This window comes from Limosilactobacillus reuteri subsp. reuteri (assembly GCF_000016825.1).
Taxonomy (GTDB): domain Bacteria; phylum Bacillota; class Bacilli; order Lactobacillales; family Lactobacillaceae; genus Limosilactobacillus; species Limosilactobacillus reuteri.
The window spans coordinates 1,372,501-1,430,171 of the sequence record NC_009513.1; the positions used below are offsets into that span (position 1 = coordinate 1,372,501).

Annotated in this window: 44 protein-coding genes, 2 tRNA genes, 2 rRNA genes and 7 pseudogenes (2 of these 55 only partly in view); 9 read left to right on the forward strand and 46 right to left on the reverse strand. The window is 37.9% G+C overall.

The window, feature by feature from the left end:
- The 11 genes from LREU_RS06950 to LREU_RS07000 form a co-directional block, all read right to left on the reverse strand.
- A 23S ribosomal RNA gene (locus LREU_RS06950) occupies positions 1-523 on the reverse strand; it reaches 2,400 nt to the left of the window's first position.
- 159 nt (positions 524-682) lie between these two features.
- Positions 683-755: transfer RNA gene (locus LREU_RS06955), tRNA-Ala, on the reverse strand.
- A 3-nt stretch (positions 756-758) separates the two neighbouring features.
- A tRNA-Ile gene (locus LREU_RS06960) sits at positions 759-833 on the reverse strand.
- A gap of 93 nt (positions 834-926) precedes the next feature.
- A 16S ribosomal RNA gene (locus LREU_RS06965) occupies positions 927-2,502 on the reverse strand.
- The 16S and 23S rRNA genes sit together here with 2 tRNA genes alongside, the layout of an rRNA operon.
- A gap of 408 nt (positions 2,503-2,910) precedes the next feature.
- Positions 2,911-3,159, reverse strand: coding sequence for a YkuJ family protein (locus LREU_RS06970; protein WP_003668573.1), 249 nt, complete (start codon positions 3,157-3,159; stop codon positions 2,911-2,913).
- 57 nt (positions 3,160-3,216) lie between these two features.
- The gene (locus tag LREU_RS06975) at positions 3,217-4,230 is read right to left on the reverse strand and encodes a lysylphosphatidylglycerol synthase transmembrane domain-containing protein (RefSeq protein ID WP_003668575.1); all 1,014 of its coding nucleotides are present in this window, start codon (positions 4,228-4,230) and stop codon (positions 3,217-3,219) included.
- A complete protein-coding gene (locus LREU_RS06980; protein WP_011953518.1) occupies positions 4,230-5,258 on the reverse strand; it encodes a glycosyltransferase family 4 protein in 1,029 nt (342 codons plus the stop codon). Before LREU_RS06980 ends, LREU_RS06975 begins: the two co-directional genes overlap by 1 nt.
- A gap of 2 nt (positions 5,259-5,260) precedes the next feature.
- Positions 5,261-6,478 carry a glycosyltransferase family 4 protein gene (locus tag LREU_RS06985; protein WP_003668578.1) on the reverse strand — a complete coding sequence of 406 codons (1,218 nt, stop codon included), beginning with the start codon at positions 6,476-6,478 and terminating at the stop codon, positions 5,261-5,263.
- Positions 6,479-6,711: 233 nt separating this feature from the next.
- On the reverse strand, positions 6,712-8,442 hold the full coding sequence (gene ptsP / locus LREU_RS06990) for a phosphoenolpyruvate--protein phosphotransferase (protein WP_003668580.1): 1,731 nt from the start codon (positions 8,440-8,442) through the stop codon (positions 6,712-6,714).
- On the reverse strand, positions 8,442-8,708 hold the full coding sequence (locus tag LREU_RS06995; protein ID WP_003664342.1) for a phosphocarrier protein HPr: 267 nt from the start codon (positions 8,706-8,708) through the stop codon (positions 8,442-8,444). The genes ptsP and LREU_RS06995 overlap by 1 nt, the downstream gene beginning before the upstream one ends.
- 121 nt (positions 8,709-8,829) lie before the next feature.
- Positions 8,830-9,015, reverse strand: coding sequence for a protein YkzS (locus LREU_RS07000; protein ID WP_003664345.1), 186 nt, complete (start codon positions 9,013-9,015; stop codon positions 8,830-8,832).
- A 275-nt stretch (positions 9,016-9,290) separates the two neighbouring features.
- Between LREU_RS07000 and LREU_RS07005 the strand changes: the two genes are divergently transcribed.
- Positions 9,291-11,495: an ATP-dependent Clp protease ATP-binding subunit gene (locus tag LREU_RS07005; RefSeq protein WP_003668582.1), complete on the forward strand. Its 2,205-nt coding sequence runs from the start codon at positions 9,291-9,293 to the stop codon at positions 11,493-11,495.
- Between the two features lie 50 nt (positions 11,496-11,545).
- Here LREU_RS07005 and LREU_RS07010 read toward each other — a convergent pair whose 3' ends face one another.
- On the reverse strand, positions 11,546-12,154 hold the full coding sequence (locus LREU_RS07010; protein WP_003668584.1) for an ECF transporter S component: 609 nt from the start codon (positions 12,152-12,154) through the stop codon (positions 11,546-11,548).
- A 149-nt stretch (positions 12,155-12,303) separates the two neighbouring features.
- Between LREU_RS07010 and LREU_RS07015 the strand changes: the two genes are divergently transcribed.
- Positions 12,304-13,029: a MucBP domain-containing protein gene (locus tag LREU_RS07015; RefSeq protein ID WP_003668586.1), complete on the forward strand. Its 726-nt coding sequence runs from the start codon at positions 12,304-12,306 to the stop codon at positions 13,027-13,029.
- A gap of 130 nt (positions 13,030-13,159) precedes the next feature.
- On the opposite strand, the gene LREU_RS07020 is transcribed toward LREU_RS07015, so the two are convergent.
- The 14 genes and pseudogenes from LREU_RS07020 to LREU_RS07085 form a co-directional block, all read right to left on the reverse strand.
- Positions 13,160-13,846, reverse strand: a complete 687-nt coding sequence (locus LREU_RS07020) for a hypothetical protein (RefSeq protein ID WP_003668588.1) — start codon at positions 13,844-13,846, stop codon at positions 13,160-13,162.
- The gene (locus LREU_RS07025; RefSeq protein ID WP_003668591.1) at positions 13,846-14,712 is read right to left on the reverse strand and encodes an ATP-binding cassette domain-containing protein; all 867 of its coding nucleotides are present in this window, start codon (positions 14,710-14,712) and stop codon (positions 13,846-13,848) included. Before LREU_RS07025 ends, LREU_RS07020 begins: the two co-directional genes overlap by 1 nt.
- Positions 14,690-15,073, reverse strand: a complete 384-nt coding sequence (locus tag LREU_RS07030) for a GntR family transcriptional regulator (RefSeq protein ID WP_011953520.1) — start codon at positions 15,071-15,073, stop codon at positions 14,690-14,692. The genes LREU_RS07025 and LREU_RS07030 overlap by 23 nt, the downstream gene beginning before the upstream one ends.
- 163 nt (positions 15,074-15,236) lie before the next feature.
- Positions 15,237-16,211 (reverse strand): hypothetical protein, encoded by a 975-nt coding sequence (locus LREU_RS07035; RefSeq protein WP_003668595.1) that lies wholly within the window; start codon positions 16,209-16,211, stop codon positions 15,237-15,239.
- Positions 16,145-17,587, reverse strand: coding sequence for a glycosyl hydrolase 53 family protein (locus LREU_RS07040; RefSeq protein ID WP_003668597.1), 1,443 nt, complete (start codon positions 17,585-17,587; stop codon positions 16,145-16,147). Before LREU_RS07040 ends, LREU_RS07035 begins: the two co-directional genes overlap by 67 nt.
- A gap of 565 nt (positions 17,588-18,152) precedes the next feature.
- On the reverse strand, positions 18,153-18,707 hold the full coding sequence (locus LREU_RS10705; RefSeq protein WP_003668598.1) for an N-acetylmuramoyl-L-alanine amidase family protein: 555 nt from the start codon (positions 18,705-18,707) through the stop codon (positions 18,153-18,155).
- Entirely contained in the window at positions 18,617-18,976 is a 360-nt protein-coding gene (locus LREU_RS10260; protein WP_003668600.1) for a hypothetical protein, read from the reverse strand. The genes LREU_RS10705 and LREU_RS10260 overlap by 91 nt, the downstream gene beginning before the upstream one ends.
- Before the next feature lie 132 nt (positions 18,977-19,108).
- Positions 19,109-19,327 (reverse strand): IS3 family transposase, encoded by a 219-nt coding sequence (locus LREU_RS10385; RefSeq protein WP_003668601.1) that lies wholly within the window; start codon positions 19,325-19,327, stop codon positions 19,109-19,111.
- Positions 19,328-19,357: 30 nt separating this feature from the next.
- Entirely contained in the window at positions 19,358-19,732 is a 375-nt protein-coding gene (locus tag LREU_RS10390; protein WP_003668602.1) for a DDE-type integrase/transposase/recombinase, read from the reverse strand.
- A 32-nt stretch (positions 19,733-19,764) separates the two neighbouring features.
- On the reverse strand, positions 19,765-20,616 hold the full coding sequence (locus LREU_RS07060) for an IS3 family transposase (protein WP_003668604.1): 852 nt from the start codon (positions 20,614-20,616) through the stop codon (positions 19,765-19,767).
- Positions 20,613-21,326: pseudogene (locus LREU_RS10115) on the reverse strand (helix-turn-helix domain-containing protein). Before LREU_RS10115 ends, LREU_RS07060 begins: the two are co-directional and overlap by 4 nt.
- Positions 21,327-21,377: 51 nt before the next feature.
- Positions 21,378-23,007: pseudogene (locus LREU_RS07075) on the reverse strand (IS1182 family transposase).
- Positions 23,008-23,127: 120 nt separating this feature from the next.
- Complete coding sequence (locus tag LREU_RS07080; protein ID WP_003668612.1) at positions 23,128-23,475, reverse strand: IS3 family transposase; 348 nt, start codon at positions 23,473-23,475, stop codon at positions 23,128-23,130.
- Positions 23,475-24,089 carry a helix-turn-helix domain-containing protein gene (locus LREU_RS07085; RefSeq protein WP_223659336.1) on the reverse strand — a complete coding sequence of 205 codons (615 nt, stop codon included), beginning with the start codon at positions 24,087-24,089 and terminating at the stop codon, positions 23,475-23,477. The genes LREU_RS07080 and LREU_RS07085 overlap by 1 nt, the downstream gene beginning before the upstream one ends.
- 15 nt (positions 24,090-24,104) lie before the next feature.
- On the opposite strand from LREU_RS07085, the pseudogene LREU_RS07090 reads away from it, so the two are divergent.
- A pseudogene (locus LREU_RS07090) lies at positions 24,105-25,091 on the forward strand (IS30 family transposase).
- A gap of 114 nt (positions 25,092-25,205) precedes the next feature.
- Here LREU_RS07090 and LREU_RS07095 read toward each other — a convergent pair.
- The 3 genes and pseudogenes from LREU_RS07095 to ltrA all read right to left on the reverse strand — a co-directional run bounded on the left by LREU_RS07095 (position 25,206) and on the right by ltrA (position 32,234).
- A pseudogene (locus LREU_RS07095) lies at positions 25,206-29,673 on the reverse strand (glycoside hydrolase family 70 protein).
- Between the two features lie 155 nt (positions 29,674-29,828).
- Positions 29,829-30,710 carry a C40 family peptidase gene (locus tag LREU_RS07100; protein WP_003668620.1) on the reverse strand — a complete coding sequence of 294 codons (882 nt, stop codon included), beginning with the start codon at positions 30,708-30,710 and terminating at the stop codon, positions 29,829-29,831.
- A 150-nt stretch (positions 30,711-30,860) separates the two neighbouring features.
- A complete protein-coding gene (gene ltrA / locus LREU_RS07105; RefSeq protein WP_003668623.1) occupies positions 30,861-32,234 on the reverse strand; it encodes a group II intron reverse transcriptase/maturase in 1,374 nt (457 codons plus the stop codon).
- A gap of 651 nt (positions 32,235-32,885) precedes the next feature.
- Here ltrA and tnpA (LREU_RS07110) point away from each other — a divergent pair.
- Complete coding sequence (gene tnpA, locus LREU_RS07110) at positions 32,886-33,344, forward strand: IS200/IS605 family transposase (protein ID WP_003664118.1); 459 nt, start codon at positions 32,886-32,888, stop codon at positions 33,342-33,344.
- A 172-nt stretch (positions 33,345-33,516) separates the two neighbouring features.
- Here tnpA (LREU_RS07110) and LREU_RS07115 read toward each other — a convergent pair whose 3' ends face one another.
- A complete protein-coding gene (locus LREU_RS07115) occupies positions 33,517-35,094 on the reverse strand; it encodes a peptide chain release factor 3 (protein WP_003668625.1) in 1,578 nt (525 codons plus the stop codon).
- A gap of 186 nt (positions 35,095-35,280) precedes the next feature.
- Here LREU_RS07115 and LREU_RS07120 point away from each other — a divergent pair, with 186 nt between their 5' ends.
- The gene (locus tag LREU_RS07120; RefSeq protein WP_003668627.1) at positions 35,281-36,747 is read left to right on the forward strand and encodes an LCP family protein; all 1,467 of its coding nucleotides are present in this window, start codon (positions 35,281-35,283) and stop codon (positions 36,745-36,747) included.
- 43 nt (positions 36,748-36,790) lie between these two features.
- Here LREU_RS07120 and LREU_RS07125 read toward each other — a convergent pair whose 3' ends face one another.
- The 5 genes from LREU_RS07125 to LREU_RS07140 all read right to left on the reverse strand — a co-directional run bounded on the left by LREU_RS07125 (position 36,791) and on the right by LREU_RS07140 (position 42,569).
- Positions 36,791-38,359, reverse strand: coding sequence for a putative glycosyltransferase family protein (locus LREU_RS07125; protein ID WP_003668628.1), 1,569 nt, complete (start codon positions 38,357-38,359; stop codon positions 36,791-36,793).
- A complete protein-coding gene (locus LREU_RS07130; RefSeq protein ID WP_003668630.1) occupies positions 38,343-39,470 on the reverse strand; it encodes an AI-2E family transporter in 1,128 nt (375 codons plus the stop codon). The genes LREU_RS07125 and LREU_RS07130 overlap by 17 nt, the downstream gene beginning before the upstream one ends.
- Positions 39,471-39,578: 108 nt before the next feature.
- Complete coding sequence (locus LREU_RS07135) at positions 39,579-41,138, reverse strand: N-acetylmuramoyl-L-alanine amidase family protein (RefSeq protein WP_223660115.1); 1,560 nt, start codon at positions 41,136-41,138, stop codon at positions 39,579-39,581.
- Positions 41,110-41,211 carry a KxYKxGKxW signal peptide domain-containing protein gene (locus LREU_RS10710; RefSeq protein WP_223659339.1) on the reverse strand — a complete coding sequence of 34 codons (102 nt, stop codon included), beginning with the start codon at positions 41,209-41,211 and terminating at the stop codon, positions 41,110-41,112. Before LREU_RS10710 ends, LREU_RS07135 begins: the two co-directional genes overlap by 29 nt.
- Before the next feature lie 149 nt (positions 41,212-41,360).
- A complete protein-coding gene (locus LREU_RS07140; protein ID WP_011953523.1) occupies positions 41,361-42,569 on the reverse strand; it encodes an ISLre2 family transposase in 1,209 nt (402 codons plus the stop codon).
- A gap of 229 nt (positions 42,570-42,798) precedes the next feature.
- Here LREU_RS07140 and LREU_RS07145 point away from each other — a divergent pair.
- The 3 genes and pseudogenes from LREU_RS07145 to LREU_RS07155 form a co-directional block, all read left to right on the forward strand.
- A pseudogene (locus LREU_RS07145) lies at positions 42,799-43,644 on the forward strand (IS30 family transposase); the annotation flags it as partial.
- A 174-nt stretch (positions 43,645-43,818) separates the two neighbouring features.
- Positions 43,819-44,418, forward strand: coding sequence for a helix-turn-helix domain-containing protein (locus LREU_RS07150; RefSeq protein ID WP_003667537.1), 600 nt, complete (start codon positions 43,819-43,821; stop codon positions 44,416-44,418).
- Positions 44,415-45,311: pseudogene (locus LREU_RS07155) on the forward strand (IS3 family transposase). The gene LREU_RS07150 and the pseudogene LREU_RS07155 overlap by 4 nt, the downstream one beginning before the upstream one ends.
- Here LREU_RS07155 and istB read toward each other — a convergent pair.
- Positions 45,282-46,019: an IS21-like element helper ATPase IstB gene (istB, locus tag LREU_RS07160; protein WP_011953524.1), complete on the reverse strand. Its 738-nt coding sequence runs from the start codon at positions 46,017-46,019 to the stop codon at positions 45,282-45,284. The pseudogene LREU_RS07155 and the gene istB sit on opposite strands and share 30 nt — an antisense overlap.
- Before the next feature lies 1 nt (position 46,020).
- Complete coding sequence (gene istA, locus LREU_RS07165) at positions 46,021-47,244, reverse strand: IS21 family transposase (protein WP_012390600.1); 1,224 nt, start codon at positions 47,242-47,244, stop codon at positions 46,021-46,023.
- A 191-nt stretch (positions 47,245-47,435) separates the two neighbouring features.
- Here istA and LREU_RS10395 point away from each other — a divergent pair.
- Positions 47,436-47,558 (forward strand): annotated as a pseudogene (locus LREU_RS10395) (IS30 family transposase); the annotation flags it as partial.
- A 190-nt stretch (positions 47,559-47,748) separates the two neighbouring features.
- Here the strand turns inward: LREU_RS10395 and LREU_RS07170 are convergent.
- From LREU_RS07170 to waaB, 9 genes are all read right to left on the reverse strand, one after another.
- Complete coding sequence (locus tag LREU_RS07170) at positions 47,749-48,723, reverse strand: glycosyltransferase family 2 protein (protein WP_003668645.1); 975 nt, start codon at positions 48,721-48,723, stop codon at positions 47,749-47,751.
- A gap of 112 nt (positions 48,724-48,835) precedes the next feature.
- Positions 48,836-49,405 (reverse strand): hypothetical protein, encoded by a 570-nt coding sequence (locus LREU_RS07175; protein ID WP_003668648.1) that lies wholly within the window; start codon positions 49,403-49,405, stop codon positions 48,836-48,838.
- Positions 49,406-49,472: 67 nt separating this feature from the next.
- Positions 49,473-50,789, reverse strand: a complete 1,317-nt coding sequence (locus LREU_RS07180; RefSeq protein ID WP_003668649.1) for an NlpC/P60 family protein — start codon at positions 50,787-50,789, stop codon at positions 49,473-49,475.
- 225 nt (positions 50,790-51,014) lie between these two features.
- The gene (locus LREU_RS07185; RefSeq protein ID WP_003672961.1) at positions 51,015-52,613 is read right to left on the reverse strand and encodes an N-acetylmuramoyl-L-alanine amidase; all 1,599 of its coding nucleotides are present in this window, start codon (positions 52,611-52,613) and stop codon (positions 51,015-51,017) included.
- A gap of 325 nt (positions 52,614-52,938) precedes the next feature.
- Positions 52,939-53,397, reverse strand: a complete 459-nt coding sequence (gene tnpA / locus LREU_RS07190; protein ID WP_003664118.1) for an IS200/IS605 family transposase — start codon at positions 53,395-53,397, stop codon at positions 52,939-52,941.
- A 208-nt stretch (positions 53,398-53,605) separates the two neighbouring features.
- Positions 53,606-55,084 carry a glucosaminidase domain-containing protein gene (locus LREU_RS07195; RefSeq protein ID WP_003668652.1) on the reverse strand — a complete coding sequence of 493 codons (1,479 nt, stop codon included), beginning with the start codon at positions 55,082-55,084 and terminating at the stop codon, positions 53,606-53,608.
- Positions 55,085-55,195: 111 nt separating this feature from the next.
- On the reverse strand, positions 55,196-56,263 hold the full coding sequence (locus LREU_RS07200) for an acyltransferase (protein WP_003668655.1): 1,068 nt from the start codon (positions 56,261-56,263) through the stop codon (positions 55,196-55,198).
- A gap of 11 nt (positions 56,264-56,274) precedes the next feature.
- The gene (locus LREU_RS07205) at positions 56,275-57,291 is read right to left on the reverse strand and encodes a sugar transferase (protein WP_003668656.1); all 1,017 of its coding nucleotides are present in this window, start codon (positions 57,289-57,291) and stop codon (positions 56,275-56,277) included.
- A gap of 14 nt (positions 57,292-57,305) precedes the next feature.
- Positions 57,306-57,671, reverse strand: partial view of a lipopolysaccharide 1,6-galactosyltransferase gene (gene waaB, locus LREU_RS07210; protein ID WP_003668658.1) — the 3' portion only. 684 nt of this gene lie beyond the right edge of the window; 366 of the gene's 1,050 nt are visible here — the last part of the coding sequence; its start codon lies off the right edge, out of view; its stop codon occupies positions 57,306-57,308.

The following is a 57,671-nucleotide window of genomic DNA, read 5'->3' on the forward strand; positions in this document are numbered from 1 at the left end:
TTCACCTTTCCCTCACGGTACTGGTTCACTATCGGTCACTAGGGAGTATTTAGCCTTGCGAGATGGTCCTCGCGGGTTCCGACGGGGTTTCACGTGTCCCGCCGTACTCAGGATCCTGAACAGAGAGTGTGACGTTTCGTCTACGGGGCTTTCACCCTCTATGGCACAGCTTCCCAACTGTTGCGACTACGTCGCACTTTGGTAACTCTAATGTTCAGTCCTACAACCCCAACAAGCAAGCTTGTTGGTTTGGGCTCTTCCCTTTTCGCTCGCCGCTACTCAGGGAATCGATGTTTCTTTCTCTTCCTGCAGCTACTAAGATGTTTCAGTTCACTGCGTCTACCTCTTGCTAGCTATGTATTCACTAGTCAAGTAATCAGCGACTAAGCTGATTGGGTTGCCCCATTCGGAAATCTCCGGATCAAAGCGTACTTACCGCTCCCCGAAGCATATCGGTGTTAGTCCCGTCCTTCATCGGCTCCTAGTACCAAGGCATTCACCATGCGCCCTTCATAACTTAACCTAAACAATCAAAGATTGTCTGATTAATTGAGTTAGCGATTATAATTCGTTAATTAAAACTCAAATAACGCGGTGTTCTCGGTTTATTGTTTTGTTAATAAAGAAATTAGATAGTATTTAGTTTTCAAAGTACAAACTCTATCAACCTTCCGGTTGATAATGGAGAATAACGGAATCGAACCGATGACCTCCTGCTTGCAAAGCAGGTGCTCTCCCAGCTGAGCTAATTCCCCATATGGGCCTAAATGGACTTGAACCATCGACCTCACGCTTATCAGGCGTGCGCTCTAAACCAGCTGAGCTATAGGCCCAAACAAGCGTCTTATAGGTTAAAGTTTTAAGAGGTAAGCCTCTCAAAACTAAACAAAGTTTCTTCGATGTGTAGGTTCCGTTTTATTCCTTAGAAAGGAGGTGATCCAGCCGCAGGTTCTCCTACGGCTACCTTGTTACGACTTCACCCCAGTCATCTGTCCCGCCTTAGGCGGCTCCCTCCATAAAGGTTAGGCCACCGACTTTGGGCGTTACAAACTCCCATGGTGTGACGGGCGGTGTGTACAAGGCCCGGGAACGTATTCACCGCGGCATGCTGATCCGCGATTACTAGCGATTCCGACTTCGTGTAGGCGAGTTGCAGCCTACAGTCCGAACTGAGAACGGCTTTAAGAGATTAGCTTACTCTCGCGAGCTTGCGACTCGTTGTACCGTCCATTGTAGCACGTGTGTAGCCCAGGTCATAAGGGGCATGATGATCTGACGTCGTCCCCACCTTCCTCCGGTTTGTCACCGGCAGTCTCACTAGAGTGCCCAACTTAATGCTGGCAACTAGTAACAAGGGTTGCGCTCGTTGCGGGACTTAACCCAACATCTCACGACACGAGCTGACGACGACCATGCACCACCTGTCATTGCGTCCCCGAAGGGAACGCCTTATCTCTAAGGTTAGCGCAAGATGTCAAGACCTGGTAAGGTTCTTCGCGTAGCTTCGAATTAAACCACATGCTCCACCGCTTGTGCGGGCCCCCGTCAATTCCTTTGAGTTTCAACCTTGCGGTCGTACTCCCCAGGCGGAGTGCTTAATGCGTTAGCTCCGGCACTGAAGGGCGGAAACCCTCCAACACCTAGCACTCATCGTTTACGGCATGGACTACCAGGGTATCTAATCCTGTTCGCTACCCATGCTTTCGAGCCTCAGCGTCAGTTGCAGACCAGACAGTCGCCTTCGCCACTGGTGTTCTTCCATATATCTACGCATTCCACCGCTACACATGGAGTTCCACTGTCCTCTTCTGCACTCAAGTCGCCCGGTTTCCGATGCACTTCTTCGGTTAAGCCGAAGGCTTTCACATCAGACCTAAGCAACCGCCTGCGCTCGCTTTACGCCCAATAAATCCGGATAACGCTTGCCACCTACGTATTACCGCGGCTGCTGGCACGTAGTTAGCCGTGACTTTCTGGTTGGATACCGTCACTGCGTGAACAGTTACTCTCACGCATATTCTTCTCCAACAACAGAGCTTTACGAGCCGAAACCCTTCTTCACTCACGCGGTGTTGCTCCATCAGGCTTGCGCCCATTGTGGAAGATTCCCTACTGCTGCCTCCCGTAGGAGTATGGACCGTGTCTCAGTTCCATTGTGGCCGATCAGTCTCTCAACTCGGCTATGCATCATTGCCTTGGTAAGCCGTTACCTTACCAACTAGCTAATGCACCGCAGGTCCATCCCAGAGTGATAGCCAAAGCCATCTTTCAAACAAAAGCCATGTGGTTTTTGTTGTTATGCGGTATTAGCATCTGTTTCCAAATGTTATCCCCCGCTCCGGGGCAGGTTACCTACGTGTTACTCACCCGTCCGCCACTCACTGGTGATCCATCGTCAATCAGGTGCAAGCACCATCAATCAGTTGGGCCAGTGCGTACGACTTGCATGTATTAGGCACACCGCCGGCGTTCATCCTGAGCCAGGATCAAACTCTCATATGAAATATATAAGAACTTGAATAGCTCTCAATTATCTTTGTTATTAAGCGAATTGACTTCGCAAATGTTTTGCTTCAAATCACATCGTGATTGAAGACCCTACACATTTGATTCGTCGAAACTTTGTTCAGTTTTCAAAGGTCTACCTGTTGGCCAATCAAGTAGCCGATCAACGTATTCATTATAGCATACATTAGATTAGCTTGTCAAGAAGAAATTTTAATTAACTTTGAATTTCTTTTGATTGATAACTCAATCAGCAACTTTATTAATATATCATATCGTCAATTAGATGTCAACAATTATTCTTAACTTTTTTGTCAAACCATCTCAGCAGCACTTAACTGCTTTGACAACGATAACTACTATACATGGGTTTTGATTCCCCGTCAACTGTTTTTTCTAAAAAAATTAAAAAGTATTCTCAAGATCATATAAACAGTTAAAAACTTCAATAGCAACTAGGTCAATATCATCAAAACGAAAACGTTCATAAGGTCGATATCGAACAAAGATAAATTCTTCTCTACTATGAATATAAGTTACATCGCATAATGGAATACCAAATTTTTTAAATGTCCGTTTCTGTCGATCTCTTGAATCATTGTTTTGCATGGCAATCAAACGTCTAATAATCACTAATAATTCTGATTCCTTCACAAGGATAATCCTCCTTCATACAAATAAAGGATCGTGTCTTCACACAATCCCTTTTTTCTATCTTTTAACTTTATCCGGCCTTATAAATACAGCTACAATTCCGGCGAACATTCCAAAGTAATATGTAAGTAGTCGCCATAAGATCATTGCTAAAACCAATTTTGTATTTGAGTGAATAAAACTTGCAAAGAGAACGGAAAAACTATACTCGGCTCCCCCCGCCCCTCCTGGAATTGGAAAAAGCGAAATAATCATAAAAATTAAAACGTGCAAGCTGAGCACCATCACAAAATTAATATGGTTAATTCCAAGTGCAAGCATAATAAAGTATGGGATTGCATAGTAAAAGAATAATTGAAAAATAGTTACTACGCAAACCTTAAGCAGCTTCTTATAATCTCGCTTCATTCGGAGACTCTCTTGGTAAAAAGTATCCACTTTTTCATTTAAGACGACTTTCATATGCTCATATCGGTTAGCCTTCATAAAAATGGCAGCTGGTTTGATAACGAGGTTCATTAGTTTCTTAGTAAAACTATACCAGTACATCACCATTAGCAATCCGACAATTACCGCTAAGTGAATCAAAAAGCCAAATATTACTAGTAATGAAAGAGCATGGAGTTTTTCCGCAATAAAATGAAAGCCAATTAACAAACTAATCAAAAAGTTAACAACAATCATTGCCTGGAATACAACAAACTTCATTAAAAGAACTGAACTTGCTAATCCCCCATCAACACCTGATTGAATCATTGCAACTAATTGCGCTGGCTGTCCCCCTGTTGAGAATGGAGTAATGCCATTAAATAGTTGTTCAATTAATGGTAATCGTAATGCATCCTTCCAGGTAAAGCCATCGTGACGATCATTCATAAATATCTTTACGACAACTGCTTCTAAGCCTAAATATAAACAAATACAGCCAAGTGCAACGAGCATCCATCCCCAATTAATGGCAGAAACATCCTGTAACAATAGGTGGATGTTTGAGTTACGTAATGAGTAGCCGAGAATTCCAATTCCAATAATTAGCATTATGCTTAATACTAACCAATTTCGTCTGCTCACTAAGCATCCCCCTTTCGCGCTTGTTCCTGATAAAACTTAGTCCAAACATCTGCCAAATGTTCTTTTGAGTATTCCTTAGCAGCTCGTTGGGCCTGATTTTGCCAATGTGCCAGTCGTGCAGGATCATTGCGTAATAATGTCAACTTCATTTGCATCTCATTGACATCTTTAGCAGGTTCATAATCCCCTTCAATAATAGAATGATAAAGGTCAAGATCGCGCAACATTACTGGTGTCCCGCAGCTAAAAGCTTCCAAGACAGACATTGGAAATAGTTCATTATATGAAGGTAAAAGAAATAGGTCAGCAAGATTGTTCAGTTCAGCAATCTTATCCCGCGAAACGATTCCTGTAAAATGTAAATTAGCTGGTGGATTATCTACTACCTTTTTTAATTCACTATAGCCATCAGTTAAACGACCAAAAGAGAATCCGCCAGCCCAAAAAAACTCAACGTCCGGATTTTGGCGAGCAAGACGGATAAAGTCGGGAACCCCTTTTCGTTCTTGAACCTGGCCGCTTCCTAATACCACAAATTTATCGGCAGCAATCCCATATTTTTTTCGGAGAGCAGTCCGCTTAACAGCCGAATATGGATGGAAACGATCATTATCAACAAAGTTAGGAATATAGGCAATCTTTTTTTCAGGAATCCCGTATGCTACTAACTGCTTGATAAAAGATGGATTTACAACTACTAACTGATCCATTCGTTTATAAAAGGCAATAATATAATGATAAAAAAGCCCGCGAAACGGTTGCGGGATTGTAAGACTTCCTTCTAGCGTCTCAGGAAGAAAATGCACATAGCCAATCTTTCGGCCCCGTTTTTTTGAAAAAGTTGACAAGTAAAAAAGCGGGTCGATTGTATGATAATGACTGATCTGACTCTTCCCATAACGGTTGATTTCAATTTCAAATTTGTCACTGCATTGGTTGCGCAACAAGTTAATTAATTCAAGGTAGGCGCTTCCTACTCCTTGTCCCGCAACCTTATCTGCAGATGAAAACATTGTTATTTTAATCATCATTAGCTCCTTGGGCGGTGAAAAAGACGATGTGATTTTTCAGCTTGATTAAGTTCATCATGGACGGCCATATCGTTTTGACAATCTTGGTAGAACTGAACAACCTTTTCAACAAAGACTTCTGCTGAGATTTCATGTAGCTTTTGTTGCCGTCTCAACCTTGATTCTGAGTTTTTTGGTTGGTTAAGGTAAAACAAGACGCCCTTAACCAAGTCGGCCCGCTTTTGAAAGCTAATGCCAATCGCTGGGTCATCAATCAATTGGTCAGTATATTCACTACGCATAACCACAATTGGCAAATCCGAGGCAAGGGCTTCATCATAAGTCAGTCCTTGTGATTCAGAATCCGAGGCTGAAACAAAAACATCTGCCATCTGGTAATAATGGTAAACTTCATCATTTGAAATCTCACCAGCAAAATTAATATTGTCATTAAGCTGCATTTCACGAACTTGACGCTCCAGAGTATGTCTTGCGGGACCATCCCCAACAATCAGCAACTGTGCATCAGGCTTGTGAGCAAGAATATCTGGCATTGCTTCTATTAATGAATGGATATTCTTTTCATACGCTAAACGACTAAGCGAAAGTAAAACTGGGGTCTCTTCACGATAGCCTAACTTTGCCCTTAAATTAGCTATTTCTTCTGCTGAATCGCGTTTACTATATACCCGTAAATTAATCCCAGTCGGAATAACACGAATTGGTGATTCAACATGATAACTGGTTAAAGTATCCAAAACACGGTCACTTGGAGCAATAATCCCAGAAATATTTTTTAAATAAAGATGAGCAAGCCGGGCAACATCATTTGGCTTAAGAATATGGCCATTCGCAATATAGTGGAGATAATCTTGATACATCGTATGGTAAGTATGGAGACAGGGAATATGCAAATGCTTGGCAACCGTCTTCCCCATAACTCCAAGTGCAAATTCAGTTTGATTATGAACTATATCTAATTGGAACTTTTTAGCAAGCTTGATAGCCCGAAATACGCCGCGCACCGCAATGCGACGATCAGAAAACGAAACAAAGGGAATGCTTGCAAAGCGGTATATCCCATTTTCAACGTCATCATGTTTCGCCTTAGGATCAGTTGTCGTAAAAATATATACATGATGTCCCTGAGCAATCAATTCATCACGAAGCGTCTTAATCGAAGTCGCCACGCCACTCACCTGAGGGAAATATGTATCTGTAAAAATACCAATATTCAACCTAACTGCTCCTTTTTCATCATAAGTTTTCTAGATAATAATTAGTCATAACTGCTATTATACTAAAGCATTCACTGAACCGCAAAACAGATTTAGGTTATTTTAAATCTTCCTTCTAATAGTGACAAGACTCAGAAAGGCTGATTAAAATTTCTTTACAAAATCTTTTAATAATGAGAATAAAAAATAACTCTCTTGACGGTGCGAACTATCAAGAAAGTTATTTTCATTTATTAAAGTTTTACCTGCGGAACATACTTTTCCACTAATTTTTGGACCGCCGCGGCAGTTTCAGCATGAATCGCTCGATGAACTAATGGTTGTAATTTGCGCGTATTCAACTGGTTAATTAAAGAGCGAACACGTAAAATCTGACTACTGCTCATTGAAAATTCATCAAGCCCCATTGCCATTAATAGAGGAACCGCATAAGGATTATTAGCCATCTCTCCACACATTCCGACCCACTTGCCTTCAGCATGCGCAGCTTCAATCACTTGCCGCACCATCCGTAAAACTGCCGGGTGAAGTTCTTGATATAGGTATGCTACTTGCTGATTTCCGCGATCAACAGCAAATAGGTACTGAATAAGGTCATTACTGCCAATGCTAAAAAAGTCAACATACTTCGCAAAATGTTCAGCCATAACCGCAACTGCTGGAATCTCTAGCATCATGCCAACTTCAATATTTTTAGCAACTTGAATACCTGCTTGCTCAAGCTTTTCTTTTTCATCGTCAAGAATTGCTCGCGCCGCTTGGAACTCTTCAATTGTTGCAATCATCGGAAACATAATGGCTAACCGTCCATAAACGGATGCACGAAGGAGGGCGCGCAATTGAGGACGTAATATTTCCGGGCGTGCCAATCCAATCCTGATGGCACGAAAACCTAGGTAAGGATTGTCCTCATGAGGAAGAGCAACCATCCCCAGCTTTTTATCGCCGCCAATGTCAAGCGTTCGGGCGACTACCCGCTGTTCATTCATCGCCGAAACAAATCTTTTGTAAGCATTAAATTGTTGCTCTTCTGTTGGCAATTCATCCTTGCTCATATAGAGAAATTCTGTTCTTAAAAGGCCAATCCCCTCGGCGCCATCTTCTTGAGCATCAATAACGTCAGCAAATGTTCCGACATTAGCTCCCACTTCAAAGCGGCGCCCATCAGCACTCACGGTTTGCTTATCTTTTAACGCTCCCCACTTTTGCTGCTCCTGGATAAATTTACCAGCTAACAAACGATAATGCTCAATCTCTTCATTCGTTGGATTGACAATCACTTTGCCATGAATCCCGTCAACAATCAGCAAGTCGCCATCGTGAATAATCGTAGTAGCATTCTTGACGCCGACGACAGCAGGCAAGGAAAGGGTCTTACTCATAATCGTAAAATGAGAGGTCCGCCCCCCATTAGTTGTAACAATCCCTGCAACATATCGTTTATCAAATTGAGCGGTATCAGTAGGCGTAATATTATTAGCCACAAAGATTGCCCGGTGGTCTAAAAGCCCTGGGTCTGGTAGGGAAACATTCAATAGGTGACTCAAGACTCGTTTGGTCACATCACGTAAGGCAGTTGCCCGCGCATATAAATACTCATTATCGTTCTTGCGCTCAAAAACACTTAAATAATAATCTTCAACGCGTTTAACAGCCCACTCCGCAGTATCATGATGGCTATTAATACGGTCAATAATCTTCTTTTGTAAAGTCGGATCGTCTAAAATCGCAATCTGGGTATCAATAATCGTCACTGCCCGCTGGCCTAGCAACTCATGGGCATGCTTAGATAAATGCTGAAGTTCGGTCTTGCTTAACGCAAAAGAATCATGAAGCCGGGCGACCTCATGATTCTCATCAGCTGTATGCTGTTTTTTTATAGATAGATCTGACTCTACTAACAGGTGTGCCGGAGCAATCGTAATACCACTACTAGCGGCAAGTCCGGTTAGTAGTATAGACATTAGTCAGTCAATCCTTCCTTCTTCATAGTTTCAGCAACGGTGTCCAAAGCTTCTTTTTCGTCGTCACCATTAGCAGTAATAGTAACCTTAGCGTTTTGACCAACACCAAGGGACATTACACCCATGATTGACTTCAAGTTTACACTCTTACCTTCGTATGAAAGAGTAATGTCAGATGAAAACTTTGAAGCAGCTTGTACCAAAATAGTAGCTGGACGAGCATGAATACCAGTTTCAGAAGTAATTGTAAATTCACGTTTTTCCATATTAATCAGTCTCCTTCGAGCAGATATAATTAATTTATTATCAGTAGCTTTACCACTGATACACCTCGATAATTACATTTTAGCAATTGTAAGCGTTAAATACAAGGCTACATCTTGCGATTTATCGCTCTCTTAATTGATAAATAACTTTACCGCCTCGTTGCGCTTCGCCTTCAATTTGCGAACGATATGCATACGAGTGAAAAATCGGTTGAAATTGCTGAAAATTCTCAGGGGTAATTACAAAATGATCAATCTTTTTATTTCGCAAGTCATCCAACAATTGCTCAAAATTTTCTTCTGCCATTCAATCACCTCAACATAAAATTTTATTTTCTTATTATACACGAAATTACTTTCATCTTTCTATTTTAGCATTCATGGCTAAAGAGTGCTAAAATCAAAGTAAGCTGTTTTCGGCATTCCTAAGTAACTTAGCTACGCGGAAAATCGCTCTTTATTTAAGAAAATATTTAAGTTTTATAGCTTGCTTTGCGATAAAAAGTAAGTATAATATTAATCAATGGTCAAGAAAGGTCAAAACATTTCTTGATGAAATTATTTAGGAGGTATTAAATTCAGATGCAATGTCAATACTGTCATCAAAATCCAGCCACAATTCATCTTCAAATGAATTTTAATGGGCAACGGATTCAAATAGACCTCTGCCAAAATTGTTATCAAAAATTACAAAATCTACAAACAGATATGATGAATGGAGGTAACGGAATGAATAATTTCGGTTTTGGAAGCCTCGAAGACTTCATGAACGCAATGAACAATATGCAAAGTCAAGCTGCCGGTACTAATGGTCAAAACATGAACGGCCAATCCCAACGACAAGGTGGCGGACGAAATGGAAAAGGAATCCTTGGTCAATATGGGATCAACCTTACTGATCTCGCTCGCCAAGGTAAAATTGACCCAGTCATCGGGCGCGACAATGAAATTAAACGAGTTATTGAAATTTTAAACCGTCGAACCAAGAATAACCCAGTCTTGATTGGTGAAGCTGGAGTTGGTAAGACCGCGGTTGTTGAAGGTTTAGCTCAAGCAATCGTTAGCGGCCAAGTTCCCGAAAAGCTTGCTAACAAGGAAATCATCCGGCTCGATGTTGTTTCCTTAGTTCAAGGTACGGGAATTCGGGGCCAATTTGAAAAGCGGATGCAACAATTAATGGAAGAAGTTCGTAAGAATAAGAACATCATCCTCTTTATTGACGAAATCCATGAAATCATGGGTGCGGGAAATGCTGAAGGCGGAATGGACGCTGGAAATGTTCTTAAACCCGCCCTTGCCCGCGGTGACTTCCAATTAGTTGGTGCCACTACTCTTAATGAGTACCGGAAGATCGAAAAGGATGCTGCTCTTGCACGGCGATTCCAACCAGTTGAAGTTGATGAACCATCCGTTGAAGAAACAATCCGCATCTTAAACGGGATCAAAAGTCGTTATCAAGATTACCACCACGTTAAGTACACAGATGACGCAATTGTAGCAGCTGCTAAACTTTCTGACCGCTACATTCAAGATCGTTACTTGCCTGACAAAGCTATCGACTTACTTGATGAAGCGGGATCAAAGAAGAACTTAACGCTTAAAAATGTGGATCCAAATGCAATCGAAAATGAAATCCACACAGCTGAAGCACACAAGCAACAAGCAGCTGATAACCAAGACTATGAAAAGGCAGCTTTCTACCGCGATCAAGTTGCTAAGCTTGAAAAGGCAAAGAAGGAAGCCGAAGAAAACCATACTGAAGATTCTGCAACTGTTACCGTTAAGGATATGCAGAGAATCGTTGAAGAACGGACAAATATTCCAGTTGGTGACCTGCAAAAGCAAGAAGAAAATCAACTTCGCGACCTTGATAAGAAGCTTGATGAACATGTTATTGGCCAAGCCCAAGCAGTGGATAAGGTTGCTCGTGCCATTCGTCGTAACCGGATCGGTTTGAACAAGTCTGGTCGGCCAATTGGTAGTTTCCTCTTTGTTGGTCCTACGGGGGTTGGTAAGACTGAAACCGCTAAGCAACTTGCCCTCCAATTGTTTGGTTCTAAAGATGCTATGATTCGGTTCGATATGTCTGAATACATGGACAAGACCTCTACTTCTAAATTAATCGGGGCTGCTCCTGGTTATGTTGGTTACGAAGAAGCTGGTCAGTTGACTGAACAAGTACGGCGGCACCCTTATAGCTTGATCTTACTTGATGAAGTTGAAAAGGCGCACCCAGATGTTATGCACATGTTCTTACAAATTCTGGATGATGGTCGTTTAACTGATTCTCAAGGGCGCACTGTTAGCTTCAAGGATACAATCATTATCATGACATCTAATGCCGGAACTGGTGATTCAGAAGCAAGCGTTGGTTTTGGTGCTGAGTCTAATGGTAGTACTCATTCCATCATTGACAAGTTGACAAACTACTTCAAGCCAGAATTCTTAAACCGGTTTGATGACATTGTTCAATTCAATGCCCTCTCCAAGGATGACTTGATGAAGATCGTTAACTTAATGATTGATGATGTTAATAACATGCTTGCTGATAAGAACTTGCATATCGAAGTCATTAACAATGTTGAAGAAAAATTAGTTGACATGGGATTTGATCCAAAGATGGGTGCTCGTCCTCTTCGTCGGGTAATCCAAGAACAAATCGAAGACCGGATTGCTGATTACGTTCTTGATCACAGTGACGCTCATAAATTAGTTGCTAAACTTGATGATAATGGTGACATTGTTGTCGAAGAAACTGAAGAAGTACCAACAATTGCTAAAAAATAACTGAGTAAAAAAACGAGGCTGAATTTTTCAACCTCGTTTTTTTATTACGCTCAATTTACTTCCAAACGACGGCGGACTTCCAATACCGGAAGAGCAACCATCGGGACAATAATAATTGCCAATATCAATTCTGCGAGCCCATTAGTCGCCATGACTGTTTCTAAAGCAATTAATAAATGATTAACATTTACCCCATAAGTTTGCGCAACTGCTGGAGTACGATAAAATAGATAAATAAAGCCTAATACCAAGCCAGTATTAGTAAGGGTTCCTACTATTGCAGCACTTACCGCGGCGATATATTTTGCTTTGACCAAACGACACATAAGAATAAAAGTATATCCTGCTAAAATCCCAATCATAATGCGCGGGACAACGGAAACAAGCGGGTTAACAAAAACTAAGGGAGCCAGCGGACTACTTGGTGCCACAAATGCTCGCACCCAAGTCAGGAGCCCCCAAATACCACCAATAATTGCGCCATCAACGGGACCCAACACAATTGCCGCAATAATGACTGTTACATGAAGGGTCGTAATACTAAGCGGTCCTAGCGGAATGTTACCAAAAAATGGGACAAAATCTTGTAAGAGAATAATTGCGATAAAGATTGCTAATGTCGTATTGTGCCTAATTTGTTGGTGCCGAGTTTTTGCCATTTTTCTTCTCCTAAATAAATTTGAATAGGCTTATTGTAATAAAAAAATCACCTATTCGCAATTCTCAAGAGAAATATGGTCGTTCCTTATCGTGTCAGCTACTAAAAAGCGCTATAATAATAGAGAATTAAGGTTACGGAGTGTTAATAATGATTGACAAGTTTAAAACAGGAAATCCTATCTGGGTTTACTATAATGATATTGATTCAGGAGCAAACCTTACCGTCCCGCAATTATTACGCGGATTCATCGGTCAAGAATACCAAATTGAACAAAAGCAATTTCCTAATTACCGATATGTAAAAACTGAAGGTGAAACTAAGGGAACATTTGATATGCGGCAACGAATTGTACACCTTTTTTATCGGAAACAGAATTGGGGAGAGGTCCAATCGATTGAAATGTACCTCCACCTCGATGCTCCGACACAGGTATTTGATACAGCTGGTGGAATGCCAGTCGGTGCCCCCCTTCCTGCTGATATTACAGTTAAATCTTTCCACCGGGTTGCGACTAAGAATGGTCAGTTTTGGTATGAAATCGGCGCTGACCAATGGATTAAGTACGATCAAATGCACGTTGTTGATAATCCATTCAACCAGGATATCCGGAAAGAAAAGTCAAAACTCATTAATAATTTAACGGTAATTCCCTTGAAGAATGTGCAGGCCAAAGTCGATTATCTCCATAATAAGTCAATCAATGTTTATGATGCGCCTTATGGAAATAAAGTGGCAGAGATTCCAAACGGCGAAACAATTACCCTAATTGGAAAATTAAACGATAATGATGAGATTACCTGGTACCAAGTGGGCCGCAAGAAATATATTACTAGTAACTACATTCAAATTGAATATCCAGAAGATGATGAATAAAAAAGCGAGAGGTTGAGAAAAAGCAAAAAGTTTTTTCTCAACCTCTCCTATTTTTACAAACAATAGCAAGATAACGTGGAACTAGCTTCGCATCACCACAAGGCTCAAGGCTAATTCTCACTTACTTTTATTAATCCCGTCGTAATTGAATTTTATTATTAAAGAAACGCGCTAAAGCATAAACGATGATTAAGTAAATAACTAAGATTACCCAACCAGTAACGTTTGAGATTATTATTGATTTAAAGACACCGCTAGCAGAAAGCGCTGGGATTAAGCCAACCAGTGAATAGGCTAACATCATCAATAATACTAAGCACGCCATGGGAAGCCCAATTCCTACAATCCATTTCCACCGACGATTTAATAAGGCAAAACCATTACCAATTGCCATCATCGTTAAAGAAAGACCGAAATACCATAAAAGACTATGCCAAGCAGAAGCAAGATCAAACGGTGTATTCATTAAACCCACAAGTTGGGCAATAAACCAAACTACTAATGTCATTAGGAAAAGAGATAAGATTCGTCCTTGCCATAGTGTTTTACGAGAAATACCGTTTTGAATTGCCCATTTAAAGTCAGTATAAGGAGTTACAAGGAAAATCGCCATTAAAAGCACGCTTAAGATTGATGAAGCAATGCTTGGAAGGGCTCGGAGGCTAACCAAAAAAGATTCAAGGTTGTGTGAAATAATTAATCCAAGCAAGTAGGTTATTAATGCAATTCCCAGCCCCCAACCTAAAGCAATTCCTGTAGCGTGACCCGCTTGTTGAAACATGGTTGAAATAACAAGGTTTCTCTTTTGATTTTCCATTAGTATTCTCCCCCATTCGTTAAGTAAATGAATAAATGCTGCAAATCATAATGGCCAATCTTAACTTGATCAGGAATCACACGCTGTTCATCTAAGCGATCAAGTAAGTAGGCAGTCTTAATATTACCCATCATTTCTGTTTTAAGGACTTTTAAGCCTGCAGTATACTCATCAACCATTTTTTCTGGGCCACTAATTGCATAAGCCTTAGCTAATAAACCTTCTGTATCTTCATTAATAATGATGCGGTGTTGATCCATGATGAGGACATGTTCGACTAATTGCTGATTTTCTTCAATTAAGTGGGTTGATAAGACAAAAGTGCGTGGCCGTTCTTGATAAGTCTTAACTAATTCTTTATAGAAGCTATCACGGTGATTAGCATCTAAACCTAAAATCGGTTCATCTAATAGAACATAATCGGCATTGACTGCTAAGGCGACGATTAGCTTGGAGGCCGTCCGTTGCCCCGTCGATAAGTTAGTAATCTTCATCCGGTCATTCAAGCCGAATACCTTGAGGAGACGGTGGGCTAAGTCATAGTCAAAGTTATTATAAGCGGCATCCGCTAAGTCAAAGGTTTGACTTATCTTCATGTGACGCGGATAAAGATTAATTTCACTCATCAAAAAGATCTTGCTGAGAAGGTCATCATTGTTATTAACATCTTCATTACCAATTTGTACTTCCCCGCTCGTTGGAAAAATCCGGTTGCTCATAATATTAAGAAGAGTCGTCTTCCCAGCCCCATTCCGGCCAAGGAGACCATAAATTTTAGCAGGTTCTAGGGTAAATGAAATATTATCCAATACTGTTTGGCGATGATACTTTTTGACAATATTTTTAACTATTAATTGATCCATCATTCTCACCTCGTTCGATTAAGTCTAATAAATGCTGTTTGGTAATTCCAAGCTTACCCGCTTCAACTAGTAAACTCTTTACATAGTCGTTATAAAAACTTTCTTTACGTTGTTCCATAATTTTTTGTTGTGCACCTTTTTTTACAAACATTCCGAGCCCACGTCGCTTTTCTAAGAGGCCTTTATTAACCAAAATATTCATCCCCTTAAGAACTGTCGCAGGATTGATATGCAATTGCTGAGAAAGCTGGGTCGTTGACGGTACCTGCGAACCTTCATCAAAGCCCCCAGAGAAAATCATCTCTTCAAGCTGGTCAGCAATTTGCTGATAGAGCGGCGTTGAATCATTAAAGTCGAAATTCATAAGTGCACCTCCTTGGTTTGTTATTTGGTTAATCACTTATGTAACTAAGTATATATGTTGGAGGATGATTTGGCAAGGGGAAAAGTGAGTTTAAAAAGAAAAACAGTTCATATCCGAAATTGGATACGAACTACTTGGTAAACAAGCGTATCAGTATTTCTAATTAATTTTCACTAGTTACCATATCTTTTTTTGCCCATTTAAGGGAAGCAGTAGAGTTAACTGTTACCGGCTCGCCATACTTAGTATTATTACTATCAACGGAATCAAGCCAAAAGTCATAATAATAATGGTTACCATCCGCTGTCTTATAATCAGCAGTACCAGTTATATTTTGTGGTAAGTTTTCTTTTAACTTGTTCAGAGTAGCAGTGCTAATATTTGTCCCCTGTGCACCAGTTAACAGTTGCTTTACACTCTTAGTATTTATCAAGGGCATATCGATACCCTTTGTAAGTTGTTCTCCTGCCTTTAATGGATCGGTGAGAACAACTTGCTTACCGCCAACCTCATTCCACACTTTAGAAACGCGAATACTAATCGGTGATGTTACCTCTTGAACACCAGGTTCAGCATCAACTACCACCGTTGCTGAATACTTAGCAGTCAATGGCTGGCCGTATTTAACATCCTTATTATCATTGACAAATTCGACTACTCTATTTGCATCGCCTTCGATCCAGTAAACATAATGATACTTGGCTCCATTAGCTGCTTCATAAATTGGTGAGGAGATACCATTACTTAGTTGATTAGCAATCTGGGTTAAGGCTTCTTGACCGATTACTTGATTGCTTTCACCACTCAATTGCTTACTTACTGAAGCATTCAAAAATTCCTTATTATCTAAGACTTTCCCGGTAACTAAACCATCATTGGGCTTTACATCGGTATTATTCCAAATCTTAGTAACAACTGATTTAAGTGCCGACTTTACTTGTTCAGGACTCTTGTAACCCTCAAGCATTCCTTTATAAACGTTTAATGATTGAAGCGGGTGACCTTGATCATCAAATAGTGCAACATTATCCCAGGTAGTTCCACCCCATATAGTCTGACCATTGTAATACATCACTGAATCTGGAGCATAACCAACTGCATTCTTTGATGCCCAACCGGTTCCATATACATCAGACATTTTCTTATTATAGTCCCAATTTTGCCAACCAGCTTTATCAGGAATCCACCTACTCCGCCTTGGGCAACTAATGCTTTATACATATCTTCAATTGCATTAACCTGCCCTTGCGGATCATGACTATATGCTTGAATCTCATCATTAGCACTAATAGAATTTCCTGTCCCATCGGCATCATTGACATTATTAATCCAGCCTGTTTCTAGTACAACAGTTTTCTTACCAAATTTCCGCCAAGCCATCTTTTCAATCGCTTCTAAGTTAATTGGTGTACTTGCGCCATATCCCAGATCAACATTGTCATACCAACTATTACCGTCATGAGTCGACCAGAATGGGTAATAAGAAGTTCCTAGGTAGTCATACTCGACATTATTATTCTTCAAAACCGTCATAATGCTACGATACTTACTAATGTTTGGTGTCTCAAGCTGAATGGCAATCTTGGCATTTGGTAATACTGACCTAACTGCTCCTGACGCGGTTCCTAAATATTTAGCAACTTGGTTTCCTTGGTCACTTTCCCATATAGTCGCCCAGTTTTCACCATGGTCACGGCCGGTCCAAATACCAAAAGCACCATTAGTTACTTCATTCCCTACTTGAACCATTTCAACATCAGCGCCGGCCTGCTTCAAATCGTTAAGAACTTTGCTTGTGTATAAACTTATCTCTTTTGTAAGATCAGCTGACGATAAATTCTTCCATGCTTTGGGAAGCGGTTGCTTAGCTGGATCAGCCCAGAAATCAGAGTAGTGGAAGTCAACTAAGATTTTCATTCCATATTGACTTGCCTCACTAGCCATCTTGACTAATGACTCTTCATCATTATTTCCACCACCATAACCAAAGCCTTCTGCATTGTATGGATCATTCCATAGACGAAGACGAATCCAGTTTACACCAGCATCTTTTAACATCTTAAACAAGTTAGCTTCTTGACCATTAAAGTCATAGAATTTAACACCAGCATTAATTAAAGACTGGTAACTGGAAATATCAACTCCACGAATCATATCATCTGACATGTTTGGAATCTTCTCAACAGTAATACTATCATAACGGAGACCAGTATCAGTACCTGTCTTATATGCTAGGTTGAGTTCTTCAGCAGTTTTTCGACTGGCCGGGGTCTTATCATTAGCAGTGCTCTTAGCTGCACCCCAAGTTAAAGTAGCAGTATACGTTATCTTAATTGGATCACCATACTTAACACCATTATTAGCTATCAAGAAATTATTTAACTTCTCAGTAGCATCTTTTCCAGCTAGCCAAAATTCATAATGGTAAGCATCCCCATTATCGGCATAGCAATTCTTTGCACCATCTAAAGCATATTCATTACCTGCTAGGCCAGCAAAAATTGCTTTTAACACATCATCAGAGATTCGAGTGCCTTGTTTACCTTGTAAGAATTCACTGCTAAATTGAGTAACGCCATCTTTTACATCAGCATTACTTAAGTTGTCGTTAACTTTAATGGCATCTTTTACCGTTACACTGAAACCGGCAGCAGGGTAAAACGGTACTGATAGTAACGTTTACTGGCGAACTTGCTTTTTGAGAAACATTTTCTTGACCTGGTTTAAATAAAACAATCGCTAACTGATCTTTGCTTGCATCTGCCCCTACGCCCAATACCGAATTATTAGCATCAGCTGGATTAAATGAATTGATAAACCGTTGAACAAGTGTTGATAGGTCAACATTATTAAAGTTAGTGGTAAATACAGATAATACATTACCCGTTAATAACGAATTTTTCTTTAGCTTATCAGCAATACTTGCCTTATTTGCTTTAGTATCGCCCTGTGCTACCTCTTGGGCTAAATCATGTAAGGCTAATTCACGGTAATTATGATCTTTACTTTGCCAATCATATTCAACATTTTGAATATTTTCATTATTTAATGCTGTGGCTACCTGCTTAGCAACAGTATTTCAAATTTCAGAAGGATCATTTACTTGGATTGCTTCACCATTAACATTGAAATGATAGAATTTACCGTCAATGATCTTCTCTTGATCAGTGAGCATAATTCCATCATTATCGAAATAATACTGTTTACCATCCTTATTTAAGAATTGACTGGTATAACAAGCACCATCAGCTCCAAAGTAATAAGTGTGGTTATCAATATTCTTAAATTGATCATGGATATTAAGAACTGCCCCATTAGCATCGAAATAGTAATACTTATTATCAAGTCTCTCAAAGCGTGAAATAGCTTGCTGACCAGCTGGACCAAAGTACTTATTATCTATCCACTTATTAGTTACTTTTAAGTAAGTCGTCGGATCAAAGTAATAATAACTACCGTACCATTCCTTTAACCCTGTAACGATACGACCATCTGGGCCAAACATATACCAATCGCCCCACTGAGATTGACGGTAATCATTATCTACTCGCAAATAAGTATTCGGATCAAAGTAGTAATACGTGCCAGCCCATTGGTAAACTTTAGTAACAATGCGGCCATCGTGACCGAACATATACCAAAGCCCCTATAGTCATTGTCTACTCGTAAATAAGCGCGTGGATCAAAGTAGTAATATGTGTCAGCCCATTGCTGTACACCAGATTGAGCAATCCCATTATCCATCAAATACCAGTTTGTATTCCACTGAACATTAGTATTAGGAATAGTTGGTAAATTAACGTACTGTCGGCCATTCAGTGGTTTTCCATCCTGATAATAGGTCGATTGACCATTTTCATTTTTCCAACCGGTCACAATTGTCTGTTGCTCGTTATCATTCACTTGCGAAGTAACCGTTAATTGATTTTGAGTAGTCTTTGACTGTGTATTCGTATTTTCTTTATTACCATCTTCTATTGATAAAGTGGCGGTTGGGGCTGAAGTGCAAGAAAAAAGTTAGACAAAATTAAAATATTAAGCTGCTAAGGCATGATTTCGGTATTCGACCGGAGTCATGCCTTTTGCTTTTAAGGTTGTTCTGACATGATTAAAATATTGAACATATTCTTGAGAAAGTTCGCTTAATTCTGCAATATCCTTACAAGGCAGAAATCCTGCTAGTAACTCAGTCTTAAATAAGTGAAAGAAACTTTCTACTGGAGCGTTATCCAGGCAATTTTCCTTCCGTGACATACTTTGAATAAACTGGTGATCCGCCAATTTTTAAGTATAGTAATCTAACTGGTAATGCCAGCCCTGATCCGAATGGATAATTGGGTAAGCATTATCAGGTAGATTGGTAATTAATTCTTCTACGGTTTTTACAATCAGTTCTTTATTCGGACCAGTACCTATTTGAAAAGCTAGAATCTCTTGACTTGCTTCATCAATCATCGCTGAGATATAAGCCCACTGATGATTAGCTAAGCGGACCTGTGTCACGTCAGTATGAATAACATGATAGGGACGTTTTTCATTGAAGTTTTGTTTTAACCGATTGTCCGCAATCTTACCAACCGTACCATGAGGCTGGGAATTAACTATTAATTCTTGATTCTCTAACAGTAAAATCCGGACTATGATTTTTGATCGAGGCACTATCAAGTATACAGTTTAAATAGAAAAATAGTTTATGCGGCTTGAGCGCGGAATTTTTCTGCGCTCAAGCCGTTTTTAGATGTATAAGCTCGTTGAGTGTTGAAATATTTAATAGCTTCCTTTACTGATTGTTCTAATTCCGTCAATGTTTTAGGCCGCGAACGTTTGGCTAACCAAATGAGCTTAAAATCATTCCACCAGCGTTCCATCGGCGAGTTCTCCCAAGGATGGCCTGGGTGTGACATGCTGTGAATACAGTTTTGATCGGCTAAATAGTCATTAAAAGCCATTGAACAATATGCTGATCCGCGATCCGTATGGATCAGCGGATGGGCATCCGGTTCCACTTTGAAGGCACGTTTAAATACCTCAATTGCTGACACTGCTGTTTCTGTGGGTGAGATATTGTAGCTCAAAGCGTAACGTCCATACAGGTCCAAAACCACATGCACGCGAGCCTTCTTTACCTGATCTATCCCGTACAGAACCTCTGTAGTATCGGTTACCCAAACTTCGTTTTTACTCTGACGATCAAATTGTTCATTGAGTAAATTATCATTGATATATTCTTCATAACGCTTAACGCGATTATGTCTCTTCTTCCGGATATTAGCCCTGATTCCATGATTTCTCATACAATTAGTTGCCCGCTTTAGTCCCGCCTTGAAGCTTAGTTTATTTTCGAAGGCTAGTTGCGTTGTCATCGCTAAGTAACCCAGTGTCCACTTATGTTTTTCTTCCAATTCTAGAATTGCTTCAAGTAGCTCTGATTGTTCAACTTTATAATTACTTGGCTTTCTATGAAGCCACTTGTAGTAAGCATCTCTAGTTATGCCAGCGATCTGACACAAGACACTAATTGGCCAGTCATGTTCTTGACTCAATTTTTTGATAGCTTATTGTTTGAAGAATCGTTCGCCTCCCGATTGCGTATTTCCATTACTTTTTTTGAGTAGGCATCTTCCATTTCTTTACGAAGAAGTTGGGCCTTTAGTAAGCGATTTTCAGCTTTTAGTCGATCAACTTCTGTCCATGCTTCCTTCGGCTTGGCTTTACCCCGCCGATCACGAAGTGATTGCGGGTCATTACCACTTTTACGATATTTTTGATACCAACCATAGACTTGTTGGTAACTAACATGGTACTTACCTACTGCCCAATTGTAGTTGATATCATGTTTAATCAGTTCCTCAATTATCGATAATCGTTCTTCAAAAGTAGTTTTCCGTCCTGGCATAATTGAATCTCACTTTCTTGGCGTATAAGCCTTCAGTTTTGATTCATTATACTGGATAATCCAATTTGATAATTGTCTTTTTGATTTTAATCCATGTTTGATTGCGAATACTTCAAGGGAATCTGTTGATTCCTGATATTATTGAACCAAAGCCAGCTTAAATTCCTTTGAATAGCTACAATTGTGGTGAGTAGATCGCAATCCATCAATCCCTTGGTATTTATAAAGTAATTGCCAATGTGAAATGGTACTGTCATTAACTAAATACTTTCTAGCAACCTCTTTAACACTAGAATGACTTAATTCGTTTAATATCGATAGCTTTTCTTCTGTACTATATTTTGAATTCCTACCCACAAAAAATGCCCTCCAAGTATATAAGATGAATTTTCTATTTCATCTGTATACTTAGAAGACATTATAGCCTCGATCCAAAAATCGTAGTCCGGATTTTAAATTATTTATGAAATTAGTCTCCAATCGACTAATTGATTGGCCAAATTTCGTTAGATTTAATGCCATCAGGGCTAGCCCCATGTCATTTTCCACAGCCCGTTGACCACGGAGATGAGTTCGGCGTATGCTAAAATCCCTCTTCATGTGACCAAAGACTGGCTCAACGTCGAACTTTCGTCGACGATAAATTGCCTTGCCTTCGTCACTTGAGGGGGTATCTTTAACTTTAGCTTTATAATAATTCCAGGTTGGGTTAACCTTCATATAGCGTTGACGACCACCTGGTGTCTTCGCTAGCTCATCTAATTTGACTGATAGTTGATGTTTATCAGCACGATAGATTTTAAAGTTGCGCTTAAAGCCATACTTATCAGTGGACTTACTGTAGCGATAAAAACTAAAACGAACTCCTAAATAATCGATGTAGTAATCATCCTCGGCATTATACTGCCAATTTTGTGATTTAGTTGGATCGTTTTTAAATTTACGTTTCTGTTCCTTTTGATAGGTGGTGTATGGGATAACCGGCTGCTTTTCAAACCGATCAAGAATCATTGTGTAATTGTACTCACTACCATAGCCTGCATCGGCGACGATATGTTCAAAGAAATCTAAAGCATGAAACTGGGTAAGGAATGGCACTAAGGTCCTGGTGTCAGTTGGATTTGAAAACAGCCCGTAATCAAGGACAAATTGCTTATGGGTAGCGATTTGCAGGTTATAGCCGGGCTTCAACTCCCGATTCATCATTGGATCTTCCTTCATACACATGAAGGTCGCATCGTGGTCAGTTTTGGAATAGCTATTACGACCTTGGAAGATATTTTCAGCACGTTCATACTTTTTGGCACGCGGAATTAGGTCGTTGCTTAATTGGTGACGAAGCTTTTTTAGAAAACGACGACGCCGTTTTCTAACTGAACCACCTTTGATGATTTTTGGTTCTTGCTTAATCTCCTCATCTAGCTTAGTGATTTTCTCCGCCAGTTCTTGTTTCATTACTTCCATGCCTTCGGCGGAAGTAACCAGCTCCGGTGCCATTTCTTGCACCACTTGCTTTTCTACTAGTTTCTCATAAAGCTTACTTGTCTTTTCTCTTAACTTAGCGTGATACTTTTCAACTGCCCGTCGCCAAGTAAATGAATATTTATTGGTATCGGCTTCTACCTTGGTCCCATCGATAAAAACTGCATCATTTTGAATTAGTCCGTGATCTTTCAAAGCCATGGTAAAGTAAACAAAGGCATGTTTAATTAGCTTACTAGCGTGCTGACTGCGTCGAAAGTTATTGATGGTATGGTAGCTATAAGTATAATCATGAGCTAACCAACGCATTGGCAGGTTCTCATCCAACATCATTTCAATCTTTCTTCCAGAATACGTAGGCAAACAAGAGAATCTTAAGCATAATTGCTGGATGCGATGAAGGGCGGCCGGTAGCTGCTCCTGAATCTTCTAATAGCACATTTTGTGGAATCGAGTCGACAAAATCACTAATTAGCCGCGCAATATGATTTTGTGGTAAATCATAGTTATAGTTTAGTACGAATTCGGTTTGTCCTATGGTATAATTTTGATACATGAAAATCGCTCCTTTTGGTTGTTTTGTGGTAATTACATCATATCAGGAACGATTTCCTGTGTACATAAAAACCGGATGATGAATTGTTCAAAAAATTCATCATCCGGTTTTTATTTTGGACTAGGAGTTTTTCCCCAGCCTCTTACGATGGCGATTATATAAGGTTACTTGAATATTTAATTCCCGCATTAACTTGCGAATAGTATCCCCACTCAGGTGTAATCCTATTTGATCCAGCTCCATTTGAATACGACGATAGCCCGCGGCCCAACGTCCACGAAGTCTAAACCGTTGGGCAATCTTTAGAATTTGAACTTTAGCTTCTTCGTATTTGTCGTGGGAGTGGACAATTCGTTTACGTTCATCATGATAGGTTGCCTTGGCAAGCCCAATGGCTTTGAGAAGATCGCCAATCTTATAGCGCAGTTTCTTTGGTCGCTGTGATTGATCGTCCCTGATCTGATCCACTATTTGAGTTTTCTTCCCGGCTTTGATGGTCCGAACAGGGACAGCGATTTTTTTAAGATATCGCGCTCCATCTTAGTTTCATAAAGTTCTTGGTTCTTCTTCGCTAATTCTTCCTTTAATCGTTCCAGCTCACTCTTATTAGCGAGCTGATGAGCCTGTTTTTTAGTATGTTTCACTTTAGACGGCCTACCTTTCGGGTGAGGCTTCAAAGCTGTAATACCGTCCCGTTCAAATTGCGAGCGCAAGCTCGAAACTTGCGCTGTTAAAATATCAAAGCGAGCGGCTACTTCAGCCATCGAATCCTCATGAGTTTGGTAGTAGTCTATCACATTTAGTTTAAAATCGGTGGTAAATATTCGTTTATGACGCCGTTTTTTAAGTGCATCGATCCCCCTCAATTGGTATCTCTGAATCCATTCCGCAATACGCCGCCCACTAATTTGATATTTCTTACTTAAATCATTAGTGCTTTGTAAAGTCGAAAGGTATTCTTGAACAATTTGGGCTTTCAGTTCTGGTTTATATCTGGTCGGCGAATTTACAATTGAAATGCAACACAAAGTAAAAAATAAACCCATACCGGGTAGAATATGTTTAACGACCAAATCAAACAATTCGAGGTATCCGGTATGAGCTATAAACATCTTACTATAAAAGAACGTGAAATGCTTATGTTTTTACGAGCTAAGAGGTTATCTATCCGGGCTGTTGCGTTACGGCTGGGGCGAAATCCAAGCACTATTTCACGAGAATTAAAACGTTGTGCAGGTCATTATTCCCCAAGTAAAGAAGAAAATGACTATCATCAAAAGCGAAAGAATTGTCACAAGAAGCGGCTATTAGACAGCCATCCACAACTACGCCGTCAAATTGTTTATTACATCTTAGATCTGCACTGGTCACCAGAGCAGATTACCGCTCGCTTTAATAAGGAACATCAATGGTGTGTTAGCTACAACACAATCTACCGTCATATCTATCAACACAATTTAGGTGAGAAGTACTCCTCACATGGCGATACCGGTATTCAGCGCCATCTCAGACATAAACATCGGACGCGGTATTCAAAGAATACTAGACGACATCGAGAAGTACAGACGGACTACATCTCAATTCATGAGCGCCCTGGTTTTATCAACCAGCGTCAACGTATTGGTGACTGGGAAATCGATACTGTGATTGGGCGAACGGGTCATTCCATCCTTTTAACGGTTGTCGATCGGCTTAGTCGGCTTACGCTTATCAAAAAGGTTGCGTGAAAGGACTCGCAGGAGATAAATAAAGGCTTAGTTGAACTGTTAGGGGCCATTCCTAAAGAATTTGTTCATTCTATTACACCAGATCATGGGACCGAATTTCTTCATCTTGATGAAATCAGCGAAAGATTAGGTGTTACTGTCTATTGGCCCGATCCATATTCCCCTGAACAGCGTGGAACAAATGAGAATACAAATGGATTAATCCGGGAATATTTTCCCAAGCGAACAGATATTGATAATTATACAGAACAGGACGTTGAACACTGCCAAAAGCAGTTAAATCAACGTCCGCGCAAAGTGTTAAATTATGAAACCCCATATGAAGTATTTTTTGACAAACCGTTGCACTTAGTTTGACAATTCGCCTCATACAAAAAAAGTGCCTCACAATCATTAGATTTCTTGTCTAACCATTGTAGGGCACTTCATGATTTATTAGCTATTTATTCACTAATAAAGATCATTTTCATATTAAATATTTTCTTGGTTTGCATAGTAATCTGCAGACGATATAGCATCAGGCAATGTTGTTGCAAATGCTTTATTATTACCATCATTCAAATATGCATAGTAACCGTTAGGCATTTTAACTGCTAAACCAATACCAACATTCTGTAATGAAGTACCATTTTCATATTTAGCTGACCATTCAGTAATGCGAGTATTCGGATCAGGTGCCACTCCTGTGGAAGCAGCCTTTGTAGTAAACAAGTCTGGATACTTTTGCTTTAATTCAGCTAGATACTTACCACCATAATCTTGTTGACCTTGGCCTCCACCACGTGTATAGCCAAAGTAGATTTGATCGGCAAACGTTTGACCATCAACACTTAACTGTTTTGCATCACGATCTACTCGTGTAACTGTAACAGCTTCTTGAGTTGAGAAACCAATCATCTGATTCATCACAAGGTCTTCTTGAACCTTTAAACCAGCCTGATGAAGTGCTGCAATCGCATTAGAAAGTTCTTCTCCATTACCATATTTAGTAGGATTATCTGCAGTACCTAAATTATAACGATCTGTCATAGCATATCCCTCATTATAGCGACTCGTATTAAATGGCGTGTAGGAAGGAGCCATCCAGAAATCAGTAATACCTAATTGATTAAACAAGGCTACATTATCCTTTATTACATTATAGGCATGTTCATTAACGGTAGTTGGTTCTGGCTGGAACAAGGAGAAGTCTTCATAAATCATATGTGAATCTAAGGCTGCATTAGAAGTAAATACTTTTCCAGGAACATTTCGGACTTCTTGTGCACTTGTCCGAGCATTTTGAGTACCATTAATTAACGGTACCCAAACACTTAGATAGCCACTTACATAAGGATTACTGTAACCCTTAACCGTAACCCGTAAAATACCCTTACTATCAGTTGTAAGGACTGATGGATTTACAGAACCGTTGCTATTATAGGTTAATCCATCAGCAGTACTATCAATTAGATTACGATATTGTTCATTAGCATGGGCAAGTCCCATATTAATTGCTACTACCTGCTCACTCATTGACGGATTATTCCCGACAATAACGGCCATTCCAGTAGTACGACTTAATGGATCTGTACCGTTGCTCGATACATCGACAACTCCTTTACCATACCGAACACTGGTAATAAGATTATCATTCACTTTAGTCATTGTCTGACCACCGTTAACAAATTCACCACGTGCTTTCATCAGTGTAGTAATTGCATCATAATACATTGACTTCGTCTTCATATACTGATCGGTTTCTTTATATAAATCGCCATAGTATACCTGTGGAACCGTATCTTTATTACTTAATAGCAGAGCATATTGTGCTGGCAAGTTATACTGAGCATATTTCTTATCAGCCTTTGCTTGATCTGCATAGAATTCATCCCATGCTTTTTGAGCATAAGTCGACTTATAGCTATTAGCCATAATATCTGGAATATTAGGATGATTGTCAATAATAATTTGATTAATCACATTCTTTCGCTGATCATGATTAGTTACAAATGACCAGTTAGGCGTAGCGGTATTCTCAGTAATATCATTAGCTCGGTTAACGACACTATTGGTTATTAGGTTATTAACATTGTCTCGTTTGTTTTCAGCTTGTCCTAAAACATTTTCTAATGTATAGAAATATCCCGCATCCATAAATAATTCAGGATTTCCTTTATCATTAAGCATTCTAGCAGCACCTGAGTGGTAACCTTCGTTATATACTAAATGGTTGTTAGCATTTTCCTGGTTACCCTTCGTATGATACATATCATTAACAAGTTGTCCCAATTGATCCAGCACATCTGCATCAATGTTATCTGCAGCATCTACCCGGAAACCATCAAAATTACCATCAGCATTATACTTCATTAGTTTACCGTAATTTAATAGGAAGTATTCCCAATTAAAGTTTTCAGCTTGGACAGCTGGATTTGAATTATCAATATCATTACCAACTAATAATTCTGGACTCTGATCACTATTATCATTATTTGTCTGATTATTAATGGTTCTGTTCATTAAACGATAATTGCTATCAGCATAGCTAGTATTACCCTTAGCTTGATTATCTGAATTGTTATTAATAAAGATTAGCTGGTTATTATCAATTGAACCACTAACATCTGGAACATAGCCATTGCTATATTCTACCGGCAATTCAGATTTAGCTGATAATTCAGGAATCGTTAGCATAAACTTATTAATATCATTTGCTAATGGACCAGTTGACTTATTAGCAGCAATACTCTTTTCGATTACGAAGCGAAGATTACGAGCATATTTATTTAATGTTTGGGTATCAGTATCTTGCGAAAGATTAGTTACGTTATCCTTAGTTAATCCATAATCAGTATTGGTATAGCCATTATCAACAAAGTATTTAATAAATTTGGCTTCCACATCTTTACTTGGCCATGTATACATTAATAATGGGCGCCAATCACTGGCAGTTGTTTTATACCATGTCTTACCATCTTGGCTCGTACCATAAGGACGATACCAACCAGAATAACTTAGGTAACCATCAGTATTATTAATTGATGAAGAATCCTGACTATAAGCCATATTCTCCCAATCACCTGAATCAAGAGTCTTAATCAGCTTATTGCTTAACGAGTCATAGATATTAAACTTGCCATCAACAATCTTTCCATAAAGATTTCCTAATAGTTGACCATTTGATGCGAAGTGGTAGTTCTTACCATCTATTGTTTGCTTACCAACTAATGCTGCACCGTCGGAACCAAAGTAATAAGTGTGAGTGTCGATTTTCTTGAATTGGTTACGAATAATCTGACCATTGCCATCAAAACAATAAAATTTATTATTAATATTTTCTAATGATGAAATTGCTTGACGACCATCTGGACCAAAGTATTTATTATCAATCCACTTATTTGTAACCTTAAGATAAGTAGTTGGGTCAAAGTAGTAATAGCTACCATACCATTCTTTCAAGCCAGTAACAATTCGACCATCAGGGCCGAACATATACCAGTCGCCCCATTGAGATTGAACATAGGCATTATCGACCCGTAAGTGGGTTACCGGATCAAAGTAATAGTAGCTACCAGCCCATGGAGCAACCTTACTTGCTGCTGTTCCATCTGCTGTAAACAAGTACCAGTTACCATTATTAGCTTTGATATAATTATTAGTTACTGCAAGGTAAGTTACAGGATCAAAGTAATATAATTGATTATTTTTACTCCATTTATATAGACCAGTCACAATTCGACCATCTGGACCAAACATGTACTTAGATCCCCATTGAGATGTTACATAATCATTATCGACCCGTAAATAAGTTGTAGGATCAAAGTAATAATATGTTCCAGCCCATCGCTGAACACCACTTTGAATCCGACCATCATTACCAAAGAGGTACCAATCACCCCATTGAGATTGGAGATAAGCATTATCTACACGCAAATAAGTTGTGGGATCAAAGTAGTAATATGTTCCGGCCCACGGATAAACTTTAGTCACAATCCGACCATCGTGACCAAACATATACCAAAGTCCCCATTGCGACTGACGATAATCGTTATCTACACGCAAATAAGTTGTAGGATCAAAGTAATAATATGTTCCGGCCCACTGTTGAACGCCAGATAATACTTGACCATCGTTGCCAATCAGGTACCAGTCGCCCCATTGAGATTGAACATAATTTTCCTTGTTAGCTTGAAGATGAGTTACGGGATCAAAATAGTAATATTTACCATTAACACTTTGAATACCGGATAGAGCTGCCCCATCGTTTCCTAGTAGCATATTTCCTTTAGAAGTAGAAATATACTTATTAGTTTCACGGAGATAGGTTGTAGGATTAGCATAATACGTATTTCCATTGTAATCATAAAGACCGGTAACAGCTCGTCCGTCTTTACCGAACATATACCAATCTCCCCACTGAGATTGACGATATTCATTATCTACTCGAAGATATGTAGAAGGGTTAAAGTAGTAGTAAGAACCAGCCCATTGTTGAACGCCAGATTGTGCAATACCATTATCTACTAAATACCAATTATTATCGGTTTGGACATTTGTATTAGGAATTGTTGGCAGGTTCACATACTGGCGTCCCTTGAGAAGTTGATTGTTTTGATAATACTCCATTTGCCCTTGAGCATTCTTTACCCAACGATTTTGTTGTTGATTAGAATTATCTGCTTTAGGATTAATTGATTTAGGGCTTTGAACTTTTTGTGCTTTTTGATTATTAGTTACGTCATTAGTACTTGCGTTAGAGGATACAGATTTAATATTTTCACTCGTTTGTGCAGCAGGCTGATTGACAGCAACATTATCATTTGCATTGGTTGCTGAATCAGCACTTGCTACCCCCCCCTAAATTTAAAATAAGGCCAGCTGAAACTGCAGTAATAATGGCTGCAGTAAACCATTGCTTACCGCTTTTATATAGTTTAAAATGCTTTTTTATGTCCATAATCTATTTTCCTTCCCAATAGATGATTGATTAGTATTTAACAAAGACAATATAACTCATAATTACAATGTTTTCAATTGAAAGTTTGCTCCAGGCTAACGTAACAAAAAAGAAAATGCCCAGTCCTATTGACTAAGCATTTTGATTTCTATTTATTATAAAATTCTTCTTGCAAAAGTTGGATGATAATATTTAATATTAGTTATCTTTACATTTTGTCCTTTCGTAGGTGCCTGGATAAAGTTGCCATCGCCAATGTAAATTGCAACATGATAGGCATTCCCGTAATTTCCCCAGAAAAGAAGGTCACCTGGCTGTAATGAATTTAGACTAACCGCTTTACCCTGATACTCTTGTTGATAGGTTGTTCGTGACAAACTTATGCCCACTTGTCGATATACATATTGAACTAGTCCTGAACAATCAAATGAATTGGGCCCGATAGCTCCCCAAACATAAGGCATCACAGGTTGTTTAGCAATTGAAACAACTTGTGATGCCTTATTTGAATGAGCAATTCCTTCGTTATCAAAATAATAGCTAGTACCATCGATTATCAATGTTTCATTAGTTGCACGAGTACCATCAGATTTAAAGTAATACGAATGTCCCCAATTGTAATACCACTTGTTCTGATACATGACCCCACTATTATCGAAATAGTAAACTTTATTATTTTGGTTTAAAAAGTAATTAGTTTGCCTTTGACCATTTTGATAGTAATAATTATTACCATTTTCGTTAACTACTCCATTTGTAGCAGCTTGACTCTGAACTAAATTTACTGACTGAAAATTAGAAGAAGGTGTTACCTGCATATTAATCTGTTGATCAGATGTCTGATTATTCTCATCCTTCTTTACTAAATTATTATTCTGACTATTATTAGTTTTATCAGATACTAATACAGCAGATTGTTGCATTTGATTATTTGGATTAGACTCATCAGCATTTACAATACTTATCGAACCAATAAGAAATACACTACATGAAAATAATGCTGAGTACCATTTTATATTGCCCTTAGTAAACTTCATAATTAGTCACTCCCAATCTTATCAATCATTTATATTATAGCGCTTTCACTTCTAAGGATCGAGTAGGAGATAATTGATTAGTTCAATTATCGACCTCTCACACCACCGTACGTACGGTTCCGTATACGGCGGTTCGACAACTTAATCACATTAAATTGATTGGAGCGTCTTGGACATATTCATAAGTCCGAGTTGTTCCAGTTTTCTATTAGTTAGAGAATAGCTCAAGGTCTTACTATGTGCAGTTCGCCAGTAGCCCTTTCGGGTACTAGCGAAGACATATGCATCATGCTGGGACAGCCCCAACTTCTGTAAGTTAGTTACCTTAGTTTTAAACTTTTTCCATTGCTTCCAAATATACTGCCTTATTCGGACCCTCAACCACTTGTCAAGGCGTTGAATAAAGTTAGTTAGTTTCCCAATTGAGTAGTACTGAAGCCACCCACGCATTTTTCGATGAATTTCTTCAAACATTCTTGTCAGAGATATTCCACGATTACGTTTAGTTAATAACTTCAGTGCTTTCTTTACTCGCTGTTGCGATTGTTTAGCTGGACGGGCGTAGGCCCCATTGTGGTCTACACCCAACGAAAAGCCAAGAAACTTCAACCGTAGCGGGCTACCGACTTTGGTTTTATCTGGATTCACTTTAACTTTCAAGCGCTTTTCTAGAAACTGTGTAATGCTTCGCATTACTCGTTCTCCGGCTCGTTGACTTTTAACATAGATGTTACAATCATCCGCATAGCGCACAAAGTGGTGACCACGTCTAGTCAACTCTTTGTCCAACTCATTTAGATAGATGTTCGCCAGTAGTGGTGACAATGGCCCTCCTTGTGGGGTTCCTTTTTCACTCTTAGCGAAAAGCCCATGGTCTAAGACTCCGCTAGTTAGAAACTTACGAATGAGTCTTAGTGTCCATGGGTCATCAATATATTGTTGGAGATACTTAATCATCAAGTCATGATTAACGTTATCAAAATAGGCTTTTAGGTCTAAGTCGGCAACTCTTCGATAACCTTGATTATAAAGATCTACTACTTTTTCAATAGCGTCATGGGCCCCACGGTGGGGACGGAAGCCAAAGCTATTATCAGAGAAAACACGCTCAAAGATAGGCGTAAGAATTTGGGCTACAGCTTGTTGAACCATTCGGTCCACCACCGTTGGTATTCCAAGTCTTCTTACTCTACCATTAGGCTTCGGAATTTCTACCCGTTTGACTGGAGCTGGTTTATACTTGCCCTCACGCAAACTAGCGATCAGTTCCGTCTTATTTTCTCTGAGATATGGCAGAAGGTCATTGACTGTCATATCGTCAACGCCTGCTGCTCCTTTATTTCTCTTAACTCGCAAATAAGCCTGATTAAGGTTATTGCGATCCAAGACCAGGTCTTGGATAGTGACACTCATACCTTTACCTTCACCATAACCGGTACTACGCGCCCTTGTGTACTTTCGGTTTTCCAAACCTATCCTCGACAAGCGGTCAGCTTGTTGTTCTGTTTTCTGCGATTGTCGCACCTGATTACACCTCCGATATAAGTTACAAGTTATTGTCGTTCAGTCCTTCATCTGATTATTCAAACTACTATGACCTCGGCTGACTTCTGGCTTACTCAACACTGCATCACTGCACCGCTTGTTTCTGTGGAAATTAAACTTATTCCTCTTGTCGGAAACGTGTAGGCCAGATCTCCCCGGGTAAGAATATTAGCTTTCGTACCATGTCATCGTTAGCTTTACTGAGACCAACTTCGAGTAGTATTGGACTTCAACTTGTCTAGCAGCCTTATCCAGTTAATTTCAGCCTTATAGCTACTTCTTGTTCATCGATGCAGTACTTTGCCTTAGACTTCCTTCAGATTCCACCTCACGGTGGACACCCTTGTCCTCAGCTCATGGTTCCGACTACTACGGCCCATAGCGGACTTTCACCACCTAGCTAATACCCATGCCGGGCGCACAAACAAAAAAGCTCCTTAATTAATAGGGAGCTTTTGTTATTGATTAATGTCTTTAGACCTAGTTGAGTGCGCGAGCAGAGCGAGTGCACGAAACAAAAAACCACCTGCTATGCGGGTGGGCGATAAAAATTATATAAAAAAGGCCTCTTTTGCCTTAAGATGTAGGTGTTCAAGCCAAAGTCAATAAGGGAAAAGAGGTTATATAAATATGGCTAATAAATTAAATAGCTTAGCCCATACGAAGTGGTTATGTAAGTATCACATCGTATTCATACCAAAGTATAGACGTAAAGCGATCTTCAATCAATACCGAAGAGACCTGAGAGATTATATTCGTTTGTTGTGCAAATATAAGGGAGTAGAAATAATTGAAGGTCATATGATGCCAGATCATGTGCACTTGTTAGTAAGTATTCCGCCGAAACTAAGTGTCTCGCAGTTTATGGGATACTTAAAAGGGAAAAGTGCATTAATGATGTTTGATCGACATGCAAACTTAAAATACAAATATGGGAACCGACATTTTTGGGCTGAAGGCTACTATGTGAGTACAGTTGGATTAAATGAATCCACGATAAAGAAGTATATCCGAGATCAAGAGAAACATGATATAGCAATGGATAAGCTAACAAGTGTGGAATATTCGGACCCTTTTAAGGGTAAGTGAGGTAGTATAAACACCGCTTAAAGCGGTGGCAAAGTAGTCAGAGCATTTTGGCTTGAGCAAAGCGAAAGCCAGCGCCTTGAGACGCCGGCTTTTATTATCGGCTTATAGCCGATGTGCAAACCACCCGTTTGACGGGTGGTTATGATTGATACAACAACATTCTTACATTAATCTATAACTTCGCTGTTAACTTCACATCAGGGTACTTTTGCTTAAACCAATTTTCGGCGAATTGATTTTCAAATAAGAATAGTGGCTGATCATGGATATCCTTGACTAAGATGTTTCTTGATGACGACATCTTTTCATCCAATTGATCTGGATCAATCCACCGGGCAGTCTTAGTTCCCATTGGTTCCATGACAACCTCGGAATTATATTCATTTTGCATCCGGAACTTGAACACTTCAAATTGAAGCTGACCAACTGCACCAAGAATATAATCACCAGTAGAATAACTCCGGTAAAGCTGGACAGCCCCTTCTTGAACTAATTGATTGATTCCCTTGTGAAAGGATTTCTGTTTCATCACATTCTTAGCAGAAACACGAACAAACAGTTCTGGCGTAAATTGTGGCAACTTTTCAAATTGAATATCTTTTTTACCATTATAAATAGAATCACCAATTTGGAAGTTTCCAGTATCGTATAAACCGATAATATCACCGGCAACAGCTGTCTCAACGTTTTCACGGGTATCGGCCATAAATTCAGTCACATTTGATAACCGCATTGGTTTCTTAGTCCGTGATAATGTAACATCCATCCCCCGATCAAATTCACCAGAACAAATCCGGACAAACGCAATTCGATCACGGTGACGAGGATTCATGTTAGCCTGGATCTTAAAAACAAAACCAGAAAATTCGGGATCAAGGGGCTTAACAACATCCCCGTCCTCAGTTTTGTGATCACTTGGTGCAGGGGCAAACTGTAAGTAGGTCTCCAAGAAAGTCTGAACTCCAAAATTGGTTAAAGCAGATCCAAAGAAGACCGGTGTTTGGTCCCCCTTGGCAATCTTTTCTTGATCAAGTTCATTACCGGCAACTTCAACCAGTTCCATGCCGTCCATTGCATCTTGCCATTCACCATCACCAGCTAATGGGTTGTCGCCCTCAACATTACCGTCTTCATCTAATGGTAAGTAAGGATTATTTTCATCAGCTGGATGAGTCAAGGCAACACGATGGTTAAAGCGATCATAGATTCCCTTGAACTGGTGACCAGAACCGATTGGCCAGTTAATTGGGTAAGTCTCAATTCCTAATACGTCTTCAACTTCATTTAAAAGGTCAAGTGGTTCACGGGCATCCCGGTCAAATTTATTCATAAAGGTAAAGATCGGAATTCCCCGCATCTTACAAATTTGGAATAACTTCTTGGTCTGCGGCTCTATCCCCTTCGCACTATCAATAACCATCACAGCGGAGTCCACCGCCATTAATGTCCGATAAGTATCTTCAGAGAAATCTTCGTGCCCTGGAGTATCCAAAATATTGATCCGCTTACCTTGGAAATCAAATTGCATAACAGATGAGGTAACAGAGATTCCCCGCTTCTTTTCAATCTCCATCCAGTCTGACTTTGCAAAATTACCGGTCTTCCGTGCTTTAACGGTCCCGGCTTCACGAACTACTCCCCCAAAAAGCAAGAGTTGTTCAGTAATCGTTGTTTTCCCGGCATCCGGGTGAGAAATAATGGCAAACGTACGCCGTTTATTAACTGCTTCAGCAAGTTCTTTTGGTGACATTAAATTTTTCCTTTCCTTATTTTATTCTCGTGAAATATCTCTACTATATTATTACAATTTTTTATGAAAGTCTATTCTTAGAAAAAGTTACAGAAAGTTTAAAGTATTGAGATATATTTGAACTTAGGATTAATTTTCTGCTATATTAATAAAGTTAGAACTTATTTTTATTGAGGTACTTAGTATATGGATAATAACAATAACAACGAATCGCGGGAACATTACCGTAAACGGATGGAAGAACGTATCCAACGTGACGTTAATGAACGCAAGCGTCGAGAACGCGAGGAAGCACATAATAAGCGGGAGAACCGTTTGCGACGAGAAGAAGAACAATCGTCACCCGATTATCAACCGCCCAAAAAGCATCACTACCGAACGCCGAATTGGGTGCGCGCTTTAATTGGGTTATTAATTTGTCTAGTAGTGGCTGGCGGATTTTATGAATATCATAAAGTGCACTCAGTTGCCAAAGGGGTGTTTGGCGCTGGTGATGGAAAAATTAGTAAAAAGTTACAAAAGGGTGAACCAGTTTCCGTCCTGGCCATGGGAACAGATGTCGGTGCTTTAGATCGTGGTAACAAGGGTGGTAATACTGACTCTTTGGAACTATTTACTATTAATCCGAAAAAGAAAACAATTACTATGACTAGTATTCCTCGTGATATCCTAGTACGGGTTGAGACTAGTGATGGCCCTGATTACGTTAAAATCAACGCTGCTTATTCAATCAATGGGCCAAAGCAAACCGTAAAGCAAGTATCAGAATTACTTGATGTACCGATTGATTACTATGCAGTTATTAACATGGGGGTTCTCGAAAAAGTTGTTAATTCCGTTGGTGGGGTTGAGGTTAATAACCCATTTGCCTTTGACTACGAAGGCCACCACTTCAAGAAAGGTAAACAACACCTTAACGGAGCAAATGCGTTGAAGTATTCCCGGATGCGGTATGATGATCCAAATAATGATTACGGTCGTCAAAAACGGCAACAACAAATTCTAAAGAGCGTTATTAATAAGTTCAAGGCTTCAGGTTCAATTGGGGCAGCTAACAAGATTTTAGATGCTGTTGGGGATGGCGTTAAGACTAATATTCCAATTGATGATATTGCGACCTTGTATGGTAACTACCATGGCGCAATGAACAATGTTAAAACCTACCATTTCCAAGGACAAAACGCAACGATCGAAGGAGTTTCCTTCCAGATTGCCAGTCCTAAAGAAATTAACCGGGTATCAAAACTGGTACGAGCTCAACTTGGCTTAAAGGCTAAGAACGTTGTTAACCACGAAACCAAGATGTACAAGTCACAACCACACTATAATGGTTACAATGAAACAGACTTTATCCTTCCTGGTGGTGCCAGTTACAATGATCCTGGTAGTGGTAATGGAAGTGATGAAGTTATTGGCTCAAGTAGTCACCATTCATCTTCTGCAACTGAAGAAAGTGCAAGTACTACAGAAGAAAACTACGGAACAACCAATGCTTATAGTGAATCACGGGCTGTTCTAACTACTGGCACAGCAAGCTCACAAGTAAGGCGATATTCAACTCCTCAATATCATAGTTACAATAACGGATACCCTTCAACATATACTCATCCTACTTATGGGAATCATTACGGGTATACTCACCGTTATTATTAAATTATAAAAACCATCTTCGTTAAATTGGTGAAGATGGTTTTTATTACTTTAAATAAATTGTTACTGTTTGCGTCGATTTATAAGGAGTGAAGCTAACCAGTGTTTCTCCTTTAACACTACTTTCCACTCTAACTCCTTTTGTAGAATAATTTCTACCGTAATTAAGTACGGGTAAAATCACTTTATTAACTTTGCCTTTTTGGAGATTATTGAGCTTATAGCTAATTACATTATATTGAGAACCAATTTGATTCTTTTTAAGATGTACCTTCCTACCATTTACCACTGCTATATGTTTATGGACATCTAATGCTGAACGAAAGACCTTTGCCTTATCCATACCTATTAACGTTTTTGCTGGCATGTAATCTGTATAAACAGCACTAGTTGCTATTTCAGTATAATTTTTCTGATTAGCAAATCCAATTCCATTAGTATGAGTATATTGATACATATAACTAATGCTGACTAAACAAGAAACCAAGTACAAAAGAACAATTATACTATTAGAGTCCCTTAACTTATTACCAATTAAATTTGCAATCACTAATGAAAAGCAAAATGTGCTTATCCCTAAAAACCGCCATGGAAATTGTATTATATGGATAGGTGTTTTTTGAAGCAAAAACCATGGAAATAGTTTGGTAGATAGGAGTAAAAATAATAACCCAACACTTTCAATTCTACTCATTAATCGGTCTTTTGTAAGATAAACTAATAGTCCAAAAATTCCTGCAATAAATGTAATAAAGCCAAGATTTACTGCTAAAAGGTCATTAGGAACCATATTATTTACTGAATTAATGATTAAGTCACTCGGCTTTATTGCTTCATTAATAAGTGTATCTGGAACTATTGGAACAATAATTGGTACTTTCATTTTGGCCCGTATCATCGTTAATAACATTGGTAAGCAAACCAAGAATGCTAAAAAGGCGCTTATGACTAGTCTCCTAGCAATAAGCAAATTAATTTGACGATGATCTAAAACCAATAAACAAACTAGAAAAAATGAAAAAATAATAGTTGAAAGAATATGTGCGTAACCGACACAAATCATTCCTATTGATAACCACAACCATTTTTTAGAATTATAATCAAATAATTTTTCATACCCCATAAAAATTAAAGGTAGAAATATTAATGCAATATACTCAGCAATATCACCACGTTGGCTTATTTGTAATAGTAAATATCCTCCATTGTTATATAGGATACTAAACAAAAATGCCACTTTCTTCGTGCCGAAAATATCTCGCATCACGTAATAAGAAATAAAAAACGAAACTAGAGTTATTAAAAAACTACATATATTATAAGCAACTATAGGATCAACGTATGTACCCCCCCTCAATATTGAAAAGGGGTATAAAAATAAGTACGGATAGAAGTGATTAATTGCTAAACCAATTTGTGAAAAAGCATATGTCCCAGTCGATGAAAATATATGTCCAGCTTGGATGCTTCGATATAATTCTTCGATTCGATTTAAGTGAAATTGTGTATCCCACCCCAAAGGAATTACTTTCATTTTAAAAAGATATGCATAAATAAGGAGGGCATTGATAGTAAAAAATACTATATAGTAATATTTGCTATAAAGCTTTCTCATCGTCTTCTTCCTCCAATGGATGTTCAATCCGATAAATATCAAAGAAGTATTCACAAACCGTTTTAATCACGGCATAGAATGGGATACATAAAATCATCCCACCTACTCCAGCAATATGGCCGGCTGCTAATAATAGCATAATGATAGTAAGCGGGTGAATCTGTAATGTTTTCCCAATAATATTCGGATAAATAATGTTCCCATCAATTTGTTGAACAACAATCACCACAACAATCACCCAAATCAATTTTTCAGGAGCCATTGTCAAGGCCACAAACAATGCTGGAGCAATTCCAATATAAGGCCCGATATAAGGAATGATGTTGGTTAACCCAGCAACAATTCCTAAAACTAATGCCAAAGGTTGTCCGATTATCATGTAACCGATTGAAGTGGTGATACCGACAAATAAACATTCAATCATCTGTCCAGAAATATAAGATGATAAAGTATTATTCATCTTAGTTAGTAGCTCATTAACTTCCTTAGCATGATGCGGTGATAGCCACTTTTGGATACTTGGACCCAGCTTTGAACCATCCTTAAGCATGTAGAAAAGCATCACTGGAACCGTAATTGTCACAACAGTAATATTAGTTACTACCCCAACAATATCACCAACTCGTTCAGATAAGCCCTTTAAAATAGTTTGTGCATAACCAGCAATTTGATGATCAAACTGACGATAATAAGTGTTCAAGTCAACATTACGCAAGAACGAATGTTGAACCGTATCATTAATTAAAGTCTGAATACCACTAACCGTTTGCGGCATGTTACGAACTAATGAAGAAATTTCCTTAACAATAGTTGGTATCAAGAGAGAAATTCCACCAATAATAATTAAAATTAAGGCAATAACAATTAACAAACTGGCAATTCCTCTACTCATCTTGAACTTACCAATCCGTAGTTTTAAAAATAATTTTAAAACCGGATTCAGCATATAGTACAAAAATCCAGAAATGATCAGAGGCACAAAAACAACAGAAATAAACGTTAAAAATGGCTGAAAAATAAACTGGATTTTTGTACATACCCAGATTAAGGTCGCCACAGTTAATAACAAAAGCGGCCAAAATAGCCAATGATAAAATTTTTGCTTAGACATAGATACTCCTTATATAAGGTTTAAAATAAAAATCATCTAAAACTGTAACATAGTTTTAGATGATTTTGTTTAAAATTGAAAAGTTTTATTATTCTTTCTTATTCTAAATTATTTAATCGTCTCAACACGAACACCATCACTATTGAAGACATATGTTACACCGTTAATTGTATGACGACCAGTGTAGGCTACGCCGTCGGTACCAAAGTAATAACTCTTCTTTGCGTTATCATCATTGAACCAACGATTCTTTAACATATTACCATTTGCGTCAAAGCGATAAAGACGACCATAATCATTCAAGAAACGGTTTTGATAACGTACACCATCAGCACCGAAGTATTGGTTGTTTACCCACTTATTTGTAACCTTTAAGTAAGTAATTGGATCAAAGTAATAGTAATTTCCGTACCATTCTTGCAAACCGGATAAGACCTTACCATTATTATCAATTAGGTACCAGTCACCCCACTGGGATTGAACATAATTACGCTTGTTTGCTTGAAGATGAGTTGTTGGATCAAAGTAATAATATGCATTATTCATACTTTGAACGCCAGATAAAGCTGCTCCATTATCACCAAGAAGAACGCCACGGCCATCTTTTGCATTCTTAATATACGTATTCTTTTCACGAAGATATGTTACCGGATTAGCATAATAAGTATTACCTTTGTAATCATAAAGACCTGTTACAATTCGACCATCATTGCCAAACATATACCAGTCACCCCATTGTGCCTGACGGTAATCATTATCGACACGGAGGTAAGTTGTTGGGTCAAAGTAATAATAACTTCCAGCCCATTGTTGGACACCAGATAATACTTGACCACTATCACCAATTAGGTACCAGTCACCCCACTGTGATTGAACGTAATTACGCTTATTCGCTTGAAGGTGAGTAGCGGGATCAAAGTAGTAATAAGCATTATTCCAATACTGAATACCAGATAAAGCTGCCCCATCTGCACCTAAAAGTACACCACGACCATCTTTTTCAGTTTGAATATACGTATTTTTTTCACGAAGGTAAGTTACTGGGTTTGCATAATAAGTATCACCATTATAACCATATAAACCAGTTACAATTCGACCATCATTACCAAACATATACCAGTCGCCCCATTGAGCTTGACGGTAGTCATTATCAACGCGGAGATACGTTGTTGGGTCAAAATAGTAATAACTTCCGGCCCACTGCTGAACGCCTGATTGAGCGACACCATCTTTTACAAAGTACCAGTTAGTATCACCTTTTACATTTGTATCGGGAATTGTTGGCAATTGAACATATTGTGTGCCTTTTACATCTTGACTATCTTTACAACTATATACCCATTGGTTATTAGTATTTTTCGTCCAATTAGTTGTTTGTGGGGCCTTATTTTCATTTGGCTGATCAGTAGTTTTTTCAGCACCTTGTTTACCATCAGTTTGGCCCTGAGACTGATCAACATTAGTAACCTTGTTTTTGAACTTATCGGTTGTTTGATCCTTATTGGTAGGTGAATCAGTTATGTTCCTTTCTGTATTTCCTTTAACTGTTGTTGCTTCTTTAAAAGAATTATTAGTCTGGTCAGTCGTTTGTGTTTGTTGGATAGTAGTATTAGTATCAGTTGTTGCCGCAGACGCATTATTAACAGACGCTAATCCTAGCGTTGCCACAAAAGTAAGCAATAGCTGTAATACACCATTGCTTACCACTTTTATACAACTTGAAGTGTTTTTTTGAAGACATTATATATTACTCCTTCTTTGATATTTACTTATACGTAAATCATATCACGAACTCGTAATATTTGTAATCGTCGTTTGTAAAATGTATCTGTCAAGTTTTCATAGGTAGCCTTTAAATATACAGTTTTAGTGGGTTAGTGCCTTAAAAAGTTATCCCATTGGTCTACTTGTGGCCGTGTTAATCGGAATTATTCCTTGTACTGCTCCAATTGACGGCTTTGTCGGTGCTTTTCTTAGAAACTCTCCAGTTCGAATATGCATTTCCTGTAATAGCCTTGTTTGAGCCACTCGAGGAAGAACTGTTAATTGTTCTAGGATTGTATTTAAACTAGCTTGCAGTTCACCATTCATTCGGGCTTCAATTAAACCAATCATGGCTTTAGCCCCCTGCTCAGTCCATGACTTGCCCTGTTTCTTCATCCGGTAAGTAAAAGCCCGGTGAGAACTTTCGACTGAACCAATTAAATGAATATCCTTAAATCCACGCATTTGTGGCGAGAGGATATACCGCCAATTTCGCTGTAGATATTTTCTTAAACGCATTAAGTCGTCTGCTTGTTTTTCCGTTAGGTTTTGTGATTCATAAGTATCTAAAATTATTGTTAACTCTGCTTGATCATGATGACGAACGGCTTTAATTGCTCGCATGGCTAATTCGTTGTGCCGGCCTAAAGTATATTCAATTTTCTGTAAACAATGATAGCGGTCGAGAAAGTATTCACCATGTGCACCTTGAGGAACTAGACTTAATAGCTTAGCTGGTTCATAACCTGGGCCAGCGTCACTGGCCAAAAAGACCGTTTGACCGGCAAGCTTATAATGGCGGGCTAAATAATCACTTAGTCGTGCTTCAAGCCGTCCTTGGTGCCCAACACTGAGAAAGTCATGCCGATTAATGATTTGATTAGCTATCTGATTTCCTAACTCATGCACGGCGTGCATTACCGAATCGGCAGTAATTCCGCTGTCAAATACAAGGTTCAAAATATCGGCAGTGTTGCGCATTGTGGTTGTTTGGGCAATCTTAGCCATCATCATTAAGTAGTGCGGCGATAAACGACGACGTGGTTTAATTTTTAATTGTTGGTCTAAGTAAAATTCACGTTTCTTTGTCCCAGCCTGATAATACCGTCGTTGAAAAGTCACCGGGCCAAAGATAAAGTTAAGCGTCTGTGGCTGTTTATTGATTACTTGATAGTTCGCTGGAGTTTGAGACTTTAAGCTTCGATCTAAGCTTTCCAAAAAGTTTTGCATGATTGCTTGTCCTAACTCCAGTACCCCTTTTAAAATAATCTGTTCAGCTTCAAATAAACTGCCTGATTTCACCAAATTCTGCTCGATTTCTGTTAAAATATCCATGAGGAAAGACCTGCCTTTGCTTAGTATTCGACACACACTAAAGGCTACTGGTCTTTTCTTTTTTTGTAAATAAGTAAATTGGTCTACAAAAAGGATTTCCACGACCAGATGAATTATTCATCCAACCTATGAAAATCTTACACTAACTTGTAAAATTAAGTTAGAAAAAATAAAAAGCCATTTGTGATAGACTTTTGAATATCCCTAATCAAAAGAAAGGCAATCACAAATGACCTATAAACATCTTACCACACGTGAATTAACTCTCATAGCTGATTTTTGGTATCAAGGTACTAAAGCTTATCGGGCTGCTAAATTACTTCAGCGTAGTCAAGAAACCATCTATCGTGTTTATCGTTTCCTCAACGACGGTAAAACCATCGACCAATATCTTCAGACTTATCAGCGACATAAGCGTCGTTGTGGTCGGAAGCAGACCCAACTGCCAACTATCGAAGTTAACTATATCCATGCGCAAATCAAGGCAGGTTGGACTCCTGATACTATTATTGGTCGTCATGAACACCCAATTAGCTGCAGTATGCGCACCCTTTATCGCATGTTTGCCCGCAATCAGTATGGCTTCTCCGTTAAACAGCTACCGATGAAAGGAAAACGCTATCCCAGTGGCTATGTGGAACATCGTGGTAAAGCTGGCCAATTAGGACGCAGTATCTATCAACGATATCGTGATTTTCCGCATTACCAACATGAATTTGGGCACTTTGAAGCTGATACAGTTCAAGGTAAAGCTCACCGCGGAGCGGTAATGACGCTAGTAGAGCGACAATCCAAAGTAATGATTGTCCTTAATATTCATCATAAAACAGACGAAGCAGTGAATTGCCAGCTTGATCAATAGCTCGCTAAACTACCACGTCACTTTGTTAAATCAATTACTTTTGATAACGGGAAAGAATTTGCTGGATGGCGAGAAATAGCCAATAAGTATGATCTTCACACCTATTTTGCGGAAGTCGGTGCTCCCAATCAACGAGGGTTAAACGAAAATAATAACGGCCTCTTGCGTCGTGATGTTCTTAGTAAAAAGCTAGATTTTCGCGATTTACCAGACGTGTACAATACCCTTTAGGGTTGACACTTTAAATAATAAAAGTGCCAATTCTAGGGGGTGTTTTTCGTTTCTAGTTATTCCACAACAGAAAAATTAAGATTACTAAGTAATTATCAGGATTCAGATTGCTCATTAGGAGTATTCGCTGACTATCACGAAGTGAGAACAGCGAACATGACTAAATGGATTAAACAATTTTTATTAGCAGGACTGGCAGGATTAATTCGTCCTAAACATAACCAAAAATATTCACTTAAGACAAAGATTGCCGCGGTGAAAGATTATCAGCTTAACGGACTGGCTAGTCGTGAGGTTTTAATTAAGTACAAAATACGCCATATTTCTCAACTAAAACAATGGATTATCCAGTACAATAGTGACAAACTAACTGTTGCTTACGCAACAAGAAAGCGAGTTAAGAAAATGGGCCGGAAAGTATCCTTTGATGAGAAAAAGCAGATTGTGCAGTGGACGATTAACCACCAGAATAACTATAAAGAAGCAGCTAGTAAGTATGATATTAGTTATCAGCGGGTTTATTCGTGGGTACGTAAATATTTGCACGATCATAATTGGGAAGTACTAAAAGATAATCGTGGCAGAAATAAAGATAAAGAACCGACAAATGAGCTCGAACGGTTGAGAAAACGAGTACGTGAATTAGAAGCTGAGAAACGAGAAAGCGAGGTACAAATTGCGTTCGCAAAAAAATTAGTCGAAATACGCAATCGGGAGGTGCATCGACCGGACGATATCAAGCGATTCAAGAAATGATTAAAGACGGTTATACAGTATCAGAACTAGTTAAAGCGGCTAAAGTAAGCCGGCAAGCCTACTATAAGTGGCTAAAACGAGAATTAACTACTAAGGATATCCAGGATCAAGAGATCCTTAATTTGATTAAAGAAATTGAGAAAACTAATAAGCAAAGTATTGGCTATGGGAAAATGACTCGTCTTATTAAGCGTGCAGGTCTTGGATATTTGGTCAACAAAAAACGAGTTATTAGAATTATGAAGGAACATGGGATTAAAGCTGACTATCGTCAAGCTAAAAGAAAACGCGACAAGGAACGTCAAACCTATCAAGCTGAAAATATACTTAATCGTCAATTTAAACAGGAAGCAGCTAATCAGGTTTGGGTAACTGATACAACAGAACTCGCCTACAATATTCATAATTATAAAGTTCGTTTACATGTGGTTCTTGATTTATATGGTCAATTTCCAATTAGCTAGCTAATTACCCCAACAGAAACTAGTGAGGGAGCAATTCAAGTATTCAAGAAAGCTCAGAAACAAGAAGGTGTATTAGCCCCACTTATTCATACTGATCGCGGAGCTGCTTATACTTCTAAGGCGTTCAATCAATATTTAACTAGCAATAATAGTCAACATAGCTATTCAGCTCCTGGTACACCAGCAGATAACGCAGTTATCGAGCACTGGTGGGCCGACTTTAAAGCAATTTGGCTAGCGCATTCATCTAAGCCACAAACACTTGATGAACTTCAAACACTAGTGGCTGAAGGAATTGAATACTTTACAAATACATTTATTTCAGCTAAAAGAAATGATGTCAAGGGCGGTTTTAAATTGTCATTTTATAGCGGTTTAAAAATGTATGATTTGGTCGGTTTAAGAATTGACCGATGCCAAGCGATATGACTTTCCTTTGATCTTAATTACGTGTGAGTGATATACAAGGCGATCTAAAATTGCCTCTGCGGTTGCCGTGCTATGGAGGACGGCTCCCCAACTTGATAATGGTACATTGGTCGTTATGATCGTTGATTTACGTTCATAGCGACCATTTATTAGTTGAAATAATAGTTTTGCTTCTTCCGCCGATATTGGTAAATAGCCTAATTCATCAATGATTAACAGGTCATACCTTTCGTATCGACGCATTACGCGCTCCAAGTGTTGCTTCTCTTGAGCTGCTTTCAATCTAAGAATTAGTTCATGGCAATTAATAAATAGTGTTCGTACATCTTGTCGACATGCTTCGATACCAAGCCCAATTGACAGATGTGTTTTACCTACGCCAGGGCTGCCAATAAAGATAATGTTTTCTTGATTGTCCAGAAATGACATAGTCGCAAATTCAGCGATTTGTTGCGGATTAATTGAAGGCTGAAATTGATAATTAAAATCATTGAGTCGTTTAATAATCGGAAATCTAGCGCGTTTGATTCTTCTCTTTAAGCTTTCCTGTTGCTGATAGGTAATCTCCTTATCCGTTAGTTTTAACAATGCTTCACTAAAGCTAATTTGGTTATCATTGACTTGTTGACGATAATCTGCGATTGATGCAGCCATATTATGTAAATTTAACTTCGTTAAATTATCTACTAATTTTTGATATTGATTCATTTTATTCCCCAATCTGATCATAAATACTAAGATTATTAAGCATATACTGGTTAATTTCTTCATCCGTTTTATCTTTCATCAAATCACTTTTAAGAATGGCATGTTTATCATGAGGATCATAATTAAATTGCTTATTGGTTAAATCATGCTTTTGAATCTCAGTACCATGATAGAAAATGCGGATAGTCTTACCATCAGTTGTCGGTTTAATTTCGACTTCTTTTCCGATATAATTAGGGGAAACAGAGTATTGATGGTTTTGAAATCTGATCATTGAGTCTTGGGATACCTTTCTAGTTTGGTCGCTGTTAAAGTATCTCACGAGATCGTGGTTGAGAGACCGGAAATGCTCTTTTTCTTTTGTCCATAATTCAATTGGCTTCTGATTATTACTTTGTGATTTCTCATGATTGAGCCGTTCAGCTAGCCGATTAACGATATCATTTAAATCATTGACCGTACTAAATTCTCCATCATAAGGTTTTAATCGTTCCATTGTTCTTGCTAATGCTTCAACGCAACCTTTGGTTTGCGGTCTAAATGGGCGACATGCGACTGGATGAAATCCGGCATCATGGCTAAATGATAGGAATCGCTCATTAAATCGATGATGATGAAAATCGCTTAATTTATGGTCAATGACAGTTGACATATTATCAAACCAGATTTCTTTAGGAATTCCACCAGTAACCTTAAAGGCTTCAAACAAACATTTAAATAAAGTATCCTGTTTCTGATCTAAGGTTAGTTTTAGGAACTTAAATTTAGAATAGGGCAGAACGTATAGGAAAATACTGAAAGTATGTGGGACACCATTTCTATCCGTCATTGTTACCCGTTCTTTCCAATCAACTTGAGCACTTAATCCTATCGTATGTTCAACTCTAATCGTTGCTTTTTTAGCTTGTGTCCTACGAAAACGGCGACAATAATCTTTAACGATAGTGTATTTACCGGTAAATCCTTTTTCAACAATAAAATCATAGATTGATCTAGCAGAACATCCTGCAGTGTATTTATCTTCAATGATATCTCGATATCCGTCTAGCTTACTACGACGCTTTTGTCGCTTCCTAACAACTGCTACTTCACCACTCTGAGCTCTTACATATGCCGCTTTTACGGTTCGTGGATCAACATCATATTGCCGTGCAATAGCGGAATAATTTGGTCTTATCTTCTCTAACACAAAATATCTCATCCTTTCGTAAACGTCTTTTCGCATACTCATCACTTCCTCAAAAGATTGATAAAGTGAGTATACAAAAAATGCAGGAAAATCGACAATTTTAAACCGCCGATTTCCTACATTTTACTTCTGACCTTTACATGACCTTACTGCAACAGAATTTCGTTACGGCAAAGCCAATTAATTTTTATTATTTAGTGTGTAAACTTGACAGGGTACAGTACCACGAACTAGTCACTCAGCTAATGCATCGTCGCAACAATATCCCACGAAAATCTCTTAATTATCGTACACCATTAGAAGTATTCTTGAGTCATGTCACAGAAGAACAACTTTCACCTTTTTTCTAATTTAAATTGACATTTCAGGTCTAATTATTTTTACAAAGTTATCAATTACTTATCCAGTGTTCTTTTAAAATATTAAACATTACATACCAAAACAACTTCACACCAACTGATAATTAATTTTCTAATCAATAAGAAAAGATTCTAATAGCAAGGTATCAACCCTTTTATTAACACTTTTATAGCTATATATTTACCTTATCTTCTTATTATTTTGAATTACTCTTAGCTTATAAATGATAGTAGCACACAAGTAAAAATGATATTTGCAAAATACTAGTGGCAACAATCTGGGTGTAAGTACATTTTTTAAGCTAATTACTTCTAATGCGTTACTTATATAATCTTTTTTACAAAGTTCCTTTAGCTCGAACATTGAATTATGACTTCTTACAAAAACATGATGAACTATCATCAAGTTAAATTGCATCAGCACAAAAAAATTAAATGACTTTTCAAAATTTGGGAATCCATTTAAATCCTTTTTTACTTGTAAAATTGCTTTTTCATATTCATGAATCATTTGTGAATTATATTTTCTAACTGTTGAATTTTCTGACAAGATATAATTGTATATATTTTTCTTAATAAACCGTATTTTTTTACATAGTAATACGTACCTAATTAAGAATTCAGAATCTTCTGAATATGCTAATTTAGCATTGAACCTAAGATTCTCTTTTCTTATCAAGGTTGTCTTATAAAACTTTCCCCAGACAGTCATATACTTAGTAGGATTTTCTAGCATTTGCTTAATAATTGATATACAATTGTTTTTACATTTTGTCATAGAATATAAATCAATTTCTGACTTATTAACGAGATAATTGCCAATAATTAAATCTTCTTCGGCATTTACCAAAAGCTCTCCTAATTTACTACTCAAATTTAGCAAGCAATCATCTGCATCTAAAAAGGTAATCCAATTTGCACTAGCTATTTCTATGCCTTTATTCCGAGCATTGGAAGCTCCTTTTTTTGATTCAGCATAAATCACACTAGAATTCTTTTGAACCTCTTGCTTTATTAGCATCTCAGTTTTATCCGTTGACCCATTATTTACCACTATTACTTCTATTTGATCACTCAAGTATACTCCTGTACTTCTAATAGCCTGAATAATAGTCTTTTCACAATTATAAGCGGGAATTACTACAGATAATAGCATTTACTCCTACTCCTTTCATAAACATATTACCTAAAATAAAGAGGACTAAATAAAAATTACTTAGCCCTCCTTATTATTTTCTATTTAGCTTAACAAAAATCCTATCACTCTACTATTTGCCAGTAACAGAATTTGCAGTAACATGGTAAGTATGACCATTTCCAGAAACAGTCCAATTGTTAGTGCCATTTTGTGTAGCTGTGTAACCGTCAATCGAATCAATCGATGGCAAGTCATCGGTTGACTGCCCTGCAACACCACGATCATTTAATTGGTTACCAATATGTTCCTTAACAATATTTCGAGCATCAGTAGCAGTCATCGTTGCCTGTTGGTCATTAGAACTTTGCTTTACGCTAGACTTAGCAGAACTGCCATTGCTTGAAGTTATTGTTGAAGAGACAGCATAGTTAGCGCTACTTGATGACTTACTTGCATTGGAAATACTGTTCTTAGAAGATGCACTTTTTTCATTAGTTTGAGAATCTTCATTACTGTTACTTACAGTCTCTCTTTCAGAACTAATCCTATTCTTATTAGAATGATGCTTCTTAGTAACTTTACTTGAAGTAACTTCAGAACTACTATCAGAGCTATCAGAAGAACTACTATTACCACAGGCAGCTAAGGTTAACATTAATGTTCCGGCAGCTAAAGTTGTAAATAGTTTTTTTAATTTCATTTAACTTCTCCTCGTTTATCTATATTATCGCTATTATAACAATAGATTACTATTAATTATATCAAAATTACATATTGATGTAGAAACTTGGTGTGAAGTATTTTGAATAACCAATCTTTACAACATCACCTGGCTCTGGTGCGTGAACATAAGTACCATTACCAAGAGAAATAGCTACATGATATGGAGCGCCATCACTACCAAAGAATAGTAATGAACCCTTTGGAGCATTCATTACATCACGCTTATGAGCACCTAAAGTAGCTTGCTGGTAAGTTGTTCGATAAGCTGAACCTAAACCATAAGCCCATTGAACTAACCCAGAGCAATCAAAGCCAGCCGGAGTATTTCCTCCCCATACGTAAGGAACACCACGTTGGGATAATGCACGGTTAACTTTAGCATCAACATTAGACACTTGTTTGGCAATACCATTAGCATCTAAATGATATTTCACGTTATTAACCGTTACATCTTGATTAACTACCTTCTTGAAAGTAGTTGGGTCAAAGTAGTAAGTCTGACCTTTCCAACTTTGAAGCCCTGAAAGAATCCGTCCGTCATTGCCAAAGAGATACCAGTCACCCCATTGGGATTGACGGTAATCATTATCTACACGAAGGTAAGTACTTGGATCAAAATAATAGTATGAACCAGCCCATTGCTGTACTCCCGTTTGAATACGACCATCATTGCCAAAGAGATACCAGTCACCCCATTGGGATTGACGGTAATCATTATCTACACGAAGGTAAGTACTTGGATCAAAATAATAGTATGAACCGGCCCATTGCTGTACTCCCGTTTGAATACGACCATCATTGCCAAAGAGGTACCACATTCCCCATTGGGATTGTACATAATTATTGTCTACACGTTGATAATTATTGTTCGCATCAAAGTCATAGTATGAACCAGCCCACTGTTGTACTCCTGATTGAACAACACCGTTATCAACTAAGTACCAACTATTACCTTCTCCGTTGATTGTTGGTAAATAAGTATAGTCACGTCCTGATGTTACCTCACCATTTTGATAATATGTCCAGTCATTGTTTTCATTTACCCAACCATTTTTTTGCTGGGTGTCTTGTGGCTGTACTGGTGTAACTGCCGGACTAGCAACATTTGTATCAACATTAGTGGTTTGTTCAGCGGCATCTACCGAATTAGATTGTACAGCAGAACTTGCTGCATCTGAAGTGCTAGTAGCAGGAGTTTCTTCAGCTACTTGGGTAGTTTGTACAGTAGATGTTGTAGTAGTGTTTACGTCATCTGCATTTGCTGATGTAGCTAATCCAACGATACTAGCTACTGTGGCAAATGCCATAACGCACCATTTTTTACCATCTTTGTATAACTTGTAATGTTTCTTAGTATCCATATAGCTAAAAAAATCCTTTCTCTATAAAACCGTTCTTAATACTTTCTTTAATAATTATTTAACGTTTATTAAGATACCAGTTATTTAGAGTTAAGACAATCCTATCCAGCGATATGTTAAGAAACGATAATGTTTGACACTTGAATGTAATACTTTTGTTACACTAAGCACTAAAAAAGACACCTAATTAGTCATAATGACTATTAAGCGTCTTAAAATCGTTAATTAGAATTCACCATAATATAGGCTTACCAACTCATAAAAATCACGCATTGTATAATCAGTACCATAGAAATTGTGGGCATTTGTGTACCAATAACCATCCGGATCTGTATGATCAGTACCACCTAAATATTGAGATACATTATGATGAGACCATAGAGTTCCGTTACCATTAGATACTAACGAAGGCGCAAACCCATACTTGTGCATAATATATGCAGTGTAGTAAGCAGCGTTAGAAAGTTCCCGAGCAAACGCATCTGCATTATGTACCTCAACTTGTTCAAATTGAACGGCCCGACCATTAGCAGGATAACCTGCACCCCAAGCCTCATGGTCAGTATTTGAGATCTGAATTATATTGTTATTATCTACAAAGGCATGAACGAATGCATCATTATAATGATTCTTTTCGTAATTTATTTCACCCCAAATACTATCATTAGGATTAGCAGTTTCATGGACGATAACTATATTTGGTAATCCATTACCCGTACCACTATATTTTCCAGTAATATTCAAAGGAATGGCCTGCCCATTATCATAAAATGTAATATTAGCATGACCAAGATTATTATTAAGAATATAGTTGTTAATTGAATTCAATCCAGAAGTAATAATTCCACTGCCACTTGCCCAATAACTTTTACCATTCGCTGAAACCCACTGGTTAGTTGCCTTGGTATATAAGTAAGGAGTAAAGTAATACAAACTTTCCTTCCAGCCATAAAGTCCTGAAACAATTCGACCATCTGGACCAAACATATACCAATCCCCCCATTGGGATTGACGGTAATCATTGTCTACTCGAAGGTAAGTACTTGGATCAAAGTAATAATAAGTATCATACCATTTTTGGACTCCGGTTTGAATACGACCATCATTGCCAAAGAGATACCAGTCACCCCATTGGGATTGACGGTAATCATTATCCACGCGAAGGTAAGTACTTGGATCAAAATAATAGTACGTACTAGCCCATTGATAAACTTTGGTAGCAATTCTACCATCTTTACCAAACATATACCAATCGCCCCATTGGGATTGACGGTAGTCATTATCCACGCGAAGGTAAGTGCTTGGATCAAAATAGTAATAGGTATCGGCCCATTTTTGAACACCTGTCTGAATTACACCATTATCCGTTAAGTACCAGTTGCTTCCGCTGCCTTTACCATTACTTGTAATTGTTGGTAAATATGAATAAGTACGACCTAAATCAGTTTTACCATTTTTATAAAAAGTCCAGCCATTAGATTCTTGTACCCAACCATCTTTTACTGGTGTTGATATCTCTGTTGACTTTGGTGTTACTGAGTTTGCTTTTTGATCCGTGGCTTGTTGAGTACTAATATTTCCCTGTTGATTATTTTGATTAGACTGATTAGTCTCACTTTCGCCAATTTTAGCATCGGTTGATTCTATTTGAGTAGCATCAGATGCTGAACTCTGTGCTAAACTCGTTTCTGCCTGTGCTGTATCAACTGTTGTATCAGCACTAGCAACCCCAGTTAAACTAACTGTTAATGCTAGTGCAGTAATTGCCATGACACACCAATTTTTCCCCGACTTATATAATTTATAATGCTTTTTATTAGTCACTTTTAAACTCCTCTTAAAATTTAAATTACGACATTACAGGTACATATTCTAACAGGTAATTTCTCAGATTCAAGGTTTCACAATAATAAGGTTTCTACAATATCTGGTGTTGATATAGAAATATTACTTTCTATACCAATATCAGATTTTTTGTTATTTAAAACAGCCTAAATTTAGTAATCATAACCACCCGTCAAACGGGTGGTTTGCACATCGGCTATAAGCCGATAATAAAAGCCGGCGTCTCAAGGCGCTGGCTTTCGCTTTGCTCAAGCCAAAATGCTCTGACTACTTTGCCACCGCTTTAAGCGGTGTTTATACTACCTCACTTACCCTTAAAAGGGTCCGAATATTCCACACTTGTTAGCTTATCCATTGCTATATCATGTTTCTCTTGATCTCGGATATACTTCTTTATCGTGGATTCATTTAATCCAACTGTACTCACATAGTAGCCTTCAGCCCAAAAATGTCGGTTCCCATATTTGTATTTTAAGTTTGCATGTCGATCAAACATCATTAATGCACTTTTCCCTTTTAAGTATCCCATAAACTGCGAGACACTTAGTTTCGGCGGAATACTTACTAACAAGTGCACATGATCTGGCATCATATGACCTTCAATTATTTCTACTCCCTTATATTTGCACAACAAACGAATATAATCTCTCAGGTCTCTTCGGTATTGATTGAAGATCGCTTTACGTCTATACTTTGGTATGAATACGATGTGATACTTACATAACCACTTCGTATGGGCTAAGCTATTTAATTTATTAGCCATATTTATATAACCTCTTTTCCCTTATTGACTTTGGCTTGAACACCTACATCTTAAGGCAAAAGAGGCCTTTTTTATATAATTTTTATCGCCCACCCGCATAGCAGGTGATTTTTTGTTTCGTGCACTCGCTCTGCTCGCGCACTCAACTAGGTCTAAAGACATTAATAAAAAAAGAGAATCATGATGATTCTCTTTAAGTGATATATACCTAAAATACTTCTTTGTCCCAAGCCTCTAAATTATATGTTCGAATAACATTATTTAAACTAGAAGCATATTTAGGATCTGTTGCATAACCATCAGCATGTAAATAATTTGTAACAGTAGCATAGTCTTTCTTCCACAAAAGATTGCTGTATCGTTTATTAGTAGCAAGGAAACGCCCGTGGTCAACTACACTCTCATAATTACTTGGATATTTCCGAAATGCATCATTAATGTAATAATAACCACCAGTACCATATTCAGCAGTTCTCATAACAATTGACTGACCATTATAGCTACCTTTAATACCAAACAAATTATGTCCTTGTGTAGCAAGAGCAGATTGACCCCAAGCACTTTCAAGAATAGCTTGAGCTGCAGTTACAGATGGCAATACACCGAATTGTCGCCAGCCATCTAAAGCCGCATCATGGATACTTAATAGGAAATTAGTATTCCGATTAATTCCTGAAATAATCCCTGTACTATCGGCATGAAGGTTTAGTCCAGCTACCGTAATATTTTTATTAGTTACCTTTAAATATGTACTTGGATCAAAATAGTAATAGCTACCAGCCCACTTTTGAAGGCCAGATAGTACACGCCCATCACCACCGAAGAGATACCAATCACCCCATTGAGATTGACGATAATCATTATCTACTCGTAAGTAAGTATTGGGATCAAAGTAATAATAACTACCGGCCCATTGATATACTTTAGTGGCAATCCGTCCATCATTACCAAACATATACCATAACCCCCATTGAGATTGACGGTAGTCGTTATCTACTCGTAAATACGTACTTGGATCAAAATAATAGTAGCTACCAGCCCACTTTTGGACACCGGTTTGAATTTGCCCATCATTGCCAAATAGATACCACATCCCCCATTGTGACTGTACATAGTTATTATCTACTCGTAAGTAAGTATTTGGATCAAAATCATAGTATGTGCCAGCCCACTTTTGGACACCAGATTGGACAACACCATTATCAACTAAATACCAGTTATTACCAGTACCATTAATAGTAGGAAGATATGAATAATTGCGACCAGATGTTACATCACCATTTTCATAATATGTCCACTGATTATTTTCCTTAATCCAACCATTTTTCACCTGTGCTGCTTGTGGTTGGATTGGTGTAAATTGACTAATATCCTCATCAGTCTGTGTGTTATCACTTGTTACATTTACATGTACATTATTTGAATTTTCATTAGCATTATTTGAAGCTACTTCATCACTACTTTTAGGCGTAGCAGTAACTAGCTGGACTTCATTATTAGTCGTAATGTTGTTGGTGGTAACTTCTGTTTGTACTGCATTATTAACTGATTCTTCACTAGAATTATTCGCATTTGTATCAGCATTTGCAGTAGTGAACATTACCATTGTACTTGCCAATGTTGCAATCGCCATTACACACCACTGTTTACCGCTTTTATATAGTTTATAGTGCTTACGCAAATTCATAATATATTAAAATTCTCCTTAATAATTTAACTATTTAACATCATATAACAATTTAACATGGTTTAGCGATATGTTAACAAATTGTAATGATACTTAAATTTAATGTAATATTTAAGGAATTATCATCCTAACAAATTTATTCTTTTTTAAAAGAACGATTACTATCGAAAGAACAATATATGAAACTATTGGAACTAAAAATATTTCATATGGGTTATTCATTAACTGAACAAATTCAGGCCAATTATCTGGAGTAACATGAAAAACATACTTATAAATTGCCTCATAAAAGATTGGATGGATGATATAAATTCCTAAGCTTACTCCAGACAATATTCCAAATAATTTAAATTGATAACTCTTATATTTATACAAAAACTCAACAATCCGTTTAACCAAAAGATAAAGTGCAATAGAATACAGAAAATTTCCAATATTATTTAACATATGAACCTTCTTTAAGGTTAAGTCATTAATTATTGAAAGCATTAACGTAACCATGCCAATAACAATTAGCCAATTTTCTCCCTTACGATTAAAAAAGTTCTCTTTTATTAGATAACCAATAATAAAGAAACCAAGAAAATCCGAAGTAAGCAATGGTTGAGTTAAGTAATCATTATTTATTTTCAAGCCTGTTAATTTACTTATATAAGTAAAACAATCTATAAAAATAAAATTTGCAATTACAATTGCAAATAAAGTTTTTTTATGTTCATCAACTAATACTGAAAAAATTGGAGCCACTAAATAGAGAGCAATAATTGTATAAAAAAACCAAAATAAATTATTAATGTTATTACTAGCAAACGAATTAATAAAATCCGTGATACTAGGATTAGGATGCAACGATGGACCAGGATAAGCACGATGTTTAATATCATATAGATAGTATATTATCGACCATACAAAGAAAGGAATAACCACTCTTTTGAATCTTTTTATTAAAAAAGTTTTAGTAGAATACTTTTTTCGATAATCTAATAAAGTAGCTCCTGAATTCATAAAAAAAATATATACTGCTGGAATGCATAAAGATTGTAGTACTAAAGCAGTTATATAGTTTGAATAATTTGTATTTCCTGAAAACGCCAATTGTGATGAATGCAGCACCAAGACAAAAAATATTGCAATACAATTTAATACATCTATGTAGTGGAGTCTCTTACTATTAAGCATAATTTTCCCTCCTACACTAATCCCTTTTCTAAATTTGAAATTGCAGTTTTAATATAGAACCCTGACCGTAGTTTTTCAGCAACTTCTTTGGCGTTGTTCACCAGTTCACTATAATCAATCGAAGATACATTAGGTAACACTTCATCTAATTCATTCAAACTATCAACTACAATTCCGATGTTCATTTTTTCAACAAGATCTGCTATCGCTGCCTGACGCCAAACAACTACAGGAATCCCTGAGCTTAAATATAAAGAAGCTTTATGAGGATTATTAAACTTCATATAATTTCCAAATAAGCCATCGCAAGTTATTGGTGTCGTTCCATCCCAAACCAATCCAAAATTTCCTTTTAGATAATTAGGTAGTTCATCGGGGGGATACTGACCCTTGTATACTATGTTAGCTCCGTACTTTTCCAATGGATTAGGACCAAAGACATTTAATTTCACCCTTTTTAAGGATAACTTTTCTAAAAAGCCAGCCTTACTTAAATTTCCGGCAAAGCAAACAGAAGTCTCATAGTTTGAACCAGATGCTAGCTTAATTTTATTATCATAATCAAATAAGCCCAAGCTTTCCATTGGGACTGTTACACCATTATCTCTAAGCCACTTTTCCATTTTTGCGTTATGAACAATTAAGCCATCAGCCATATTAAATACTCGAAGTTCCTCATCAATGTACCCTTTTTCGCCATAATGGAGTCGCAAAGATTCAATATCGTGAATAATCAAAATAATTTTAGAATTCATTTGTTGAAGTCTTTTTACCAATTGCTTTGTAACAATTTTAGAATATGTTGGATATTGTAAAAAGATTTCATCAATGTCATTTTGCTTTGCCAAAAAGCGTGGAACATCAATATATGCAACCTTTGCTTTTTGCAAAACCGATTCTTGATTAATTGTAAAGTTCCATTTTTCAAAGCCATCTTTTAATAAGAAATTTTCAATATCAATTTTTGCTTTGGGTCCTGCATTGTTATCATGGTGTGTTTCTTTTACTGTCAATATTACTTTTGTCATACTTATCCACCCAACTAATAGTCTGTAATTTTCTTTAGAACATTACGCAAGTTCTCAAAATACCGTTCTTCATAAAACTTTGAAATACTATTTTGAATCGCTACTTTGTTATATTCAGTTTGTGACATTTTATTAATCTTTTTCGCACATTCTTTTATATTTCCACGATGATAAACTTCCCCATTTATGCCATCCACAACTACATCCGTAAAACCGTCAAAGTCAGCAGAAAGACATGGAATTCCTCTGGACATTGCTTCCAAAAATACCATTGGTAGCCCTTCAAAGTGCGATGTCAAAATTAATGCAAACGGTTGATATGCTAATGAACTCCATATATTTTCAGTCCAGCCATGCCACTTAACTCTATCTTTAATTTC

Bases quoted from the DNA above. Each gene is read 5' to 3' on its own strand.
- LREU_RS06980 (WP_011953518.1), bottom strand. From the start codon at position 5,258: ATGATTAAAATAACAATGTTTTCATCTGCAGATAAGGTTGCGGGACAA.
- ptsP (WP_003668580.1), bottom strand. From the start codon at position 8,442: ATGTCTATACTACTAACCGGACTTGCCGCTAGTAGTGGTATTACGATT.
- LREU_RS06995 (WP_003664342.1), bottom strand. From the start codon at position 8,708: ATGGAAAAACGTGAATTTACAATTACTTCTGAAACTGGTATTCATGCT.
- LREU_RS07000 (WP_003664345.1), bottom strand. From the start codon at position 9,015: ATGGCAGAAGAAAATTTTGAGCAATTGTTGGATGACTTGCGAAATAAA.
- LREU_RS07005 (WP_003668582.1), top strand. From the start codon at position 9,291: ATGCAATGTCAATACTGTCATCAAAATCCAGCCACAATTCATCTTCAA.
- LREU_RS07010 (WP_003668584.1), bottom strand. From the start codon at position 12,154: ATGGCAAAAACTCGGCACCAACAAATTAGGCACAATACGACATTAGCA.
- LREU_RS07015 (WP_003668586.1), top strand. From the start codon at position 12,304: ATGATTGACAAGTTTAAAACAGGAAATCCTATCTGGGTTTACTATAAT.
- LREU_RS07020 (WP_003668588.1), bottom strand. From the start codon at position 13,846: ATGGAAAATCAAAAGAGAAACCTTGTTATTTCAACCATGTTTCAACAA.
- LREU_RS07025 (WP_003668591.1), bottom strand. From the start codon at position 14,712: ATGATGGATCAATTAATAGTTAAAAATATTGTCAAAAAGTATCATCGC.
- LREU_RS07030 (WP_011953520.1), bottom strand. From the start codon at position 15,073: ATGAATTTCGACTTTAATGATTCAACGCCGCTCTATCAGCAAATTGCT.
- LREU_RS07035 (WP_003668595.1), bottom strand. From the start codon at position 16,211: ATGTCTGATGTATATGGAACCGGTTGGGCATCAAAGAATGCAGTTGGT.
- LREU_RS10705 (WP_003668598.1), bottom strand. From the start codon at position 18,707: ATGTTCGGTCACGATGGCCGCATTGTTACTAAAGTTTACCAATGGGCT.
- LREU_RS10385 (WP_003668601.1), bottom strand. From the start codon at position 19,327: ATGTCACGGAAGGAAAATTGCCTGGATAACGCTCCAGTAGAAAGTTTC.
- LREU_RS07100 (WP_003668620.1), bottom strand. From the start codon at position 30,710: ATGAAGTTTACTAAGGGCAATATAAAATGGTACTCAGCATTATTTTCA.
- tnpA (WP_003664118.1), top strand. From the start codon at position 32,886: ATGGCTAATAAATTAAATAGCTTAGCCCATACGAAGTGGTTATGTAAG.
- LREU_RS07115 (WP_003668625.1), bottom strand. From the start codon at position 35,094: ATGTCACCAAAAGAACTTGCTGAAGCAGTTAATAAACGGCGTACGTTT.
- LREU_RS07120 (WP_003668627.1), top strand. From the start codon at position 35,281: ATGGATAATAACAATAACAACGAATCGCGGGAACATTACCGTAAACGG.
- LREU_RS07125 (WP_003668628.1), bottom strand. From the start codon at position 38,359: ATGAGAAAGCTTTATAGCAAATATTACTATATAGTATTTTTTACTATC.
- LREU_RS07130 (WP_003668630.1), bottom strand. From the start codon at position 39,470: ATGTCTAAGCAAAAATTTTATCATTGGCTATTTTGGCCGCTTTTGTTA.
- LREU_RS10710 (WP_223659339.1), bottom strand. From the start codon at position 41,211: ATGTCTTCAAAAAAACACTTCAAGTTGTATAAAAGTGGTAAGCAATGG.
- LREU_RS07140 (WP_011953523.1), bottom strand. From the start codon at position 42,569: ATGGATATTTTAACAGAAATCGAGCAGAATTTGGTGAAATCAGGCAGT.
- LREU_RS07150 (WP_003667537.1), top strand. From the start codon at position 43,819: ATGACTAAATGGATTAAACAATTTTTATTAGCAGGACTGGCAGGATTA.
- istB (WP_011953524.1), bottom strand. From the start codon at position 46,019: ATGAATCAATATCAAAAATTAGTAGATAATTTAACGAAGTTAAATTTA.
- istA (WP_012390600.1), bottom strand. From the start codon at position 47,244: ATGCGAAAAGACGTTTACGAAAGGATGAGATATTTTGTGTTAGAGAAG.
- LREU_RS07170 (WP_003668645.1), bottom strand. From the start codon at position 48,723: ATGCTATTATCTGTAGTAATTCCCGCTTATAATTGTGAAAAGACTATT.
- LREU_RS07175 (WP_003668648.1), bottom strand. From the start codon at position 49,405: ATGAAATTAAAAAAACTATTTACAACTTTAGCTGCCGGAACATTAATG.
- LREU_RS07180 (WP_003668649.1), bottom strand. From the start codon at position 50,789: ATGGATACTAAGAAACATTACAAGTTATACAAAGATGGTAAAAAATGG.
- tnpA (WP_003664118.1), bottom strand. From the start codon at position 53,397: ATGGCTAATAAATTAAATAGCTTAGCCCATACGAAGTGGTTATGTAAG.
- LREU_RS07195 (WP_003668652.1), bottom strand. From the start codon at position 55,084: ATGAATTTGCGTAAGCACTATAAACTATATAAAAGCGGTAAACAGTGG.
- LREU_RS07200 (WP_003668655.1), bottom strand. From the start codon at position 56,263: ATGCTTAATAGTAAGAGACTCCACTACATAGATGTATTAAATTGTATT.
- LREU_RS07205 (WP_003668656.1), bottom strand. From the start codon at position 57,291: ATGACAAAAGTAATATTGACAGTAAAAGAAACACACCATGATAACAAT.